The sequence below is a fragment of the uncultured Treponema sp. genome (assembly GCF_946187725.1).
GTDB lineage: Bacteria > Spirochaetota > Spirochaetia > Treponematales > Treponemataceae > Treponema_D.
Map to the genome: position 1 here is coordinate 57,672 of NZ_CAMHSK010000009.1, position 47,339 is coordinate 105,010.

The 47,339-nt window shown below is 43.1% G+C and carries 36 protein-coding genes (1 of these 36 only partly in view); 16 read left to right on the top strand and 20 right to left on the bottom strand.

Annotated features, from left to right (window positions below; genetic code table 11):
* Positions 1 to 434: the 3' end of a hypothetical protein gene (locus Q0Q74_RS05640; RefSeq protein ID WP_294429285.1), read on the top strand. 691 nt of this gene lie to the left of the window's left edge; 434 of the gene's 1,125 nt are visible here — the last part of the coding sequence; its start codon lies beyond the left edge, outside the window; it ends in the stop codon at positions 432 to 434.
* A gap of 3 nt (positions 435 to 437) precedes the next feature.
* On the top strand, positions 438 to 1,097 hold the full coding sequence (locus Q0Q74_RS05645; RefSeq protein WP_294429286.1) for an HAD family hydrolase: 660 nt from the start codon (positions 438 to 440) through the stop codon (positions 1,095 to 1,097).
* Positions 1,098 to 1,129: 32 nt separating this feature from the next.
* Here the strand turns inward: Q0Q74_RS05645 and Q0Q74_RS05650 are convergent, their stop codons facing one another.
* The 7 genes from Q0Q74_RS05650 to glpK form a co-directional block, all read right to left on the bottom strand.
* Entirely contained in the window at positions 1,130 to 1,546 is a 417-nt protein-coding gene (locus Q0Q74_RS05650; protein ID WP_294429288.1) for a hypothetical protein, read from the bottom strand.
* A gap of 25 nt (positions 1,547 to 1,571) precedes the next feature.
* Positions 1,572 to 2,027, bottom strand: a complete 456-nt coding sequence (locus tag Q0Q74_RS05655; RefSeq protein WP_294429289.1) for an ASCH domain-containing protein — start codon at positions 2,025 to 2,027, stop codon at positions 1,572 to 1,574.
* The gene (locus tag Q0Q74_RS05660; RefSeq protein WP_294429290.1) at positions 2,027 to 2,332 is read right to left on the bottom strand and encodes a hypothetical protein; all 306 of its coding nucleotides are present in this window, start codon (positions 2,330 to 2,332) and stop codon (positions 2,027 to 2,029) included. The genes Q0Q74_RS05655 and Q0Q74_RS05660 overlap by 1 nt, the downstream gene beginning before the upstream one ends.
* A 32-nt stretch (positions 2,333 to 2,364) precedes the next feature.
* Positions 2,365 to 3,165: a hypothetical protein gene (locus tag Q0Q74_RS05665; RefSeq protein ID WP_294429291.1), complete on the bottom strand. Its 801-nt coding sequence runs from the start codon at positions 3,163 to 3,165 to the stop codon at positions 2,365 to 2,367.
* 42 nt (positions 3,166 to 3,207) lie between these two features.
* Positions 3,208 to 4,743 (bottom strand): Asp-tRNA(Asn)/Glu-tRNA(Gln) amidotransferase subunit GatB, encoded by a 1,536-nt coding sequence (gatB, locus tag Q0Q74_RS05670; protein WP_294429292.1) that lies wholly within the window; start codon positions 4,741 to 4,743, stop codon positions 3,208 to 3,210.
* 75 nt (positions 4,744 to 4,818) lie between these two features.
* Positions 4,819 to 5,745 (bottom strand): alpha/beta fold hydrolase, encoded by a 927-nt coding sequence (locus Q0Q74_RS05675; RefSeq protein ID WP_294429293.1) that lies wholly within the window; start codon positions 5,743 to 5,745, stop codon positions 4,819 to 4,821.
* A 53-nt stretch (positions 5,746 to 5,798) separates the two neighbouring features.
* Positions 5,799 to 7,289: a glycerol kinase GlpK gene (glpK, locus tag Q0Q74_RS05680; RefSeq protein WP_294429294.1), complete on the bottom strand. Its 1,491-nt coding sequence runs from the start codon at positions 7,287 to 7,289 to the stop codon at positions 5,799 to 5,801.
* A 120-nt stretch (positions 7,290 to 7,409) separates the two neighbouring features.
* On the opposite strand from glpK, the gene Q0Q74_RS05685 reads away from it, so the two are divergent.
* Genes Q0Q74_RS05685 through Q0Q74_RS05710 form a run of 6 tightly spaced genes read left to right on the top strand, consistent with a single transcriptional unit; the run spans position 7,410 to position 13,069 of the window.
* Positions 7,410 to 8,354, top strand: a complete 945-nt coding sequence (locus Q0Q74_RS05685) for a TAXI family TRAP transporter solute-binding subunit (protein WP_294429295.1) — start codon at positions 7,410 to 7,412, stop codon at positions 8,352 to 8,354.
* Between the two features lie 10 nt (positions 8,355 to 8,364).
* Positions 8,365 to 8,889, top strand: coding sequence for a DUF1850 domain-containing protein (locus Q0Q74_RS05690; protein WP_294429296.1), 525 nt, complete (start codon positions 8,365 to 8,367; stop codon positions 8,887 to 8,889).
* A complete protein-coding gene (locus Q0Q74_RS05695; protein ID WP_294429297.1) occupies positions 8,886 to 10,970 on the top strand; it encodes a TRAP transporter permease in 2,085 nt (694 codons plus the stop codon). The genes Q0Q74_RS05690 and Q0Q74_RS05695 overlap by 4 nt, the downstream gene beginning before the upstream one ends.
* A 47-nt stretch (positions 10,971 to 11,017) precedes the next feature.
* Positions 11,018 to 12,112: a polyprenyl synthetase family protein gene (locus Q0Q74_RS05700; RefSeq protein ID WP_294429298.1), complete on the top strand. Its 1,095-nt coding sequence runs from the start codon at positions 11,018 to 11,020 to the stop codon at positions 12,110 to 12,112.
* Positions 12,109 to 12,663 (top strand): tetratricopeptide repeat protein, encoded by a 555-nt coding sequence (locus Q0Q74_RS05705; RefSeq protein WP_294429299.1) that lies wholly within the window; start codon positions 12,109 to 12,111, stop codon positions 12,661 to 12,663. Before Q0Q74_RS05700 ends, Q0Q74_RS05705 begins: the two co-directional genes overlap by 4 nt.
* On the top strand, positions 12,656 to 13,069 hold the full coding sequence (locus Q0Q74_RS05710) for a SoxR reducing system RseC family protein (RefSeq protein ID WP_294429300.1): 414 nt from the start codon (positions 12,656 to 12,658) through the stop codon (positions 13,067 to 13,069). The genes Q0Q74_RS05705 and Q0Q74_RS05710 overlap by 8 nt, the downstream gene beginning before the upstream one ends.
* A gap of 39 nt (positions 13,070 to 13,108) precedes the next feature.
* On the opposite strand, the gene Q0Q74_RS05715 is transcribed toward Q0Q74_RS05710, so the two are convergent.
* Positions 13,109 to 13,555 carry a hypothetical protein gene (locus tag Q0Q74_RS05715; RefSeq protein ID WP_294429302.1) on the bottom strand — a complete coding sequence of 149 codons (447 nt, stop codon included), beginning with the start codon at positions 13,553 to 13,555 and terminating at the stop codon, positions 13,109 to 13,111.
* A 52-nt stretch (positions 13,556 to 13,607) separates the two neighbouring features.
* Here Q0Q74_RS05715 and Q0Q74_RS05720 point away from each other — a divergent pair, with 52 nt between their 5' ends.
* Complete coding sequence (locus Q0Q74_RS05720; RefSeq protein WP_294429303.1) at positions 13,608 to 15,317, top strand: hypothetical protein; 1,710 nt, start codon at positions 13,608 to 13,610, stop codon at positions 15,315 to 15,317.
* 13 nt (positions 15,318 to 15,330) lie between these two features.
* Here the strand turns inward: Q0Q74_RS05720 and Q0Q74_RS05725 are convergent, their stop codons facing one another.
* Complete coding sequence (locus Q0Q74_RS05725) at positions 15,331 to 15,903, bottom strand: MBL fold metallo-hydrolase (protein WP_294429304.1); 573 nt, start codon at positions 15,901 to 15,903, stop codon at positions 15,331 to 15,333.
* Positions 15,900 to 16,586 (bottom strand): pentapeptide repeat-containing protein, encoded by a 687-nt coding sequence (locus Q0Q74_RS05730; RefSeq protein ID WP_294429305.1) that lies wholly within the window; start codon positions 16,584 to 16,586, stop codon positions 15,900 to 15,902. The genes Q0Q74_RS05725 and Q0Q74_RS05730 overlap by 4 nt, the downstream gene beginning before the upstream one ends.
* Before the next feature lie 67 nt (positions 16,587 to 16,653).
* On the opposite strand from Q0Q74_RS05730, the gene murI reads away from it, so the two are divergent.
* Positions 16,654 to 17,466 carry a glutamate racemase gene (gene murI, locus Q0Q74_RS05735; RefSeq protein WP_294429306.1) on the top strand — a complete coding sequence of 271 codons (813 nt, stop codon included), beginning with the start codon at positions 16,654 to 16,656 and terminating at the stop codon, positions 17,464 to 17,466.
* The gene (locus Q0Q74_RS05740) at positions 17,463 to 18,527 is read left to right on the top strand and encodes a mannose-1-phosphate guanylyltransferase (RefSeq protein ID WP_294429307.1); all 1,065 of its coding nucleotides are present in this window, start codon (positions 17,463 to 17,465) and stop codon (positions 18,525 to 18,527) included. Before murI ends, Q0Q74_RS05740 begins: the two co-directional genes overlap by 4 nt.
* A 64-nt stretch (positions 18,528 to 18,591) precedes the next feature.
* On the opposite strand, the gene Q0Q74_RS05745 is transcribed toward Q0Q74_RS05740, so the two are convergent.
* The 5 genes from Q0Q74_RS05745 to Q0Q74_RS05765 form a co-directional block, all read right to left on the bottom strand.
* On the bottom strand, positions 18,592 to 19,377 hold the full coding sequence (locus tag Q0Q74_RS05745; RefSeq protein WP_294429308.1) for a site-specific DNA-methyltransferase: 786 nt from the start codon (positions 19,375 to 19,377) through the stop codon (positions 18,592 to 18,594).
* Between the two features lie 110 nt (positions 19,378 to 19,487).
* A complete protein-coding gene (locus Q0Q74_RS05750) occupies positions 19,488 to 20,036 on the bottom strand; it encodes a hypothetical protein (protein WP_294429309.1) in 549 nt (182 codons plus the stop codon).
* A 9-nt stretch (positions 20,037 to 20,045) separates the two neighbouring features.
* Entirely contained in the window at positions 20,046 to 20,906 is an 861-nt protein-coding gene (locus Q0Q74_RS05755) for a type II restriction endonuclease (RefSeq protein ID WP_294429310.1), read from the bottom strand.
* Positions 20,907 to 20,916: 10 nt separating this feature from the next.
* Positions 20,917 to 21,807 (bottom strand): DNA adenine methylase, encoded by an 891-nt coding sequence (locus tag Q0Q74_RS05760; RefSeq protein ID WP_294429311.1) that lies wholly within the window; start codon positions 21,805 to 21,807, stop codon positions 20,917 to 20,919.
* Between the two features lie 218 nt (positions 21,808 to 22,025).
* Positions 22,026 to 35,219 (bottom strand): Ig-like domain-containing protein, encoded by a 13,194-nt coding sequence (locus tag Q0Q74_RS05765; protein ID WP_294429312.1) that lies wholly within the window; start codon positions 35,217 to 35,219, stop codon positions 22,026 to 22,028.
* A gap of 278 nt (positions 35,220 to 35,497) precedes the next feature.
* On the opposite strand from Q0Q74_RS05765, the gene malQ reads away from it, so the two are divergent.
* Genes malQ through deoD form a run of 4 tightly spaced genes read left to right on the top strand, consistent with a single transcriptional unit; the run spans position 35,498 to position 39,057 of the window.
* A complete protein-coding gene (malQ, locus tag Q0Q74_RS05770; RefSeq protein ID WP_294429313.1) occupies positions 35,498 to 37,129 on the top strand; it encodes a 4-alpha-glucanotransferase in 1,632 nt (543 codons plus the stop codon).
* A 1-nt stretch (position 37,130) separates the two neighbouring features.
* Positions 37,131 to 37,703 carry a chromate transporter gene (locus Q0Q74_RS05775; protein WP_294429314.1) on the top strand — a complete coding sequence of 191 codons (573 nt, stop codon included), beginning with the start codon at positions 37,131 to 37,133 and terminating at the stop codon, positions 37,701 to 37,703.
* Complete coding sequence (locus tag Q0Q74_RS05780; RefSeq protein ID WP_294429315.1) at positions 37,696 to 38,316, top strand: chromate transporter; 621 nt, start codon at positions 37,696 to 37,698, stop codon at positions 38,314 to 38,316. Before Q0Q74_RS05775 ends, Q0Q74_RS05780 begins: the two co-directional genes overlap by 8 nt.
* A gap of 30 nt (positions 38,317 to 38,346) precedes the next feature.
* The gene (gene deoD / locus Q0Q74_RS05785; RefSeq protein ID WP_294429316.1) at positions 38,347 to 39,057 is read left to right on the top strand and encodes a purine-nucleoside phosphorylase; all 711 of its coding nucleotides are present in this window, start codon (positions 38,347 to 38,349) and stop codon (positions 39,055 to 39,057) included.
* A gap of 196 nt (positions 39,058 to 39,253) precedes the next feature.
* Here deoD and asd read toward each other — a convergent pair whose 3' ends face one another.
* From asd to Q0Q74_RS05810, 5 genes are all read right to left on the bottom strand, one after another.
* On the bottom strand, positions 39,254 to 40,351 hold the full coding sequence (gene asd, locus Q0Q74_RS05790; protein ID WP_184659437.1) for an aspartate-semialdehyde dehydrogenase: 1,098 nt from the start codon (positions 40,349 to 40,351) through the stop codon (positions 39,254 to 39,256).
* A gap of 151 nt (positions 40,352 to 40,502) precedes the next feature.
* The gene (gene dapA / locus Q0Q74_RS05795) at positions 40,503 to 41,417 is read right to left on the bottom strand and encodes a 4-hydroxy-tetrahydrodipicolinate synthase (RefSeq protein WP_294429317.1); all 915 of its coding nucleotides are present in this window, start codon (positions 41,415 to 41,417) and stop codon (positions 40,503 to 40,505) included.
* A gap of 200 nt (positions 41,418 to 41,617) precedes the next feature.
* Positions 41,618 to 42,424, bottom strand: coding sequence for a type I phosphomannose isomerase catalytic subunit (locus Q0Q74_RS05800; RefSeq protein WP_294429318.1), 807 nt, complete (start codon positions 42,422 to 42,424; stop codon positions 41,618 to 41,620).
* An 82-nt stretch (positions 42,425 to 42,506) separates the two neighbouring features.
* Positions 42,507 to 43,430, bottom strand: coding sequence for a hypothetical protein (locus tag Q0Q74_RS05805; protein WP_294429319.1), 924 nt, complete (start codon positions 43,428 to 43,430; stop codon positions 42,507 to 42,509).
* A gap of 83 nt (positions 43,431 to 43,513) precedes the next feature.
* Complete coding sequence (locus Q0Q74_RS05810) at positions 43,514 to 45,751, bottom strand: EAL domain-containing protein (protein ID WP_294429320.1); 2,238 nt, start codon at positions 45,749 to 45,751, stop codon at positions 43,514 to 43,516.
* Between the two features lie 129 nt (positions 45,752 to 45,880).
* Between Q0Q74_RS05810 and lysA the strand changes: the two genes are divergently transcribed.
* The gene (gene lysA / locus Q0Q74_RS05815; protein ID WP_294429321.1) at positions 45,881 to 47,146 is read left to right on the top strand and encodes a diaminopimelate decarboxylase; all 1,266 of its coding nucleotides are present in this window, start codon (positions 45,881 to 45,883) and stop codon (positions 47,144 to 47,146) included.
* The last annotated feature ends 193 nt before the right edge of the window (positions 47,147 to 47,339 follow it).

Here is a 47,339-nt window from a genome sequence, read left to right on the forward strand (position 1 = left end):
GAACTGTCTTCCCAGGTAAACTTTGTGACCGTGCCGGAACCAGCGAAGGCTTGAATCTCTGCACGGCAAAACCGGTTTCTGCCGAAGGCTTAAGGACAATGCCTTCTGTGGTGCCCGGAATGTGGAATCTTTCATATCTATTAAATTCCTCACAGAGTTCACAGAGAGATTTTTCTGAGCTTAACCACGGAATCAGCTTGCTTCGAGAGGCGGCTGTTGCTAACGGCGAGGCTTTTCCTGACTGCATGACAATCACCGGCGGGCAGGCTTTGAGCGATGAAGTGATTGCCCAAAAAGAAGCCGCAACTGGCTTAAAAATCAAAAAAATGCCCTGCACGGACGCAGAACTTATCGGTGATTTGATTCTTGCAAGAGTCGCTCTTGGGGATTATGATGATATTGTTGAGGCAGTTTTTGCCATTTTAGGAGTTTAAGGTATGCAAATCTACAATCTTCCTTCCAATCCAAAAGTTCTCATTTTTGACATTGATGCGACCCTCTATACATGCCCCGAATACGCGCACGAGCAGATTGACAGTCAGATTCGGCATTGGGCGGCTCTCAAAGGTTATTCTGTCGAAGGAGCCAGAAATATGATTGCTGATTTCAGACGAAAATGGGCCGCTGACCACAACGGGCAGAAAATCTCGCTCGGGAATCTTTTTACAAGTTTTGGCGTTTCGATTGAGACGAGCATTGAATGGCGAAAGAAACTCTTTAATCCTGCTGACTACCTGCACCGTGATGAAAAACTGATTGAGGCCTTGAAGATTCTTGCCCAAAAATTCTATATGATTTGCGTAACGAACAACCCGGTTGAACCGGCACGAAAAACACTCGAAGTAATCGGAATTTCTGAATTTTTCCCGGAAATTGTTGGCCTTGACACCTGCATGGCATCCAAGCCATCTAAAAAGATTCTTGATGCCGCCGTGGCCTGTGCAAAAAAGGCACTGAACCAGGAAATTGAATATTCCGACTGCATCTCAATTGGCGACCGCTACGACATCGATCTTTCCCTCCCGATAGAACTGGGAATGGGCGGAATCTTAGTAACCGGCGCCGAAGAAGTGTGTGAACTTGCAGATAAAATTTAAGGCTGCCTGGAATCAGACAGCCTCAAGTCAAATTAGTCTCGTGTAATCAAAAGTGCACAAAGAACAATCATATGCATTGCAAAGTCATAAAGCCACTGCAAGAAGTGGTTCATGCCGCCGTTAAGCAGACCGCCGTTTCCGAGGAAGTCCGCGAGAACGATTGCCACAGCCCATACAATCACAACGATCAGCTTTAAAATCGAACCGAAAGTTCCCATTCTGTCGCCAATGAAAAGCTGCAGGATGATGAAAATGCCCGAAAGCAGTTCGATTACACCGAACACGATTGAAAGAAGCCGTGCGATGTCGCCGTTGAACACGCTTTTGATTGCCTTGCAGCCGAAGTCACCGCCGCCCTGCAAAGCCCAGATTCCACCGACGGCGAGCATTGCGCCAACGGCCAGATTAAGTACGATCCAGAAAAGTCGAACCTGAGAGTTTTTTGCCATAAAATCCTCCTTTTTTACAGCTGTTTTATTTTTTATAAATTACGCGGAAAATTTCGCAGACGATTTTGGAATCTTCACGGGCTTCAAAGCCGCACAAGTCCGCTTCATCTTCGATGTATTCCCGCATTTTATCCTGCCATTCAGAAAGATTTTCGTTTTCACCGTCCCGCTGTGCCAAATCCCATGGAATTTCATTGAACGGAACGACATTCACATCGGTCAGCTCGATTACGCAGCGCGGCTCATCATTTGAATCAAGAACGACATAAACTTCACCAGATACAGGAACTTGCTCCAGATTGATTTCGATTTCGTCAAGCGGAGTGAATACGGCGGTTTTTGCCCCCGAAAGAACCAGTGAAAGCTGCGTCTGACCGGCAAAGCCTGAATCTTCAAAAACAAGCTCCCCGGAATACAAGGCATTTTCTTCGTTTTGATTCGTGTCTTTGAGATATTGCTTCCAGAATTCTAGTGTAGTCATTATTTCCTTCCTGTTTTAATGAGCATGAGAATGAAGGCCGCAATCACGAAAAAATTCGGTACGATTGTAAGCACCAGCTGAATAAGCGGAATTTCGTTTCCGAGAACGAGAATTTGCCGCGAAGTGACGAAGCCGAGTTTTAAAAGAAGGTCGAATACAATCGACGAATAGCCTGTGACTGCCGCAAAAACCAGAAACATCCACGAGAAATCCCTTGTTTTGCTCCATAACATGATTGCCAGAAAAGCAATTATTCCACCGAGAAGAAGTTTGATAATGAAGAAGATAATTTCAGTCTCGCTCATAAGACTCCGGCAGCATTTTTTGTAATGGTGGCTCAGTCAAAAGGATTGTTTTTCAGCTTCGAAAAGTTTCCTTTGTCGGCACCGAACGGTACGATTGAAGGTTGATTATAGTCAGGTGAAATTACGAGATTGCATTCGAGACAGTGAAGCACGAAATCCGCGTATTTTGATTCGGGCACTTTCGGAAAAAGATAAGGCCCCTTGCGCTCCCAGTATTTTGTAATAATCTGATCGTAAATGAACCAGTGCTTTTCTTCTCGTTCCTGAAGTGCCTTGATTAAGTCGTAAACTGAACGGGTAACAGCGGCGCACAGGGGAGAGGATAAGAAAGATTCATTTTTGAAAGAGAGATTTTCTGAAAGCGATTCTTTAACTGCAAGAACGAAAATGTCATTTGTCCACGGCAAAGTCGGCTCAAAAACGATGCAGTCAACGCTGCGCCAGTCAACGCTCTGCGGGTTCCACGGACGGTAAACCGAAGTTGACTGAGCTGAAACGGAAATTGCCGCTTCGAGGGCTGCCTGTTTTGAAGAAAAAGTAAAGTCTGTGCGTGAATCGCCAAAAAGGTCAGAAACCGCACGGCTCAACTGAGATTTCTCTTTGCCGTTCGGGGATGAAAAATCAGTGAAATATGTGCCAGTGATTCCTCGTTCCAGAACATTTTTGAAAACGGTGAAAACGGAACCGCCCCAGCCCAAAATTGCACGCCCACCCTGCTGATATAAATCAGTGAGGCGAACGCTCTTTGCAGTGTATAAAAAGCAGTTGCGTGCACGCTTTACTGTGCCGAAACGAGAAAAGATTTCTTTTGAAAGTTCAATAATTTCTGACATCTATAATATATCCGCGTTTATCTGCGTAAATTCGCGTTTTAACTACAGTTTTGCCAATTTCTCTGTCACGAGTTTTGTTGCAACTCCAGGGTTTGCCTTGCCTTTGCTTGCCTTCATTACCTGACCCATGAGCCAGCCGACGACATTTGTTTTGCCGCCCTTGAAGTCTGCAACAGCCTTAGGATTGTCTGCGATTACCTGATCAACAATTGCTTCGATTGCACCCGTGTCAGAGACGCTTTCCATGCCTTCTTCTTTGATGATTTCTGAAGGCATTTTTCCTGATTCAAGCATTTTCGCAAAAACAGTTTTTCCCTGTGCCGAAGTGATTTTTTTGTCAGCGATTGCATTTACAAGCTCAGTGATGTGTGCCGGCTTAATGCTGACTTCGCTGATAGAAATATTTTTTTCGTTAAGGACTGCGAGCAATTCAGCAAGAATCCAGTTCGCAACTTTTTTGACATCCTTTGCACCTTCTGCGGCTTCCTCAAACCAGAGGGCAAGCTCGCGTGTGCCAGTCAAAGTCTCGACATCGAAATCTGAAAGACCGTAATCCTGCTTGAATCGTGTTCGTTTTGCTTCTGGAAGCTCGCCTACACGGCTACCAGCACGCTCAACAAGCTCTTCGCTTACAGTGAAAGGCTTGATGTCCGGCTCAACGACAAATCGGTAGTCAACGAAAGAGTTCTTTGTTCGCTGAACGACGGTCTGACCTTTTGCCTCATCCCAGCCCATTGTTACTTTGAATCCAGGGTTGAATTCCTGGCGGTCATTCTGGAACTCTTCAAGCTGACGTTTTGCTTCGTATGTACAGGCTTCGCGGATTGCCTTGAAGCTGTTCAAGTTCTTGATTTCAGAGATTGGAGTGTGATAGAGAACACCGTCTTCCCAGACATTGAGGTTGATGTTCGCGTCGCATCGCATGTTACCTTCTTCGAGGTTACCGGCAGTAACTTTTACATAGCGAAGGATTTCCTGAACGGTCTGCATGAAAAGAGCGGCCTCGTCAGGTGAAGACATATCCGGCTTTGTAACGATTTCGATAAGCGGTGTGCCCGAACGGTTGTAGTCAATATAAGAATGTGTGCCCTGAAGGTGAAGTGACTTACCTACATCCTCTTCGAGATGGATTCGCTCAATGCGTACGCGGCGGTATTTGTTGTCGATGATGCAAGGCTCGCCCTTGAAGTTGTTCGGACGATGCTTTGCGCCCCCAACCTGCTCATCTTTCGGGAAGTGAGAAAGCGGGAGATCAACGAAACCGTCTGTACACAAAGGAATATCGTATTGAGTAATCTGGTAGCCTTTTGTAAGGTCTGGATAGAAATAGTGCTTGCGGTCGAATTTTGTATAATTTGCGATGTCACAGTTCAAGGCAAGGCCTGCTACAGCACCGAGCTCAACATATCCCTTGCTGATTCGAGGCATGGCACCCGGCAAGCCCAGACAAACCGGGCAAACTCGTGTGTTCGGCATTCCGCCGTAACGATTTTCACAGGCACAGAAAGCCTTGGTATTAGTAAGAAGCTGAGTGTGAATCTCGCACCCGATTACAATTTCGTATTTATCAATAGCCATTTTTCGCTCCAAAAGTGATTCAAGCTACAGTATATCAAATTTCAAAGGGAAGTTGTAGTGGGTTTGAGAGGATTTTTAGCCCGTAACTCGCTCCAGGAAGGCAAGAATGTCTTTGCGCACTTCGCCTGCGCAGTCATCGCACAGAATCTCGTGCCTGAATCCTTCGTACAGCTTGTAGGTGCAGTCTTTGATGCCTGCCTTTTTGTATTCCTCACAGACTTTCGGAATGTCTGCTCCATAATGACCTACAGGGTCGTCTCCACCGGCAATCAGGTAAATCGGAAGGGAAGCGGGTGTCTTTTTGAAAGTGATGTCCTTGTTTGCGTCGCGATTTACTTCCATTAACATTTTGTAGCCGTCAAGACTGAACAAGAATCCGCAGTATGGGGATGCGATGTAATGGTCTACATTTGCCTTGCTTACAGAAAGCCAGTCCATCGGCGTGCGTGCGGGCTTAAAGCGGTCGTTGTATGAACCGAAGCTGCTTTTATCAATAAATTTGCTCTTGAAATCCTTGCCTTTGAAGATTTTCATCAGTTTGAGGATTGTAAGGCCGAGCGGAACTTTCGGGTCTTTTGCGCCTGTTCCGCATACAACCAGAGAATTATAATCTTCTCCGTATTTTGAAGCCGTGAGTCTGACGACAAAACTGCCCATGCTGTGACCAAAAAGATTGAGGGAAAGCGACGGGTATTCTTTTTTTGCGATTCCACTCATTTTGTGAGTGTCTTCAACGAGCGTAACAGATTGATTTGCGTCAAGGAATAGACCAAGGTGGTCAACATCTTTTGCGGAATTTCCGTGACCGACATGCTCGTGAATGTAGACCACATAGCCGTTGTTGCAGAGAAGTTCTGCAAGTGCCTCATATCGTTCAGCATATTCTGCCATGCCGTGCACCATCTGGAAGATGGCCTTTGGTTCGGTTTCGGGCGTATATTTGAAATAGCAGATTCTGTCTGCTCCGTTTGTGCTGTCAAAATAAAGTTTTTCTTTGTTCATATTTTCTTCCTTTTTTATATTTTATTCATTTTTTTCGATTCAACATCTGCTGATTAGTGCTCGACCCAGTTACGGCTTCTTGAAACAGCTTTTTCCCAGCCGTGCAGCAATTTGTCGCGAGGTTCTTCTGCCATCTGCGGATTCAAAACCGTTATATTCCGCTGAACCGTACGAATCTCGTCGAGGCTCTTGAACATACCGATTGAAAGTCCTGCAAGCTGTGCGATTCCAAGTGAAGTAATTTCCTTCATTTCTGGCCTGCGGACTGGAATCTGAAGGATGTCGCTCTGGAACTGCATCAGAAAATTGTTTCCGCTTGCTCCACCGTCAACATTAAGTTCTGAAAGCTGAATGCCTGTGTCTTTCTGCATACATTCTACCAAATCATGCGTCTGAAAGGCTATGCTTTCGAGGGCGGCCCTGATGATATGTGCGCTTTTTGTGCCTCTTGTGATTCCCATGATACAGCCGCGCGCGTACATATCCCAATAGGGTGCGCCCATGCCTGTAAAGGCCGGAACTACATAGACACCGCCCGAATCATTGACCTGACATGCGAGATTTTCTGAATCGGAACTTTTGTCGAAAAAGCACAGTTCATCTTTCATCCATTGTACTACTGAACCTGCGGAAAAAATGCTTCCTTCAAGCACATACTGAACGCATTTTTCTTTTGTACTTGCAGCAATCGATGTGAGAAGGGAATTTTTGCTGCGGCACGGCGAGGAGCCTGTATTCATCATTAAAAAGCAGCCTGTGCCGTAAGTGTTTTTTGCCTGACCTTCCTTTGTGCAACCCTGTCCAAAAAGACTTGCCTGCTGGTCACCCGCAACTGCGGCAATCGGAACGACATTGTTCAAAATATTGGCATTTCCGTAGACATAGCTCGATGCGTGGACTTCAGGCAGAATTTGTTCTGGAATATCGAGGATTTCAAGAATCTTTTTATCCCATTGAAGCGTGTTGATATTGAACATCATCGTGCGGGAAGCATTTGAATAGTCCGTGGCATGGATTTTACCCTGGGAGAGCTTCCACATGAGCCAGGTGTCTACCGTACCAAAGAGAATTTCTCCTTTTTTGGCCCGCTCGCGCACACCTTCAACATTATCAAGAATCCATTTTACTTTTGTGGCAGAAAAATATGCGTCAATCAAAAGGCCTGTCGCTTCTTTTATGTAAGTTTCATGTCCGTCTTTTTTAAGCTGCTCGCAGATTTCGGCTGTTCTGCGGCATTGCCAGACAATCGCGTTGTAAACAGGCTTGCCGGTCTCCTTATCCCACAAAATCGTAGTTTCGCGCTGATTGGTTATACCAATGGCCGCAATCTCATCAATCGAAATATTGTATTTTGTGAGGGCTTCTGCCATGACACCGTACTGTGTCGCGTAAATTTCCATCGGATCATGCTCGACCCAGCCTTCCTTAGGATAGATTTGAGGCAGTTCGTGCTGGGCGGTTCCTGCTATCTGTTGATTTTTATCAAAAATAATGGCACGAGAAGAGGTTGTGCCCTGATCCAAAGAGATTATATACCGTTTCATTATAATAGAAGTATAAATGGGTAAAATTCTATCGTCAAGGAAAATTTATAGTAGTTTTTATTGAATTTAAGGTGATTTTATATTATAATATTTCATCTTATTTTTAAAAGAGGTTTCACTATGAAAAAAATCGTTGTTTTCGCAGCTGTAATGGGAGCCTTGCTTTCACTTTCTGGCTGTAATGAAAAGAAAAACTTCATCCTTGCAACTGGCGGTACTGGTGGTACTTACTATCCGTTCGGTGGTGCCATTGCAAATATCTGGAATACAAAAATCGATAACATGAATGTAACTGCTCAGGCAACTGGTGCTTCTGCAGAAAACCTTCGCCTCATTTCAAAGGGGGATGCAGAATTCGCTACTGTTCAGAACGATGTAATGGATTACGCTTACCGTGGCTCAGACATGTTCGGTCAGAAATTGCCAAATCTTGCTTCTATCGGCACTTTGTACCCGGAAGTCGTTCAGATTGCAGCTTCAAAATCAAGCGGAATCAAAACAATCGGTGATCTTCATGGTAAACGCGTTTCTGTAGGCGATGCAGGTTCTGGTGTTGAATTCAACGCAAAACAGATTCTCGAAGGCTACGGAATCACATTCGATGACATCAACAAAAACAATCTTTCTTTCAAAGAGTCTGCTGAAGGTCTTCAGAACGGCACTTTGGATGCTTGTTTCATCACAGCTGGTGTTCCGAACGCTGCATTGCAGGAACTTGCTTTCACAGCAGGTCTCGTTCTCATTCCTGTTAATGGCCCGGAAGCTGATTCAATCTGCCAGCGCTATTCATTCTATACAAAAACTGTAATTCCAGCCGGAACTTACAAAGGCACTGATGTTGACACAGAAGCTCTTGCAATCAAGGCAACTCTTGCTGTAAACGCTTCTTTGGACGAAGCTACTGTCTACGAAATGACAAAAGCTCTCTTTGAGAACCTTGATGAACTCAGCGCAGCTCATGCAAAAGGTAAAGAAGTTTCTGCAAAAGAAGCTGTTACAGGTATTTCTGTACCGTTCCACCCAGGTGCAATGAAATATTTCAAAGAAATTGGTGTTTTGAACTAATTTTCAATTAATGAAAAAATACTTTTTTACGATTGCACTTGTACTGCTGGTTTTTAATATTCCTGTGGTGCGAGTGCTTTCGGTTTCTAATCGTAAGAACCTTTCAGAAAGAATTTATTCCAGGGCTGCATTTACAAACGGTTTTGCAATCAGTTACACACATTCAGTGAACAAAGGGCGGGTGCATGATTTTTATCGTGTTATGCCGGATGGAAAGCTTGAATTGTATGCTACGGAATTTGTTTCGTATGGAGCTGGAATTCCCGAGGCCTATGAAACGGAAGGCGCAAAATTCCGTTCGACAGAAAGCGGCTATATAATAGAAGATTTGCATAGAGTTTTACCGGATTTCCTTATGGCGGTCGGTGTGATTGCCCAACATTCGCTGGTGGTCACTGATTCAGAGGAGCCTTTCAAAACTGATTTCAGCCGGGAATTTTTTCTGAAGGATTTTTTCAAGCCGCAGACAAGTCTCTTGTTTGAGGTGAAGAGAGTTTCGATTTTAACTTATTTTTTGAAGCGAGGAAAACTATGAGTGATGAAAATGAAGATGCTTCCGTAAATCCGCTTGTTGAAAAACTTCTGCCTACTACAAATGAAGATGAGATGAAGAATCTCATGAAGGATTTGGACAGAGAACAGGCATATCGTGAGCACAAATGCTGGCGTCAATCGATTACCGTAATTGTTTCGATTGCATTCTGTATTTTCCAGCTTTATGCGACTTTGAGCGGCCGAATTCCTGCCCAGCTGGTGCGTGCTTCTCATCTTGCTTTCGTTCAGTTTCTTGCTTTCCTGCTTTTCCCGGCAACTAAAAAACTGCCTAGAAATACCCTGCCGCTTTATGATGTAGTCCTTGCATTCATCGGTTCGGGCTGCTGGATTTATTATATCGTCAATTTCCGCCAGATTGTTCTTCGGGCCGGTGCGTATACTGCTCTTGATATTGTAATCGGTGTCATCGGAATCATCATTCTCTTTGAAAGTTGCCGCCGAATCGTTGGTCTTCCGATTATGATTATTGCGGGCTGTTTCATTATTTACGCTTTTATCGGTAAATATCTGCCGGGATTCTTGAATCACCGTGGTTACAGACTTAACCGTGTCGTAAGCCACTTGTACTACACAACCGAAGGAATTATGGGTACGCCGATTGGTGCATGTTCTACATTCATCTTCCTCTTCATTCTTTTCGGTGCATGTCTTGAAAAAACAGGAATTGGGCAGTTCTTTATTGATACATGTAATGCGATTGCTGGTGGTGCGAGCGGCGGACCTGCAAAAGTTGCGGTTCTTTCTTCAGCTTTGCTCGGAACTGTTTCTGGCAGCTCTGTTTCAAACACTGTCGGTTCAGGTTCATTTACTATCCCGATGATGAAAAAGCTCGGATATCGCGGTGAATTTGCCGGTGCCGTTGAGGCGGCTGCTTCTACTGGTGGTCAGCTCATGCCTCCGATTATGGGTGCCGCAGCGTTCCTTATGGCTGAAAGTGTAGGCGTGCCTTATCTGACTGTCGTAAAGGCTGCAATCATTCCGGCTATTCTTTACTTTTCAGGAATTTTCATCACTGTTCATCTTGAAGCACACAAGCTCGGTTTGAAAGGCTTGCCAAAAGAAGAAATCCCGCGTTTCTTGCCGCTTTTCCTTTCACGCGGATACATGATTTTGCCGCTTGTCGTTATCATCTACTTCCTTTGTTCTGGCAAAACGGCAACTTACTCTGCTCTTATGGGAATTGTTTCAATCATCTTGATTGCGATTGCTGTTTCGTTCATTGATATTGCGAAAGGTAAAAAACCGCGCTTCGATTATTCTGATTTGGTCGATGTTCTTTGTGCGGCTGCCCGTGGTGTCATCAGTGTGGCGATTGCTTGTGGCATGGCAGGAATCATTATTGGTGTAGTAACGCTCACAGGTCTTGGCCTTAAACTTGGTGCAGGTCTCGTTGCCCTTGCTCACGGAAAGCTTTTTGTTACACTCATCCTCACTATGATTTCTTCTATTATATTGGGAATGGGCGCTCCGACTACGGCAAATTATCTTATTACATCAACAATCACTGCAACGGCAATTGTCCGCTGTGTTTACGGGGCTGGAACTCCTACACCTGAACAGCTTTTGCCGGCTCACATGTTTGCCTTCTATTTCGGAATCATCGCTGATGTTACACCGCCTGTTGCTCTTGCCGCAATCGCTGGTGCAGCAATCGCAAAGGCCCGTCCGATGCGCACTGCCGTGAATGCTACAAAACTTGCAATCGGTGCCTTTATCGTTCCGTACATGTTTATCTACAATCCGGCAATGCTCATGATTGGTGCGGGCACTTTTTCAATTCTTGGAATCACGGTCACGGCTTTGCTCGGCATGTTCGCGATTTCAGTTGGTCTTGAAGGCTACGCATTTGCGCACACTGGATTCTTGAACGGTTTTGCTGTTCCGCACAAAGTTAAGCGGGCAATGTCTGCTGTTGAGCGACTTACCTTTGTTGCCGCTGGTTTATGCTGTATTGATCCTCGCCCTGCGACAGATATTTTTGGCATTGCCTTAATCATTGTGATGATTTTTGCACAGATTTTGCGAAGAAGAAAGGAAACTGCAACCCCGGTCAGCTGTTAATCAGCAATTCCCTAGCTTTTTCGTAAACTTTGCATTATATTTATTGTATGAACAATGAATTCATTTCACGCCTTCAAAAAATTGAGGGCGTTTTAAATACTTTCCTTCCAGCTCAGGCAAATCCAGAATGGCAGTCGCTTTCTTTTGGAAAACTTGATTCCTGCGTTTCTTCTTCCCATCTGTCAAATCTTATTACTCCGTGTAAAACTTTGATTGATTTGGGAGGGAAGCGCTGGCGGCCGCTTTTGCTTGTTCTGTGTGCAGAACTTGCCGCCGATTCCAAAAAATCCTTTGCTTTAAATGACAATTTTGAGTCTTCTTCTATCGAAAAGGCTTATAATCTCACACCGCTTGTCGAATTTGCTCACAATGCCAGCCTTATTCATGATGACATTGAAGATTGTGCCGATACGCGCCGTGGCAAACCTGCTGCCCATATCACTTACGGCCTAGATGTTGCATTGAATGCCGGTTCATGGCTTTATTTTGAGGCTGCTACCTGTATCAAAAATCTTCAAATTTCTGACTTTGATAAAGTCCGGCTGTATGAGCTTTTTCTGCTTGAACTGCGCCGTCTGCATCTTGGTCAGGCAATGGACATCCTCTGGCACCGAAATCCACAGATGATTCCGTCTGTTGAAGAGTACACTGCCATGGTTCGCAATAAGACTGGCACTCTCGCACGCCTTGCCGTTAAGCTTGGCGTTTTTGCTGGTGGCGGAACTGACTCTGAAATCGAAAATGCGGGTGCCATTGCCCAGGACATCGGAACTGGCTTTCAGATTATTGATGATGTAATCAACTTAACGAGCGGCAATCCCGGTAAAAAGAGGGGAGATGACATCGTTGAAGGCAAAAAGAGTCTTCCTGTTTTGATTCATCTTGAAGAAAATTCTGGCGACAAAGAAAAACTCGCTGCTCTTTTTGAAAAAGCCCGTAACGAAGGCATTGATTCTCCTGCTGTCGAAGAGGCAATTTCACTTCTTACAGAAAGTGGGGCAGTCGCAAAAGCAAAAAAACGCGGTCTTGATATTATCTCTTCAAATTCTGCAAGCCTTTCATCACTTTTTGGAAACAATTCTTCAAAACCGGCCGGCCTCATCGCTGAGCTTTTTGAATTGCTTCAGGGGAATGTCAAATGATGGAAAATGTTGCAACTTTGAACACACAGGCAATTGAACTCGCATCAAACGGACAGTATCTTGAAGCAATTGCCTGTCTCAAGCGTGCAATCTCAATCGAAAAATACAATTATCTTCTCTGGTACAATCTCGGAATCACTTACCGCGATGCAGGTAATCTTCCGGCGGCAAAAGCGGCTCTTGTGAATGCTCACGAAATAAACGAAGAAGATGATGAAGTAATCGAAACTCTTGCGCTCGTGTGTTTTAATCAGGGATGCAACGAAGAGGCACTTGCCTACTGTCTTGAAGGGCTTTCCAAAAATCATCAGAACGCACATCTCTGGAACACGCTCGGTGTCATTTACTTCAACACCAATGATTTTCCGCTTGCATGTGAGGCCTTTGAGAACGCGGTTACGCTGAATTCTTACTATTACGATGCGCTTTTTAATCTCCGTGACACTTACGAAGAACTTGGAAATACCGCCGGTTATCAGATGTGCGTGGAGCAGATGAAGAATATTCAGCTTGGCGAAAATGATTTTGACGGGGAGGGCTGCGATGCGTGATTTTGCGATTGTAAAAAGCATTGACGGTCAGAAAATTGAAGTGGTTTCCCTCATTTCTGATGCCTGTGTCGCCTGTAACTCAAAGAATTGTGCCAAGCAGGGCAAAAGTTTTCATGTCCTGAACAAAAAGAATCTTCCTCTCGAAGAAGACTGCATAATCAGAATCGGGTTTCCCAGGGTGTTGAACGGCATTTTGGGTTTAATCTCGCTTGTTTTTCCGGTTTTCTCGGCTGCGGCGGGCTTTTTCCTTGCGCCGTTTTTGGCCAGCCGGTTTGGTTTTGAACTGAATCAGATGAATCTTGCTCTTGTAACGGCCTCTTTCTTCATTTTTGCGGCTTTTCTGGTCTTTGTGGTCAGCCGTACCGACCTTCATTTAAGCCACCCCGAAGTCATTCAGATTGTCTAAGGCAATCATCTTATTCATTAAAAGCAAATCCACACTTTTCTAGACTTTTCCCCATTTTTCTTTCGTGATTTTCCATATTCTTCCGTTTTCAAATTCTTCTGTTTCCATTTGCGCGATTTTGAAAGGCGAGAGTTTTTTTATCTTGGAAGCCATTTCCTGTGCCAAGTTTAGAAAGCGTTCTTTTTCTTTATCATCTGAATCGTTGAATCTTTTTACACCTTCTCCAAGCTCGATCCTTCCTTCACATTCTTTTCCGTTTACAGTCGTTTCGATTCTTAGAAAAATTCTGTTTTCTTCTATATAAATGCCTTTTACATCGGATTTTGAAATGTTGTCAGTTATGTCATGAAGTTCGCTGCATTTAAGGCAGAGCGGAAGCGCGGGCACGGAGCAGAGCTTTTTCTGCAATTCTCTGAGTAAAATCAACTGATTTGGATTAGGCAAAATGACTGTTTCGCTTTTCACTTTCAAGATTTCCGTTTTCAAATTTTTCTCATACATGATAGTTAATTTTTGATATTTGTGATAGATTTTATTCATGCAAAATATGAGTGTTTTCTGCCGTTTTCATAAAAAGATTCTTCTCTCTTTCTTTTTTCTTTCTTTGATTCCTGTTTTTTCGGCTTGTTCCCATAAATCTGATTTTCTTCTCGATGTGCCTGATTTTTCTTCAAGTGAGGTCATGGAGTCTTCTTCGGCCGGCACACGCTTCTTTTACTTTTCAGCTGACCAGAAGGGCGCGATTCAGAATTTCTTTGAAAAAAACGGCGATGCTTCCCTCATGATTTCGCTCACTCCGCTAAAAGTCCGTCTTTCTGATTCTGAAGGCGCGGATTCTCTTTCGTATGGTTTCTTTTATGATTCATCAAATAAACTCGCAGAAAGTCAGACTTTGCCTGTCGTAACGGATTATCTTCAAAAGTATCAGGGCGCGTCGTTTGCTCTTGCTTTCTGTCTTGGCAAAGAAAAGGGCGTTCCAGAAGGATTTTTCATCAAATCCGCTTCAAAAGTCAAGGTTAATTCTGCTCAGGTTCTTCGTGCTTTTGTGGGCCATGATTTTTCAGGTGAGCTTCCCGTTTTTGCCTTTGCTCCAAACGGCGGCACAAATAACGGAACCGATGATTTTCGTGGTGCTTCTCTCGCTTTCAATTCAATCAACTCACGCGAAGGGCTCATGCCGACTGTCACAATCAAATTCCGTGATTCGAGCGGAAGTCAGAAACTTGCTTTTGGCGGCGAAGTGCTTTATATCCGTAGGAACGAAAAGCCTGTTGAAATCCCGACTGCTGCCTTAAAATCGCCTTTTTCTCAGATTACATATCCTGATGAAGAAGAATATCCTGTTTCGGTTTTGCTTATGGCATCCAGCTCTGATTTGCTCACATTCGCGCCCGGCAAAAAGAATGTGCTTGTTCCAATCAAGGTCGATCCCGGTCTTATCATGAAGTGGTCGCGCAACAACTGGCGCGGAAACGATTATGAGCTTTTTGAATGGGACAGATTCCCCGGGGTGCTCTTTTTTGATATTTCGACTTATGCGGTTCAAGATGATTTTTTCAGACGGCTTGCATTTTTTGTTGAAAAGGCAGGATTCAGGGGCAGGTTGCTTTCTGATGCCGAGCTCAAAGGCAAACACGCTTACAATGCCCATGATTATAAGGCAGAAGATTTGGCAAGATTTTTTGAAAAAGCGCGTGCAGAAGATTTTCCTCTCAATGAAAAGGAGCTTCTTCTTAAAGAAATTCTTGCTTTCAATGGCGTGATTAAGATTGCGGCAAATGGTGAAGTAAGTGCGGGTCGCGGGGCAGCAATTTCAATTTCTCAGGAATCCCCGGTTTATCTGCGCACGACTTTCATTGCTCATGAAGGATGGCATGGAATTTTCTTTATCGATGAAGATTTCAGAAATGCAGTCGCTTCAATTTATTACACGATGGATCAGCAGACTCTTGCCTATTTGCGACGATATTTTCAGGTTACACCGAGCCTCAACTATGATGTTGATGACGACTATCTGATGAAGAATGAATTCATGGCTTATATGTTGCAGCAGCCTCTTTCTTCAACGGCCGTTTATTTCGTGAATATGGCAAAGCGCGAGCACTCTCAAGTAAAGGCCAAACGCGAAGCCGATTATATTATTGAAACGGGCGGAATTGGCTTTGAGAGTGCGGCAAGACTTCTGGACGAATATGTGAGCGACCGCTGGAATCTCGATGCAGGCCGTGTCTGGCTTATTACAAGATAAACCTGATTAAAAGCTAGACAATCGGGGATGCGTCAAGGTCAAGATTAAACTGTTTTTCTGCACCGACTGATGTGAGCGGTCCGTGCCCCGGCATGATTATTGTGTCATCGTTTAACGAAAGAATTTTTGATTTGATGCCGTTTGCAAGATATCGCTTGGTATAAGAGCAGGAACTTGAGCCAATCGTGCCCGCAAAAATTACATCGCCTGTAAAAAGCACATTTTCGATTTTGTAGACGATTGAATCTGCCGTGTGGCCTGGCAGTGAAAAATATTCGACATTCAAACCGCCGATGTTCTTGGTGCCTTCACCTTTGAGTACATTTTTATCAGTGGAAAGCTCGTTGTCCGCCGCATAAACCGAAAAATCATAAATCTTTTTGAGCGTTTCAAGCCCTCGGTAATGATTTTCGTGCTTGTGCGTTATGAGAACTGCCGACAAATCGTAATCACCTTCTTCAATCTGGTGAATGAGGATATTGGAGATTTTGCACGGATCGATTATGAGAGCTTTTCTTGTGAATTCATTTACGACAAGATAGCAGTTTGTGAGTTTTTTGAAATCGAGGTGAAGATAGATTTTCATAAGCCCGGTCCTTTCTGAACGCCTCTCGGAACATTTAGCTCTTCAAGACCTGTGAACAATGCACTTCCGCGTTTGTCGAAGATTGCGGCGTTTGTGTTTGACTGACGGAAAGAAACATTCTGCTGAGTGATTTCGTAGAAGACCGTTTCCTTGATGTTGCAGTTACGGAAAGAAGTGTCAATCAGTTTGGCATTGATGAAATATGAGCTGTAAAGGTCAGAATCATCGAAGGATGACTGGAATGATGAGATTCCGCAGAAATTATTCTGAACCATGTCGCTGCCGGTGAAGATTACATGACTGAATTTTGCGCCTGCGTATGAAGTAAAATGGGAATTGCTCTGAATGAAGTTGCAGTCACTGAAAGTAGAGAAAGCAAAAGTCGTCATTCGTGAGCGGATTCCTACGGAATTGAGGCCGGCGAAAAGACAGTGAGAGAAGTTGCATCCGTAGAATTTTTTGTTCGAAAGTTCGATATTTGTGAAAGTCAGGCCGCTTGCGTTCAGGCCGACGACTTTATCATGAGTCATGATGTAATTGTAAAATTTGTGCTGAATTTCTTCTTTGTTCTCGGTGTGGGCATAGCAGAATTCACCGCTTTCAATGAGATTGCCGTTCTGGTCGAAATCTGAGATTGCGAAATGCTTGCACTCCGGATTTCTGCACTTTGCATAAGAAAACATAATTTATTTTAACGAAAAAACGATTATCATTGCAAGATTCGGCATTAAATAATAGAATAATATTATTATGGCTTTGGATTTTGCTTTTCTTGACAGCGGTACCGGCGGAATTCCATACATGCTTTCTCTTCACGAAAAACTTCCTGATGCTTCCTGTGTTTATCTTGGTGATACAAAGCATTTTCCGTATGGCGAAAAGTCCGGCGAAGAAGTGACTGCATGTGCTTCGTCCGCAATTCAAAAAATTATCGATTTGTGGAATCCAAAGGCAATCGTGGTTGCGTGCAATACAATTTCGGTTACAGCCCTTGATTCCTTGCGCGGGAGATTTCAGAACATTCCGATTATAGGCACGGTTCCTGCCATAAAAGTTGCGGCTGAAATCACCAAAAATAAAAAGATTGGTCTTCTCGCCACAACGGCCACGGTAAATCATCCTTACTGCCAGAAATTGATTCAAAATTTTGCGAGCGATTGCAAAGTCAGCATGCGGGCTGATCCAAAACTCATTGATTTCGTTGAAAAAGAATACTTCAATGCCTCTGAAGAAGAAAGGCTAAAGGCTGTGAGTGAGGCCGCTGATTTTTTCAAAAAAGAAGGCTGTGACACGGTGATTTTAGGCTGCACTCATTTTACTCATATTGCTGATGAAATGCAGAAAGCCTGCGGTTCAGAAATCAAGGTCGTTGACAGCAGGGATGGCGTTGCAAATCAGGCAATCCGTAAAATCCATGAAGAAAGCGGAAGGTGCAAAGGCGACAAAGATTTATCTGTAGATAACCTGACTTTTTTCGTAACAAAAGCGAGCGAAAGTGAACTCGCTGAATATAAAACTCTTTGCGAGAATTTAAATATTCCTTTTGGAGGGGTAATTTTATGAAAACTTATGGTGTAATTATGGCAGGTGGCGGCGGAACCAGATTCTGGCCACTTTCACGACAGGCTACGCCAAAGCAGCTTCTCAATCTGAGCGGTAAAGATTTGATGGTTAACGAGGCAATTGACCGGCTTTCAAAAACTGCTGACAAACAAGACATTTTCATCGTTACGAATAAAACTCAAGTTGCAAAAATGCTTGAAGCTGTGAACGGTCGTGTTCAGAAAAATCATATTCTTTCAGAGCCTTCTGCACGCAATACAGCGGCTTGTGTCGGATATGCGGCAATGGAAATCGTCAGAAAGTACGGCGACGGAATCATGGTAATCACGCCGAGTGACGCTTACATCAAAAATGAAGCTGAATTTACCCGTGTTCTTGGAATTGCAGTAAAGGCTGCCGAAGAAAAGGATGCGCTTGTCACAGTTGGAATCACGCCGACTTTTGCAGCAACCGGCTATGGATACATCAAATTCCAGAAATCTGGCGAAGAAGCCCTTAAAGTCCTTGAATTTAAAGAAAAACCAGATGAAGCAACCGCAAAAAAATATGTTGAGAGCGGGGAATACGCATGGAACAGCGGAATGTTCATCTGGAAGGCAAGCACAATCCTCAAAAAGTTCGAAGCATATCTTCCCGACATTTACGCAGACCTTTGTAAAATCGGCGAGGCAATGAATACAAGCGAAGAAGCCAAAACAATCGAAGAAATCTACCCGAAGATTACAAGCATTTCTATTGACTACGGTATCATGGAAAAGGCCGATGATGTTTATGTCGTGCCCGGAGAATTCGGCTGGAACGATGTAGGCAGCTTTGACATGATGGGCGTTCTGCACGAAGCCGATTCAAACGGCAATATCTGCATTGGCGACAACATCTCTATCGATTCAAAAAACTGCATCACATATTCAAGCGGCCGCCTGGTTGCCACAATCGGTCTTGAAAACATTGTCGTTGTAGAAACAAAAGATGCCGTTCTGGTCTGCGACAAAAACAAAGTTCAGGATGTCAAAAAAGTCGTCGAACAGCTCAAAAGCACCGGTCGGAGCGAACTGCTGTAAGAGCACAGAGACGAGAAACGCAGCGGGCTTGTCCCGCTGTTTTTTTTTGGGGGGAGGGAGGGGGTTATTCTACGGGTAAATCTATTCCGAAATAAGGAGTTTCTTCATGAACTTCCAATATTTCCTGTAAAGGTTTATTGGAATATTTAATTATTTTTTTCCGATATTCTAATCGTGTTTTTATATCATCAATTTCTATTCTGCGATTTTTAGATATTTCCAAGAAAGTTTCTTCTCTGTCTAGCCCCAAAAATCTGCGGTTTAATAAACTTGCAGCAATTCCTGTTGTACTTGCTCCTGTAAAAGGATCTAGTATCCAGTCATTTTCTTTTGTACTTGCCAAAATAATTCTAGCAAGAAGAGGAAGCGGTTTCTGCGTTGGATGTTTACCACAAGACTTTTCCCATTTTGCAATTGCTGGCAAACTCCACAAGTCTCGCATTTGTTTTCCACCATTGATTTCTTTCATTAATTCGTAATTGTAATAATGAGTGATCTTTTTGTTTTTTCGTGCCCATAAGATAAACTCTGTAGAGTGTGTGAAAAACTTGCACGAAAGATTTGGTGGAGGATTCGTCTTTGCCCAAGTAATGCAATTTAAAATACGAAAATCCAATTCATTAAGCATTTGGGCAACAGAGAAAATATTGTGATATGTTCCACTAATCCAAATGGTACCGTTTTCTTTTAATTTTTCACGACAGAGTTTTAACCATTGATAATTAAACTCGTTGTCTTTTTCAAAGCCTTGTGATTTGTCCCAGTCGCCTTTGTTAACGCTGACTTGTTTTCCGCTCTGAACAGAAATCCCGCCATTTGAAAGAAAATAAGGTGGGTCTGCAAATATCATATCGAATTGAAAGTTGATATTCGGAAGTAATTCCAGACAATCGCCTTTTGCAAGAGTAAAATCTTTATTTTCTGAACGATAGTAAGCGGAAATAGAAATGGTTCGCTCCTTTACCTGTGAGTTGCAGTAGAAATGATTTTGTATAAATCTTTATGTGCTTTTAATTGTTCGAGCAAATTCTTGAACATATAGGCTTCATGATAGTTTGTCTTTTCTTGAATCATCAGTAATTTTGCAAGCAGAATCAAAAATTTGATACTATACTCACCGTATCCTGCCAAATCCTGATACAGAACAGCCTTATTATTAACTTCATCAAGTAATTTATTTGCTTCTAACAATTCAGAGCGTTCATTTTCTGATAACAAAGGAGTTACGGAATTCCAATAGTGTAGTAAGAAGTCTAGGAATCTATTAGTTGCCTCTGGATTTTCATGTTGCTTAATCAAAATATCAACTGCCCAATGTATATGTTTTGGAGTTCTTGCTCGTGTCCACTCACCATTTATCAACTGTTTGTAGCGAACAAGCATATCAAATTGTGATAAAGTGCCTTGGTAAATTCCAATTTGAAAATGGTCATTTACAGGAAATTGTGTAAGCAAAGAAAGAGCAACTCCATTCAAACTTATTGTTTTAGGCATTTCTCTTGTATTCAATTTTCTCTCCTATATAAAAACTTTTTCCATCACGCCATATTCCATATCTTGTATACAATAGATATGCTCCATAACATCAAAGGTTTCTTCCAGGTTGTGACGGGCACTTGTCCAGCCGTTGCCGTCTGTAAACCAAACAAAAGTAACTCCGTCAATTGTGGCGACCTCTTGAGCAAGTGTTTTATAACTGCGTGCTGTTTCATTCAGTTTTGAGCCGCCACTGCCATAGAAATTCGTTTCAATCACATATATTTGATTTTCTGTTTTTACGACATAATCAAAGCGTTTTTCCATTTTGCCTTGATTCGAAATTGCAGACAAATCAACTTTCCATTTTTCAGAGATTTCATGTATGTACATTTCTTTGAAGTAATTTTTATCTTTTACAAATCCTGCTTTTTGAATGTATGACTCGACCAAGTCTTCCATCAAGTGTCCGCCTCGATTTTTGCGACCGTTTGAATCTAAGCCAGTTTCAACACCTGTGACATAATCAAGCAGATTTCCGATAAGATGATTTTGAAGCAAATCGAAAAGTCCTGATTTTTCCATAAAAGTTGAATAGTCAGAAACTGTTTGTATTGATTTTGTAAACTCAAAAACTTTACTTCCGTTTTCATCCGAAACTGCGATTTCTGTATTGCGTACAGCAAGTAAAATCGGGATACATTTTACTGTTTCAGGGTACTTCTGAAGAATCTTTTCAAAATCGGCTTTTATGTTTTTTGAACCGATTAGAGAATTAAGAATGTTCAACTCAATTTTGATATTCTCAACATTGCCGTAGACTTTTTCAAAATCCACATAATATGAATAAGTTGCAATGCTGTCACGGAAGGTTGAAAGCCATTTTGTAAAATCGCGTTTCATTGAGTTTCTCCTAAAATATGCTCGCTATATTGCTGATTAAAAGTTCATTAATTACTCCGCGTTTTTTTGCATTTGAATTTATCATCCGTGAAGCAGATACTCGCTTAATTTTAAATTGTGAATATAAATCATCAAAGAAATTATCATTTTCGTTTGCGTTTTTAGGGTCAGAATTACTTGCAAGAACCATAGCACCTTTATTTGATATTTCTGTAATAAAGTTGCCTAGTTCAATCTGTTCTTTGTCTGAAAAACCTGTTTCTGAATAAGATGTGAAAGCTGCGGTTTGTGTTAATGGGCGATACGGTGGATCGATATATACGAATGTATCAGAATCTATAAAATCTTTACATCCTTTATAATCACCGACTTTCATTTCTACATTCTGCAATAAATTTGAGCAAGCTCTTAAATTATCTTCATCACATAAAAGCGGATTTTTTGCGTTATTAAAAGGAACATTAAAAAGACCTTTTGAATTTACACGGTATAAGCCATTAAAACATGTTTTATTAAGAAAAACAAATAAAACAGCTTTTTCAAGGTTTTCAGAGTCATTGCCATTTACTTTAAGTTCGTTGTATCGATTGCGTTTTTCATAGAAAAAATCTTTATTTTCTTCTACTGAATGATTTTTATAAATTGACTGAATTTCTGAAAGCTGAGAAATCAAAACTTCGCAATTATTCTTTATTTGGGAATATGTATTTATAAGTTCTTTATTTATGTCGTTGATTAAAATTTCTTCAGGCTGAAATGTATTAAGCACATCAAAAAGTACTGCACCGCCACCAACAAAAGGCTCGCAATACTTTTCAATTTTTGAAGGATATTTTTCGCGGATTTCATCAAGTAATTGGCTTTTCCCACCAACCCATTTAATAAACGGCTTTGCCAACATAATCAATAGATTATACTCTGGTTTAACGAAAGTTTCTACTAATTCTTGGCAATAGTAGTAAAATCCTATTGCTACAATATCGTAAAAGCACAGCAATACTCGTGCGTAAGTACAGTAATGCTTATGTGTAAGCATTGCCGTACTCGTGCGAAAGTATTACTGTTCTTTTATGTAAGCATTGCTATGCTTCTGTAAAAGTATTGCCGTGAATTGACGATTTACTTCATCTGGGCGGTTTCGATGTAACCGCCTGAGCCTTTGGTTATGGCGTAGCCGAGGATTGGGTTCATTGTACCGTTGCCCCAGATTGTTCCATTTTCGTTTCCTGAACTTGTTGTACCGACTGTTCCGTCAGTTTTTGTCGAAGCGATGAGATTTCCAGAAGAATCTTTCCATACACCAACATTAATATGATCTATGGAAATCTTGCTGTTGCTAGGAATTATGCTTACTTCCCAGTTTTCAGTAAAGTTTTCATCGTCGGCACCGGTAATATCATCTGCCGATGCGATTGATTCTGTTCCTGCCCAGTAGGCAACTTTTGGACGGGCACAACTGCTTCCATAGTAACTGATGTACGGAACAGGCTTTTCATCTTTTAGTGCGACATCAATGTTAAGTTCTGTACCAACAATTCCGTAAGAATCAACAATACACTTCTTTGCCCCATCTGGATCTTCTGGATTACTAATATAAGCATACCAGACATCAGCATTTGCATTGTCATAACATGCGATATGAACTTTGCCTTTGCTGTCAAGAACAACCTTACAATGTTCACCAATACCGTTTCCTTCTCCGAAGATTGCTACAGGTTTGTGCCAGCCGGTCGCACTCTGAGAGAATGAATCTATACCGCTGGATGTACCATCATTATTTTTTCTATAATAGTTGTTACCCTTATAAGTTGGTGCCGTAATTTTTTGCGGCGCCTTATTGTATGAATAGAGCATTTGATTGTTTGTAGCATCGTACCAGACTGCTACAACAAGATCGTCTGTAAAGTTTACAGGTTCTTCTTCTGTTCCGATATTGTAAGTTTCACCTCCCTGATATTTTGCGGCAATACTTACATACTGACCTGCATATACAGGCTTATTATCACGAGTCATTACAGCGGTATTTGCAGTATATTTAGAAGATGTACCACTTCCAGGAACAAATGTCCATTTATCCTTTGTCTGCCCTGCAATCAAAGAAACATATTCCAATGTGTATGGCAAGTCTATAACCTTCTTTGATTTTGTTAGTGAAACTGTACCTTTAGTATTATCGTTTCCACCTTCGGCATCTGGCTTACCATAATAATCTACAAAAAGATCATTAGCATCATTACTACGAACCAATTTATCAGAATTCGAGAAAATACCCCATTTGAAACGAATTTCATCATTTATGGCATCATAGTAAGCAAGGTAAACATTCGTACTTGTGGCAGATTCACTTGCAACTGTTGTTGCTATCGAAGGTGACTGTATTCGTTGTTTATGAATATTGTTTCCACTCCAGTTTGAACCATCGGTACTGTCTGATTGTCCTATCAGTTCTATTCTTAACTGTCCCTGGCCTCTGTTATGGCCATACTTATCTGTATCTCCACCTTCGCCCCATCTACTTGTAAATATAGCAAATGAATCGGCACTTGGCTGATCATTTATATCACCACCTGCGGCTGTACCAAATGAATTACCGTTTGCATCATATGCAAAGCCTACACTTGTCCAGAAATCAACACCACCTTCCCAATTCAAATATGATTTTCCTAAACTTCCCATGCTGAAATTCAATGGACCATTAGCAAACGCAAAACCTACCTGTTTGTTATATGGGTTAATTGCCATTACGGGCTGACTTAAAGGTCCGCTTTTCGGTTTTCCTGCTTCTGAATCAATCCCCCACACATCCAGCACGACATCATCCGTCAGGTTGTTGTTATTATCTCCGTTCGGCTGGCGGTTGTAGAAGTTTCCGTCTTTGTAGGTGCTGCCTGTGCTGGTTACGCTTTGGGTGGCCTCGTATGCTTTACCGTATGCGCCGTTATTGTTCTTGTTGTTGAGAGACTCAACTGTACCGACTTTTACGGATACTTCACCAGAAGTGAATTCCGAGATTGCACCTACACTGTAAACTTTTCCGGTCGGAGCGGCACTTCCTGCGTACCATTTGAGGCCTGTGAGTGCTGTGATTTCTATTTCTTCACTGAGTGCGGCGGTTTGGGGTGTAGTCTGTTTGTCGCACAATGTTCCGCCTGCAAGGTTGAATCCGTAGATATAGATTGTTTCCGTTGAGGCGACTGGGTAGTGGCCGAGGGCGGTTCTGTCGTAAACGCTGGAGTTGTTCTTCTTGAGGCTTGAAAGGCCGGTCTTGACTCCCGCGATGTACGGCACGACATCCATCTGATAAATCGGATAGTTCGTTGTTCCGTCGGTTACTTTGCGTTTGCCCTCTTCAATTCCTGGTGGAACGATGCAACTTGTTGTTGTTTCATCATCTGTTCCGGCATTAGTAATTTTAGAAATCATTGTTGTTTTTCCAGCTGCATCAGTTGCGAGGACTGTGAGTTTTACATCAGTTGCGGCTGTAGTCTTGATTTGTTCGGTGTCAATGTCGAGAGTCCAGTAAATTTTGTGTCCTTTCTGGCTGAAATAAACTGAATCATCGAAATTGCCTGTTGAATCAGCTGTTTTATCGACTACTTTGAATTCATAACCGTTGTTGACCATAGTTTTTTCAGCGACTTTCCAAACCATTTCTTTTGAAGCGGCATTTGAGTCTTTTAGTTCGTAAGATGCGATTTCAACCTCTGCGTCTGATTCTCCAACGATAAAGTCACCGAATTTAATCTTTATCTTCGAAAGTCTTCTATTATCATATGCAGTTCCTGTGAATCGAATCTTACCAGAAACTTTCGGGTCGTCGTCATATTCTGCGTTCTTTGCTGATTCTTCGGCTGCTTTATTGTCCGTATAAGCCTTTGTCGTCTTCCAATCATCTTCAAGTTCAATGTGACCTTTCAAATCTGCGGCACTAGAAGCACTTTCAGAGCCATAAACTGAGTTATTTTTTAAGCTCTTCCAGTAGAACGGATTTACAACAACGGTCGGCGGAAGTTTGTCACCTTGTTCAATAGTGAAATTCTTGACATAAAGGACTGCGTTCAGAGAGTTAGTGCCTTGTGTTGTCTCTTCGGTTGAATCCCAGAATGTGAAACTCATTCCTTTGTTTTCGCCATCTTCCCCGAGTGAACCCGCACCTATTGTAAACGCGTGCATTTGAGTGTTTGTGCTAGAAGCTGCGAAAGTTCCCGCAACATTTCCTGTGAAGGTTGAGATTCCGTTTTCACTTGCAATTGTTATGTTTTGGTCAGAAGAAATCAAAACATTAGAAACTGTAGCTGCTACTGGGGTCGCGCTTGTTGCAGTCGTGCTCAAAACCATTCCGATATCACCATTTCCGCCTGTAAATTCAGGGATTACGGCAAGTCCGTTCTTGATTTTGAAGACACCGTTCTGATATTTTGCTGTTCCGTCTGACAGCTCTGCGGTGAAATCAAGCGTGTAAGCTGACTGAGTATTTCCTTCTGCTCCAAGAATGTCGTATTCTACGATTTCAGAAAGGCTGTCGGAATTCGTGAATTTATCATCGCCCGAAAGGTCTGTTCCGAGGAAGACTTTTGCCAGTCGCGGAGCGTTATTCGTAATGGTTGTATTGATTGCCTTTTCGGCAACATTTCCTGCGTTGTCGAAGGCGAGAATCACGAGGGAAACCGGGCCATCGCTCATGTTCGTAGAGTGAATTGTTGCATCCCATGTCCAGGTTTTGCCGCTTTTACTGAATGATTCTGGCATTCCGTCGCCGTCATCACTTGTATTTTCGAAGGTGAAGTCTTTTCCTGAATAGCTTGCGACTTTTTCTGTTGCGCTGTTGTCAATCACCTGTGCAATCGGGAAGTAAGCGTCAAAGCTTGTTGTTTTAGCGGCCGCAAGAGCTGGAGTGAAGGTGATGGTTTTTCCTTCGATTTTTGAAATTCTATGGAGAATTCCATCGATTTCAACTACACCGCCTCGCCTTACATGAGAATCATAAGCAGATTCTGTCTCGTCCAATGTAAAGGTGTCTGTTGTGGCTGTACCGCTGTATTTCTTTGCGTAGAGATAGAATTTTTTATCCCCCTGAGTAAATTCGCGTGCTGTAAGGTCAGACATTTTAACCTTAGCGTCAGCCGGTGAAGTTGTAATCATCGGATCCATGACGATTTCTGTTCCGATTGGATCTTTTGTAATTTTGTCTTTTCTCATGTAGTAGAAAAGAATATGCTCAACGCCTGAGCCTTCGTCCGTAGAAGAGCCTGAAAGTACGAAGCGATAGTTTGAATCTTCAATTGAAGAGAATTTTGCGTCGGTAAATAGAGTTCCGTTTGCCTTGAGTGTATCAAGAGTCGGAGCGGTTTCATCAATCTTGAATTCGAATGACTGTTTTGAACTATGGTCAGTATCAGTTGCTTCGATTGTAAACTTTACGCTTTCCGAATCTTTTGGAATCGGAATATAAAGACGGACACCTTTTTTGTTTGTAGAAGTGTCGGTTACATTTTTTTCAACAAAGTAGTCATCTACATCACTAAGTGCTTGCGAAGCCCCATCCTTGAAGACAGAATAGCCTGTAACACTAGTTTCATCGAGCAAGGTCGCAACGAGTGTCCAGTTTCCGCGAAGGTACATGTCATCTTCGTAAGTCTGGCTTGAAGTGTATGTGGTTGTCGGAAGAGCCGTGAGTGCAGAAGTTCCGTTTCCGTACTGATTTATGGCAGGTATGATTACAGGAGCCGTGTCGTCAATATGAATTGCGATTAAATTGTCTCCGCTCGTCCATGCACCGAATTTAGCATCAGCATTTACGCCGCACGCACGGAGAGTGATATTTGTTGTTTCATTTTCAGGCGGATTAAGTTCTCTGTCGCCATTGAGCTTGATATTCCATGAGGCCGTTCCTGTTGCTTCGATTCCCCACCATGCGTCTAAGGCAGCTTTTGTAGCAAATCCGAATTGCTTGGCCTGTTCATCAGTTGTAATGGATACAGTGCTTCCTTTTATTGCATTGATTACATCTTGTGCGCTTACAATCGTGTAGCCGTAAGTGTTCTTTGCTTTGTATGAGTCTGTTCCGCTTTCTGAAGCTGTATAGGTTCCTGTAAAGCCTGCATTTTCATCTGCAATCTGATAGTAAATTGCCCTTACGCTTGTGGTTCCAGACGGGATTTCAGCAGTACCTGTCGCGCGGATTGTTCCGCCGAGGATTGCATATTGTTCCGAAGCGCTCTTGTAGTTTTCTTTTGTCGGATATGTGAATTCAACCTTTGGCTTATCATTGTCTGGATTGTGCCTGATGAAGAAGTCTGTATAAACGGAAGAATTGCCCAAAGCATCTGTCGCCATGAAGTAAACCGGGAGATAGAAAACTCCGCTTGTCGCGCAGTCGGCATTTGTTGCAAAAGCAGCCTTGTCATAAGCGGCAAAAAGCGGATTTCCTGCTACGAATTTGTGTTCATCCGGGTTAGAATTTTTTGTGTCATATTTGCCATCGAAATCAAACTGCCATGCACTGGCCGAAGAACCTGTCGCAAGTGAAGAAACTCCGCCGTTCCAGTTGAGACCTTTATAATATGCGATTTTGTATTGTTCTGATTCTGCGGCACTTGTTTCGTCGTTTGTCGGAACAAGCCACTGGATGTTTGCAGTTCCCGCGCCGCCTTGGTCTGTGGCGGTTCCCGTGATTTCAACCGAGCCGGTAACTTCTGTGCCTGATACAGGTGTTCGTATTGCGATTTCAGGTGATGAATTGTCCACGAGGAAGGTTGCGTTTCCGTTTCCAACAAGGCCGAGTTTGTCATATGGAATGACTTTAATCGTGACATTGCCGCTCGGAATTGAAGAGAAGTCAATTGGCTCAGTTGTCCAAGCTGCTTCTGTCTTTTCGGTAGCGCCATCTTTTGCGTATTCTGTAAAAGTGCCCTTCACTTCATAAGTGCTGTCTGCGATTGCATCTGAGTCTTTTGAGCGGAGTTTTAGCGTGTGTTCGGCATTGCCTGAATCTTTGTATGTGATTTCGAGTGCGATTCCGTCGATTCCGCTTGCGTCGCTTGCTGAAATCTTGAAACGGGCTTGCTGCTTTTCTGTTCCACCGACGATGTAGCTTGCGTTTACGCCTTCATATTCGGTGTATTCGCTCGTTCCTTCTTTTAAGCCACCGTTTTCACTGCCGTTTGATTTGTATGCGAGGGCTTGAATGTCAACGACTGTCGGTGAGCTTGAATCAGAACGGTAAGTGAATGCAGCCGCATTTTCTGAATCAGCAAGGTCTGTGTTGTTTACCTTGACTTTTGGAATGTTGAGATAATCAGTTACAGAGTTTTTAGATTGATATGTCGTGTAGAATTCTGTTCCTTTTGAATCTTTTACATAAATATAGAAAGATTTTTGTGCGTCAACATTCTTTCCTGCAGTAGCATCGGCTGAAGGGGTGAAAGTGACTGTTCCTTCTGTTGTATTGTATTCTGAGTTTGTAGGTGCAGTTTCAGTTCCTGTGAAAGGTGTTTCTGAAATGTAGACCTTATCAATTCCGTCATCATCGCTCACCGTTGCAATCACCTGAGACTTCGTGCCGTATTTGAGGACGAATCGGTCTTGTGCAGAAGAACCCAAATCCGTGAGGTTCGTGATTTTGATAACAGGGCGGTCATCGTTCTGGGCGATTGTGTAGGTCTTTTCTTCTGATTTTGAGTTTCCTGCCTTGTCGTAAGCCGTCACTCGTATTTTGAGCGGTTTTTCTGTTGAGTCCGGGGCATAATCGCTCGTGAAAGTGTCTAATTCGACAGTCCAAACCCCTGTGTCAGCGTTATAGACTGAAGCATTTGTGGTGCCGTCTGCGTTCTTTGTGGAAGCAAGTTCAGTATAATCGCCATAGGTCACGGTTTCGCCATTTTTAGTGCCTGTGACCGCTTTGATAACAGCATAGTCGAATCCGCCTGCATCAGAAGCAGAGCCTTCGATTGTAATCGTTTTGTTTACTCGTGAAGCCGTTGGCGAAGTGATTGTTACAACTGGATCTGCTTTATCAATCTGAATCGTTGCGATTGTGTCTGTGTAAGAATTGCCCGCAACATCCCTGAATGTGCCGTTGATTGTGTGCACGCCGTCTGAAAGCGCACTAAGAGCCTCTTTTGAAAGGGTGAGCGTGAATGCTTTGGTATGATTGTCGGCTTCCTCGTCTGCGTCATAAGAAATCGCACCTATTAGTGCTGAAATTGAAGAGGTATCGATTCCAGAGAAGTCAGCCTGATCAGAAATCGTTCCTGTTATGGAAATAGCTTTTTTGGCATTAGAGAGAAGTGGAATAGCCGTGCTCTTTTCTGAATCCCAAAGTGCCACTGAATTTGCTGCATCTTCGACTTTGTAAGCAATCGAGTTATGGTTTAGAGCAGGGGCTTCTGTATCAATGTTGATTACAAAATTGCCTGAAGATGAAGAGTTTCCTGCTTCATCCCGCGCCGTGAATTTGATTTGTGCTCCGTTTGTAAAGCCTGTTAGCTCTGAGCTGAATTTTGAATAGCCTGTCGCACTGTTCGGAATGATTGTGCCAGAAACAGCAGATTCCGAAGATGAAGACGGGCTAATCGTGTAGTCGATGATTTTGATTCCGCTTCCAGAAGCTGATTCGCTGAAATATCCGGAGAAGGCGAGCGTGTCAGTCTGTGAAACCTTGTACCAATTGCTTGTCGCGTAAACTTTTCCGCCTACGATGAAGTTTTTGTCCGCGTCCGTGTACCAGACTGGGGCAGTCGTATCAATCAGTACATTTACGCTCTTTGTGCTTTGATTTCCTGCGACATCTGTTGCCGTGATTGTGAATACCCATTTTCCGTCATTATCATGGTTTGCCGGTGCGAGAACTTTGAAAGACCATTCGCTAGATTCAAGTGGGCTTCCAGCTCCAAGGCTCGGCAAATCTGAAAGCACATTCGCTAAATTAGTGACCTGAGTACCGTTCTTTGTGGCCGTGACGACAAATGCGTTTTGTGAGGCAAGTCCGTAGGTGTCAGAGATCTTGCCTTTGACAGTGACCGTTTCATTGCTTCCTGTTGAAGAAACATCAACTGACTGACCTTCAACTTCTTTTGTGACGGAAATTGAATCATCGAAGAGAGGGGCCTTTGTGTCAACGAAGACTGTGAGCGAATCGCTGTTTAGAGAGTTGCCGTTCGTGTCGGTCGCGGTCACGAAGATTGTGTTTTCTCCTTCGGCGAACACGACGCTTGCCGTGTATGTGCCTGTCTGACCGGCTTCATTTGTTCCCTCTGCAGAAGAAAGTGACATTGCCTTTGCGGTGCCGCCATTGAGCGTGTAAGTGAGGTTTCCGACTCCAGAAACTGCATCGCTTGCCTTTGCCTGAATTGTAAGGACTGTTGTATCATAGTATTTAAAGTCTGATTTTCGCTGTGTCGTGATTTTTAGGTTTTCTGCAAATTCAGGCGGAATGCTGTCACAGAAGAAGCTGATTTCGTCTGTCGATTTTTCGTTATCGAGATAGTCTTTTGCCGTGACTTTGATGCTTAGATGACCTTGCTTTGAAATGTTTGCGTTTGCAGTCCATTTTCCGCTTTCGACCAGTGCAGTGCCTGAATCAATCTGCTCTTCGCCCATCTTGATTTCATAGTCAACTTCCTGAACGCCTGTTCCGTCATCAAAGGCCGTACCGCTGATTGCTACTGATGCCGCATTTCCGCCATTTTCTGGCTTGAAGTTTTCGCCGGATGCAGGTTTAACGACCGTAACTGTTGGAGCTGTGCGGTCAACCTGAACGATGAATGAATAGTCCGCCTTATTGCCCGCATTATCTGTTGCCGAAAGCTTGTATGTGTAGATTCCGTCTGCCAAATCGGCTGTCTCTGGTGAAGTGAAGCTCCAATTAATAGAAGAAATTCCTGCTTCTGTTGAATTGATTACAGAAGCCGTAAAATCTCTTGCTTGTTCGCCCTGTTTTGTTTCGGTGAATTTTATGTCACTTGTATTGAATTTGAATGAATCGCTTATTGTTCCGCTGATTGTGAACTTTTCGCTTGCAATGTAAGTCGTTCCCTTGTTCCAGAGGCTTGTGTAATCTTCTTCTGGTGAAAGCGGGGTGACAGACTGTGTGCCGCCCTCATTTGCCGTGATTGCTTTGATTGCTTCGGTCACATTAAGGGTTGATTTCGGGGCATTGCTGTCAACGCCGAACACCTGTTTGACTTCCGTTGAATTTCCTGCTTCATCTTCGGCAATTACATGGAGAACATACCAGTCTTCTGAAACTGAATAGAATGGCTGCTTCCAGTTTCCGGTTGCGTCAGGATTGATTTCAATTTCGCCAATCGCATCTCCGCTTTCTTCGGATTGTGCAACATTGTACTTTTTATAAAATGCCCGCACTTTCTTTAAGCCGGTTCCGTTTTCATTGTCTGATGCTTTTCCTTCGAAGGTACAGGTCGCGTTTTTGGTCGTGTTTGTCTGTGTAAAATTCTTGTCGTTTAAAGCGGTGATTTCAACAACTGGAGGCGTTTTATCAATCACGAAGGTCCTTTTGAGGATTGACTTGTTTCCGGCCTTGTCGCTTGCCGTAATTACATATGAATATTCACCGCCCGCATCAACTTCAGAATTGCTGATTTTCCAGCTTTTGTTTTCATCTAGTTCAAGAGATTTTCCTTCGCTGCCGTTGAGTGTATAAGAAAGGGATTCAAGGTTGGTTTCGGTCAAAGTTCCTGAAATTTCAAATGAATCCTTTGCGTAAGAGTAATCAACGCCATCACTCTTTTTCGTGAAATTCGTGTCCGCATAACTCAAAACTGGTGCGGTCTTGTCGGCCACAATGCTGAGTTTCTGCCATCCTGATTTATTTCCGACTGAATCGATTGCATGGGCAAAAATCGTGTAATCGCCGTCATCAATGTCGCTCGTTACGAAGCCGGAAATCGTGCCGTTCCAGTTCTTTTCGTTCGTGCCATCCTGTGCAAGAGAGCTTACCTGAATGATTGTTGAATCTGAATCGCTGTATTCGTCTTTGATTCCTTTGACTGCGACATATTCAGCCTTTGCGACTCCTGTTCCGCTTCCGTCATCGGCAACAAGTGAGAAGGAAAGCGGGAGTGTGCTGTTAAAATAGGTCTTTGAATCAGAAGAGGAGCTTCCTGTCGTGCTCGCAGAAAGATTGCTTACAAGTGGGGCTGTCTTATCAGCAATGTATGAGATTTGCCAGCTTGATTCCTGACCGTATTTGTCTTTTGCGATGTAAGTGATTGTGTATTTTCCGTCTGCTTCAGGAATTATAATCGTATCCGTGAAGATTTTGCCTTCGCCCGCTGTGCCTGTGACAGATTGTGCATTTTTGTAAGTGCTTTCTGCCCCAGATTCGCCTGAATCAGCTGAAAGAAGGACTGTTCCGCTTCCGTCAATCAAAGTTCCTGTTACGGTAAAGTTTTCTTTAAAGGCCTTTCCGTCTGCTGGACTGACATTTTTGAACTCTGGAGCGCCATTGTCCACTGCAACCCAGAACAAGCCGGTCGTGCTGACTCCGTAAGGATTTGTTTCATCGGTGAGAAGTTCTGTTACGATAAAGTCTCGTGCTTTGATTTCTAGCTGATATTCGCCTTCTTCGTCTGGGAGCGTAATACTGACTTGCGCAGTTGTTTTTCCTGGCAGAGGCGTTTTGATTGATTCAATTGACTGACCTTCGGCATTTTTAATCGAAACTTCGTATTCAACGATTGAATCATCATCTGAAATCGAGAACTGGAGCTTGTTGTTGCTTGTAGTGCCGAACATATTGTGGCTTTGCGTGATTTTGTTTCTGTCTGTTTCAACTTCGGCGTTTCCAAGCGTAATCAGCGGCCTGTTTGTTTCCTGCTTGATTATGAAATTCTTGCCATCGTTCGTTTCTTTTGTTGAATAGCTGTGGCTGTTTCCAACGCTGTCGAATGCGGTAATCGTAAGCTCAATTTCAATCGCTGGGTCTGGCTCTTTTTCGGTCGCGAAGTACTTTGTGATAAGATTTGTGTCGAATCCGCGGTTTATTGTTGAAACGACTCCAAATGAACCGTCAAGAAGATTTCCGTCAGCATCTTTAACTCCGAGCGCGCTTAAAATGCTCAGCAGCGAAATGAATTCTTCGTCTGTTCCGGCGCGTTTTGCAAAGACATTGTAAACGACTTCGCCAGGCTTCTGTTTTTCATCAACATTGCCCTTTATGTAAGCGGTTCCATTGAGATAAGTGTTTGTGTCTTCTGAACCGTAATATTCTGAGCCAAGTACATAAGGCGTGATTGAATTGATGATGACTTCCGGCGGTGTTGTATCGATGTAAACGCTTCTTTCGATTGAACTTTCATGCCCCGTGCTGCCTGTGATTGTGAGCTTGAGCGTATACATGTAATAAAGTTTTGAATCTTTTTCGGCTTTGACCTCTTCGTATCCTTCAATTTGGGATGGAATGAGAATCCAGTCATATTTCTGCGTTTCTGAGTTGAGTTCACATGAGAATCCTGCGGCACTTGTGAAGGTCTTTTCTTTTGAGCCTTCGATGGCTGCTGAAAGAGTGCCAAGCACATCGTTTGTTTCTGCATTGCTTACGGTAATTTCTGCCTTGATTTCTTTGATAAAGGTATTGTTTGTGTTTTCGTACGCAATTCCCTTGAAAACAAGCCGGTCGGTTTCTGAATCTTCAACATAGCCGGAAGTTGCAAAATATTCATTATTTACAGGTGAATCGATTGTGATGGTCGGGGCCTGTCCTGCGACATTTCCGATAAAGCCGTAGAGCTGTTTTTGAGACAGATAGACATCATCCATGTCTTTACCTGTCGTAACGATGATGTACGCATTATTGAGCGTGATTGAATCAGGGGTTTCCATAGAAAGATTAATTAAACTGTCAGACGGAGCCGTGTCAGATGAATTGTCCAGAAGGAGCGCCCAGCCTGTGTCTTTTTCAACTGCTTCCAGTGTGTCATCTTCGTTAGATTCAGCCGCTTTTACTCTTGCCACGAGAGATGCAATGTCTTCTTCAAGCTTTGCTTTTGAAAAGATTCCGTTGTCTTTGTCACCGATTGATTTAATCCATACTTTGAGTGCAGAAGGCTTAATCTTTACGCCGTCAAAACCTGCGCTCACGGAAACCATTATGCTCTGCTCGGCGATTGCGGTTTTTGTGTCACTGGCGGCGTTTGTTCCGTCATCATTATAATAGAAAGAAAGCCCGCTGACTGTATAAGTCGGGTCTGCCTTTGGGTTGAGCGAGAAGGAAAGCGATGAATCTTTTGCAGATGAGGTTCTTTTTGCAAGAGAGTAGAGTGCGTCGGAAAGTTCAGAAATTGTCGTGGGCTTCACACCTTTGTTCACAAAATCGGATTCTTTTGCAGTGCCGTTCAGAACAGCGCGGAAATTGTTTACGCTTAATCCCGCACCTTTTGTTCGGCTCAGGTATTTTACGTAAACATCATCATAAAGATAGACTGTGGTTGTCGAGTTGCCGCTTCCTGAACCAGCCTCTTTTTCTTCCGGGTTTTGATAGACTTTTGCAGAATCAGAAAGTGTGACCGTACATGAATAAATCTTGTCGCCTGCCTCAACATCAGAGCCGTAAATCTCTGCGTATCGGGTATTTTCTTTATCTGTGCCGTTTTCGAGATAGCGTGCGATTGTTACGCTTGAGCTGCCTGTGGTCGGAATTTCTTCTTCGGAATAAGGCTCAGTGTTAATCAAAGTGCCGTTTTCGTCATAAATCAAGACTTCCATGCTTGAGACCAAATGACTTTCAGAAATCGTGCCCTCAATGGTGAAAATCGAGCCGTATTTTGAGATTTTTGCTGAATCCTCAAGAGTGTCAGAGCGCACGACACCAGGCTTTGAAATTACAAAAACAGGAGGCGTGTTATCGATGTCAAAAGACTGTGAGCTTGTGCCCGAAGAATGTCCCGCCGCATCGTAAGCCGTGACATCAAATTTGTAGTTTCCGTCAGGGTATTCCCAGCCGTTAAAATATTTGGGATTTAAGGTGTCTTCTTTATTAAGGGAAATTTTCCAGGTTTCGGCAAGGTGGTCAATTTCTGCGGGGTATGTTCCGTAATTCTTTTGTGTATCAAGATTTGTGACAGAGACTTCAACCCGTGTGACTGCCTTATCATCGGTACAGGTTCCTGCAAGATAAAAAGTGCCCCGAACCGCGCTTGAAGCCGGAGGATATGCGATTGTTAAAACCGGGGATTCTGTATCAATTGTGGCACCAAGGCCAGAATTTTCTCCGCAGGAACTTAATAGAAGTAAGATTGTTGTTGAAAAAGCAAAAAATCCAGAGCTAAATTTCTTAAAAACATTTCTGTTCATATCATATTCCTCTCTGATAAAAATGTTTTCTATATATAGTAAATATTGTAAGGCGGAAAAAGTGCAATGTCTAAATTTAAGCTAAATTTTAATGTATTTTTCCCTGTCTTAATATTTTCGGCATATTTTATATTGAATAATATGAAGATTCTGAACACAATATTAAAAATATTTACTTACTTTCATTATAATAATGAAATAAAAGTGTAATGATTAAACAAAACGATACACAATCTTAAAATTATGTGCTATTCTCTTTGAAGGAGAATTTACTTACTATGGAAAGAAAAGCTGGAATTTTGTTTCATCCGACAAGTTTGCCGGACAGTGCAGGAATTGGTACTCTCGGAAAGAGTGCGTTTGAGTTCATTGATTTTTTGGAAAAGGCCGGAATGAAAATCTGGCAGGTACTTCCTCTTGGACCGACCGGTTATGGTGACAGTCCATATCAGTCATTTTCAACTTTTGCACTCAATCCGCTCCTTATTGATTTTGATGATTTGGTTAAGCGTGGTTGGGCAAGTAAAAATGCCGTTAAAAAGCCATCATATATTAAAAACAAGGGATTGATTGATTACGGTGCAGTCGTCTGGTGGAAGAGTGCTGCTCTCAAAGAAATCGCAAAATCTTTCCTCGAAATGATTACAAGCCCTGAAGCTGCCAAAAATGGCTCATACGACCCGTCTGTAAAGGCTGATTTTTATGCTTTCTGTCAGGAAAATGCTTATTGGCTCAAAGATTATGCTGCCTTCACAAGCATCAAGTCTTTCTACGATGCAAAAGCTCAAAAAGAAAGTGACGAAAAGAAATGCAAGGTAAACGGATGCTGGAATGTCTATTGGGAAGATTCTCTTTCACGACATGAGCCTGCTGCCGTTGAAAAATGGATTAACGAACATACAGAAGATTTCCTTGAGACCGAAGTAATTCAGTTCTTCGCTGCGACTCAGTGGAATGCCGTTCACGAATATGCCAAATCAAAGGGAATCGAAATCGTTGGTGATGTTCCGATTTTCGTTGCTGCTGATTCAAGCGATGTCTGGGCTAACCAGAACATGTTCCTGATTGGCGAAGACCGCAATTTCACAGTGGTCGCAGGTGTTCCGCCGGATTATTTTTCTGCCACAGGTCAGCTCTGGGGCAATCCTCTCTACCATTGGGAAAATATGAAAAAAGACGGCTATTCATGGTGGATTGCACGAGTCCGAAAAATGCTTTCCCTTGTTGATTATGTCCGAATCGACCATTTCCGTGGCTTCGAGGCTTACTGGGCTATTCCGTTCGGAAGCGAAAACGCAATCAATGGCAAATGGGAAAAGGGCCCTGGAATCGAGCTGTTCGATAAAATCAAGGCTGAACTCGGTGATTTGCCGCTCATCGCAGAAGATTTGGGTATCATCACTGATGGAGTTAAGGCTTTGCGTGACGGTGCAGGCTTGCCGGGCATGAAGGTTCTTCAGTTCGGTCTGGACACAAATGAATTCAAAGAAGGCGCACTCAAAAATGTTTTCCTTCCTCACAATTTTGATACAGTCAATTGTGTTTCATATACTGGTACCCACGACAACGATACCACACAGGGCTTGCTTGAATCACTCGATGATGAAAATCTCGTTCTCTTTGCTGATTATCTCACTGGCGAGCAGAACAGCGTTGAAGAAGCCAAAAAACTTCTTGCAAGCAAAAAACTCTGTAAGGAACTCGTCAAATGCAATTATTCAAGCATTGCGAATTTTGCCATCGTTCCGTTGCAGGATGTTTACGCTCTCGGCACAGAAACCCGCATGAACACACCAAGTACAAGCGGTGCGAACTGGTGCTGGCGAGCAGATAAAAATTTGATTTCAGGTCCAAAGGCCGAAAAGGCCGCTGCCTGGCTCAAAAACCTCTGTGTTCTTTACGCACGATAAAATGAAAGACAAATTGCTGACTTTATGGGAACTTTTCTCAGTGTTTTTTAAAGTGGGCTTGTGTACCTTTGGCGGCGGGATTGCCATGCTTCCTATTCTGGAGCGGGAACTCGCCGAAAAGCGGGACTGGACGAACAGTGATGAACTCCTTGATTATTTCGCAATTGGTCAGAGCACTCCAGGAATTATTGCCGTAAATGTGGCGACTTTCATTGGTCACAAGCGGGCAGGAATTCTTGGAGGCTGTGTCGCCACTTTCGGCATGGTTTTTCCTTCTATTATAATCATTACGCTGATTGCAAAATTCATATCGAATTTCAGTGAGATTGAATGGGTCAAAAAGGCACTCACAGGAATCAATGTTGCTGTTGCGGCGATTCTTACGAGTGCGGTTTACAATTTTTCAAAGAAGTCTGTAAAAAATCTTTTCGGCTTTATCCTTCTTGTGATTGCTTTCGTGCTGATTTTTATTTTCAAGGTCAGTACGGTTTATGTGATTTTCGGAAGTGCCATTTTGGGCGTAATTCTTGCCGGATGCCGGGGAGAGTTCAAAAAAGAGGTTAAAAATGACTGATTTTATGATTTCACAGATTCAGGCTCAGAGCGGGGTGGGGCTTTTCTGTCTCATCGCTGTGTTTTTTTATGTCGGACTGATTACAATCGGTGGCGGCCAGGTTGCAATCACTGTCATGCAGCAGGTGCTTGTCGAGCAGTTTCATCTGATTGACGATGCATTCTTCTTCAACATGGTTGCTATTTCTGAAAGTACGCCGGGCCCAATCGGAATCAACATCGCAACTTACATCGGCACGGAACTTTACGGCATTTGGGGCGGATTTTTCAGTACTCTTGGCGAGGTTCTGCCTTCATTGATTTGTATCGTTATAATCGCCCGCTTCTTTGGTAAATTCTCCGAAAAAAAGGGTGTAAAGGCGGCATTCAGTACTTTGCGTCCAGCTGTTTCCGGCGTGATTGCTGTTGCGGCTGCAAAAATCATTATTCTGGCATTGTTCATCGTTCGCGAAGGATTTTTGCTTTCTGCACCTTCAACTTGGAACGACAACATTCAGATATACGGAATCAGTGCGATTTTTTATTTACTCTGCCTTCTCGTGCTCTTTAAGACCAAACTGCATCCTGTCTTTCTTGTAGCGGCTGGTGCTGTTTTTGGTGTATTTTTTTGTTGAGTTTCTCAAAAACCATGCTATAATTGATTCATGAGTACACATATCAACGCGCCAGAGGGCGCAATCGCTCCAAATGTTTTGCTTCCAGGCGATCCTTTGCGGGCTAAATTTATCGCAGAAACTTTTCTGGAAAATGCCAAGTGCTACAATGAAGTACGCGGCATGTATGGCTTCACAGGTACATATAAAGGCGTTCCTGTGAGTGTTCAGGGTACTGGCATGGGTCAGCCTTCGCTTTCTATCTATGTCACGGAACTTCTAAAATTCTACAATGTTCAGACTGCAATTCGAGTCGGTACTTGTGGTTCAGTCAGCGAAAAAGCACAGCTCCGCGATACTATCATCGTAAATTCTGCTTGTTCTGATTCATGTCTTTTGAACCAGCGTTTCGGCAACATGCACTTTGCACCAACTGCAAATTTTGAACTTGTTCGTGCCGCAGATAAAGTTGCTGCAGAAATGGGTATCCGCTATCAGGTAGGTTCCGTTGCTTCAAGCGATTTCTTCTACGACAAAAACGAAAACTGGAAGAAGTGGGCTGAATACGGTGTTCTTGGAATCGAAATGGAAAGCGCAGAGCTCTTCACTTTGGCCGCAGAATACAAACGCCGCGCCATGGCAATCATGACTGTAAGTGACCACATTCTTCTTGGTGGAGCAACCACCGCCGAAGAACGCCAGACCACCTTCACCAACATGATGAAGGTCGCTTTGGAAACAATCGTCGCAACACAGAAATAAAAAAAAAGCCACACAGATTCAGTTCCGTGTGGCTTTTTTTTGCTATTTATTGACGCGGCATCCTTGCCGCTAGTTGTTAATCAAAGAATCCGTCGCAGAAATTACCTCCTGTAATTTCTGCTAACGAGTTTTGAACAAGTCAAAACTCGCGGCATTTCCCTGCTTATCAGTGACGCGGCATCCTTGCCGCTACTTGTTAATCAAAGAATCCCTTGGCTTTTAAAAGCTCTGCGTTCAAGATACCACCGAGAGCGGCTCCTCGCTTTGTGTTGTGGCTCAATGCTACGAACTTGATGTCAAATACATTGCACTTGCGCAAGCGACCGAGTACACATGCCATGCCTTTTTCGGTGTCGCGGTCACGATTTGGCTGTGGACGGTTTTCTTCTTCGCGGTAAACGATTGGATGCTCTGGTGCGCTAGGCAATTTGAGCTCCTGTGGAAGAGACTTGAAGTTTTCCCATACTTTGAGAACTTCTTCGAGGCTTGGTTTTTTATCCTCTGGCAAGTCGAATTCAAGGTTTACGCTTGCTGTGTGACCGTCGATTACAGGAACACGAGTACAAGTTGAAGAAACGATTGGACCTGCTGCATTCTCAATCTTTCCGTCTTTTACAGAACCCAAAATCTTGAGACACTCTTTTTCTGTTTTTTCTTCTTCACCGCCGATATATGGAACGATGTTGTCAATCATGTCGAATGATGGAACGCCTGGGTAACCAGCGCCAGAAACTGCCTGCAAGGTTGTTACAATCATGCGTTTAACCGGGTAGCCTGCCTGCTGCAAAGCGTAGAGCGGCATCATGTAAGTCTGCAAAGAGCAGTTTGGTTTTACTGCTACAAAGCCCTTGTCCCAACCGTGATGCTTTTTCTGTTCTGCGATTACATCAAGGTGAGAGTAGTTGATTTCTGGGATGAGCATCGGAACATCTTCTGTCCAGCGGTTTGCACTTGCGTTAGAAACAACCGGGATTCCTTCTGCGGCATAAGCTGCTTCGAGAGCCTTGATTTCGTCTTTGCCCATTTCGAGAGCTGAGAAAACGAAACGGCATTTTCCCAATGCGGCTTTTGGATCGTTTGCGTCCTGAACGATGAGGTCTTTTACATCACAAGGAATGTTTGCGCCGATGAGCCAGCGGTTAGCGACTGCCTCTTTGTAAGCCTTTCCAGCAGAGCGCGGAGAAGCCGCAACATAAGTTACCTTGAACCACGGATGATCTTCCAAAAGCTTAATATAGCGCTGACCAACCATACCAGTAGCGCCCAAAACACCAACATTAATCTTATCTGCCATAATTTTCTCCAGTATTTATTCAGACGCAGATGCACACAGATGAACACAGATAATTTATTTCTTATACGAAAGACTTTCAGCTTATGCGAAAGTCGCTCGTAAACACAAAGAATATAAATCCGCGTGTATCCGCGTTTATCAGCGTCTAATTTTACAATCCACACTCTACGAGTGCTTTTTCGATGATTTTTTTTGCGTCGTCTGTTACATCAACCAAAGGCAGGCGGCATGCACCAGCTGGAAGACCTTTGAAGTTCATTGCGTATTTGATTGAAGTCGGGTTGCCGTCGACGAAAGCTGCCTTGAAGAACGGCATGAGGCGATAATGAATCTTGCGTGCACCCTCGATGTCGCCATTCAAAGCCTTGTTTGCCATTTCTGTTACGACTGCAGGAGCGAGGTTTGAAACTACGGAAATGATTCCGTCACCGCCCATTGCAATCAAAGGCAAAGTGAGACCGTCATCGCCGCTCAAAACAGCAAAATCAGGCTTCTTTGACTTAATCTGTGCGATAACATCCATCATCTGATTGATGTTTCCGCTTGCTTCCTTGACACCAACGATGTTTGGCAATTCGGCGATTCGAGCCAAAGTGTCGGTTGTGATGTTAGTGCCTGTTCGGCCCTGAATGTTGTATACAACGATAGGAATTCCAACCTTAGAGACTGCTTCAAAGTGGCGGAAAATGCCTTCTTTTGAAGGTTTGTTGTAATATGGTGTGACGACAAGTGCAGCATCTGCACCAGCTTTTTTTGCGCGTTCACAGTATTTTACTGCGTCTTTTGTGTTGTTGCTTCCTGCTCCGAGAATTACAGGGATTTTTTTACCAGATTTTTTCTCGAAAGATTTGACTTCTTCCATGACAATCTCAATGAGTTTGTCTTCTTCAGAGCCTGGAGTTTCGTCCAAAGTAGGAGTTTCAGCTGTAGTTCCGAGCGGAACAAGACCGTCAATGCCCTGCTCAAGCTGGAAAACAACATTTTTTCTGAAACCTTCATAGTCCACAGAACCGTCTTGGTTCATAGGAGTAATCATTGCTGTAAAAGCACCGCGCAATTTTGTCATTTTCGAACCTCGTTTTGTTAGGTAAAAGTGAGATTATTTTAATAAAAAATCAAGAAATATACAACGGAAAAATGCAAACGGAAAGTTGAAAATGGAAAGTTGAAAATTTTTATGGCGCGAATAATTAGCAATTTGCTTGCAGTTGGCAAAGGACGAGCGAAGCGATGTCCTGTGTCGCAACTGCTCACTGCAGCACATTGCTACTTGCTAATTACTCTTATGACTTCACCATGGCCTTCTAGGGTGATTTTTTCGCCTGAAAGCAATGCAAAGATATCTTCGGCTTTGAAAGATTCTTCTGTTTTGGTGCCGTCTTTTGCAGTTGCACGGATTGTGCCTTGGCCTTCAGAAATGAAGACGAGTTCAACCCGTTCTGAAGACGGAGAAACAAGGAAAGAATAGCCGCCTTTTAAAGGCTCTTTCTTCAGCTTGAAGTATTCACATTCAAATTCTTCGCCGAGTGGAGCGATTTCCTGTTTCTTTTCATTTTTGATTACTTCAACGCCTTTTTCGATGTGAACTTCACGCGGGCGGCCCCAGTCATAAAGCCGGTATGTGATGTTGCAGCTCTGCTGAACTTCAAGGAGCCTTAGTCCTCCACCAATCGCATGAACTGTTCCCGACGGGATGAAAATGAAGTCACCTTTTTTGACTTGAACACGGCAAAGATGCTTTTCGAGGGTGTTTGTTTTGATGGATTCACGAAGCTCTTCTTTTGATGGATTTCCGTTTAATCCATAAATGAGGCTTACTCCTTCATCTGCGCTCAAAACATACCAACATTCTGTTTTGCCTCGTTCATTCTCGCCTTCAAGACGTTTTGCATCTTCGTCATCCGGATGAACTTGGACAGAAAGAGTGTCATTTGCCTGAATAATTTTTACGAGTAGGGGATAGTCACCTGCAAGAGCCTTGAATTCACTCTGACATCCGTCAACATGGGTTGAAGCAATCCAATCCTCATATCCCCAAACCTTTTCCGACCGAATAGGATTTAGTTTAAGCATAGCAGTTAGCAGTTAGCAGTTAGCAGTTAGCAGCTAGCATATTTATTTTCATTGCTCACTGCTCCTTGCTACCTGCTAACTATTATTTCTCCCACAATTTTTCTGGATAGTAGCCAGATTCTATCTTTTTAGATATTTCGCTCTTTACGACTTCTTTGTCTTCGGGGTAGGTCATGCCGAACCAGCTTTCATCGCTTGTGAAGACTTTGATTCTTCCTTCACCGTTTTTGATGATGTCACTTGCTGCAACCGGGAGAAGAGCCTCGGCTTTTGGATCAGTGAGCTTGTTCTGTTTGAAATCAGCCCAGTATTTTTCGAAGCGCTCAAATGCCTTTGGAGAGAAGCCGAAAAGATTCATGCTTACGGTTTCGTTTCCTGTCATGGGAATGTTTTTGCCGTTAAGCTCAGAAATGATTTCGTTGCCTTCGAAATGCTCGCCTGTGTAATAGATTTTTGTGTTCTCAACGATTGATTTGAGGTATCCGCCTTCTGTCTGAGCGACACCGCGGCTTACAGAACCGTTTCGGCTCATTGTTTTGCCGAGAGTGTAGCCTACCATTGCGTGCTCTGTGCAGTCGTTATTAATAGAAGAAAGATAGCCGCCCAGAGTTTCGAATGCAGCCCTTCCGTAATAGTCATCTGCATTGATTACGGCAAAAGGTTCATTGATAGCCTGTTTTGCACAGAGGACCGCATGAATTGTGCCCCATGGCTTTGCTCGCTCCGCTGCCTTTTTCTGCTCCTCTTCTGTCAAAAGAGCTGTAGGTGTCTGGAAAACATATTCCGCGTCAAAATTGCGTGCTACACGGTCAAAGAGCCTTTCGCGGAAATCCTTTTCAATGTCTTTGCGGATGATGAAAACGATTTTGCCGAATCCGCATTTTTTTGCATCATAAGCGGCAAAGTCCAAAAGACATTCGCCGTTCTTTCCTACTGAATCAATCTGCTTGACTCCACCATAGCGGCTACCCATTCCAGCCGCCAATACTAATAATGTCGGTTTCATATAATTTCCTTTTCTTTAGAATAGCACTTTAGTTTAGTTTTTTCCACCGAATAATTTTCAGTTTTCTGTTTTAAATTTTCAATTTATCTATGTTTTTTTAAAAATTCCATGAATTCATCTTCTTTTAATGGCTTTGAGTAGAAGTATCCCTGAACCTGATCGCATTTGATTTTGCGAAGAAAGTCACGCTGCTCTTCGGTTTCGACTCCTTCAAAAATCGTCTCTTTTTTGAGGTTCTTGCCCAAATCAACAAGAGTCTCGATGAAGCTTTCGGATGTTTCATCAAGAGTGCCGCGCTCTGCGTCATTTGCAAACAAGAATGATCGGTCAAATTTGAGAATGTTGACAGGAATCGTTGAAAGCATGTTGAGTGAGCTTTCGCCTGAACCAAAATCGTCCATGGCAACGCGGAGACCTTCTTTCTGGAGCATGACTGTAATTTCTCGCAGAAGGTTTTTGTCCAAAGTGGCCCGTTCAAGAAGTTCGACCTCGACTAATTTTGACGGAATTTCATATTTTTTGAGCAAAGTCGTGAAATCATGTACGAATTTTTCTGGCTTGTCATGATTTCTGGAAACATTTACCGAAATTGGTACAATCGGCTCGTTTTCGTCAAGGCACTTTCTGAGGAATTTGAAAACCTGTTCGTAGACATAGAAATCAAGCTTGATGATGAAATTGTTGCGCTCAAAAAGAGGCACAAATGAATTTGGCGGCATGTAGCCCAGTTCCGGGCTTTGCCATCGGACAAGCGCTTCGGCACCAACGACTCTTTCTGTTGCCAAAGCAATTTTGGGCTGGTACATTACGAAGAATTCGTTCTTTAGAAGGGCACTCTCCATATGTGTTTCGATGAAGTTTTCTTCTTTTGACTTGCGAAGAAGTTTTTCATCGTAGATTGCGAACTGTTGAAGGGCGTTCTCTTTGATTGTGCTTTTGGCGAAACTTGCCCTGCTTATAAGAAGCTGCACGCTCGGAATTTCGTCCTGCATTTTGGGTGCGTAGAATGCAATTCCGAATTTCGGCATGAACGGAAGATCGTAATTTTTGGTGGTGGCGTTCATTTTTTCAAGGTCGGTCTTGAAGAAGTGCATTGCCTTATGAATAGAAGAAACCTTGATGAAAACACAGAAATGATCGGCATAGTCACGGCTCAAAAGACCGTCATGCAGCTTTGTGTTTTCGTAAAGGAGCTTGGAGAAATAGAAAAGCAGCTTGTTGGCCTTTGCTTCACCGTACTGCTGGTTGATGAATTTGAAGCCACGGATATCAGAATCAATCAGCATGAATTTTGAATTCGGATATCGTTTTAAGAGCTTGTTTGCTTCTTTTTCAAAGTAACTTCTGACCCAAAGGTGAGTGAGCGAGTCAACGTTAGTAGAAAGAAGCTGATGTCGTTCCAGGAAAGAGTGAACCCAAATTTCGAGCAGGAAAATGAGCGAAAGCACGACGACAATGATTTCGATGAGGAAATTCTGATATGATTTCTGTGCCCTTTCAAGATTTGTGAATTCTTCGGCCGGAACGGAATAGCTGATTGTCCATGGAGCAACTTCGCTCTGTCTGTAGAAGACATAAACTGATTTTCCGTCCGTGCTTGAAGACTCTTTTACATGATAATCGCGCTCTGGTGTGTGAAGAGTTTTGTCAGCATACTTCCAGGGTGAATAGACCCAATTTATCCATTTTGGCTCATAATGAAGAATCAGTTTTTTATTTTTGTCCTGAATTGCGAACCTTTTATTTGTTTTTTCAAAATATTCGGCGAGCTTGTTGATTGGACAGGTTGCCATGAGCATTCCGATTACTTCGTGGGAATCACTGTAAATCGGGCGAACGAACGAAAGGCCTGAAAGTCCGTCTTCTTTGGACTCAAGAATGTTGCTTACATAGAAAGTTGATTTTCCGGAAATGATTGGTTCAAAATATTCCCTGTCAGTGACATCATAGTAATGACCGAGGGCATTCCAACTGTTTCCGTTTTTATCGGCATAAACAATCTGTGTGAACGGATCTTTTATGTTTGGCTGTTCTTTTAAGAGCAGTTCCTGAATTTTTTCGATAGAAAGATTTTTGTAAGCGATTTTTGCGTAGAAGAGGTCAAGCCGGGACTCAAGCTGCCGGAGCCTTGTATCAACCGTAAAAGCATAGTCTTCAACCATTTCATCACAAGCACTGATGAAATTTGCTTTATGGTTGTCCTCGATTTTCGTCAGGAGTGTTTTAGCGATAACGATATTGAGAACAAGAATGAGTACAAGTGAAACCGCAAATGAGAAAAATCGTTCTGTGTTACTGTTAATGTAAAACTTTTTTTTCATAATATAAGAAGATTCTTATAACTCCCATTGAAATAATTTTAATACATATTCCAATAAAAGCAAGAAAAATGTAATATAAAACGCAGGAGTTATGAGTTGTAATTTATAAAAAATGATGTGAGGTAAAAAATGAAGACATTTCCTTTGAGCCACGACGAACTGATGAAACTTACAGAAAAGTTTCCGACCCCATTCTATCTGTATGACGAACAGGCCATCCGCGAGAACATGAGGCGTTTCACAAAAGCCTTTTCAATTTTTCCTGCTTTCAGAGAGTATTTTGCCGTAAAAGCATGTCCGAATCCGTATATTTTAAAGGTTCTGGCAAGCGAAGGCTGTGGTGCGGACTGTTCAAGTCTTCCTGAACTCATGCTTTCTTCTATGAGCGGAATCAAGGGCAAACTCGTAATGTTCACATCAAACGAAACCCCTGCAAATGAATACAAATACGCTGCCGCAAACGGAAATATCATCAATCTCGATGACATCACGCACATTCCATTCTTAAAGAACGCACTCGGCGGCAAGATGCCTGACACAATCTGTTTCCGCTACAATCCGGGCCCGGCAAAGCACGGCTGCAACTCAATCATCGGTAAGCCTGAAGAAGCAAAATACGGGCTTACCCGCGAGCAGATGATTGAAGCCTACAAAATCTGCAAGGAAGAGGGCGTTCAGCACTTCGGCTTGCACACAATGGTCGCTTCAAATGAGTTGAATCCAGAATTCTTTGTTGATACGGCAAAACTTGTCTTTGAGCTTGCGGCTGAAGTAAAAGAAAAGACTGGTGTCCGAATCGAATTCGTTGATTTGGGCGGTGGTCTTGGAATTCCGTACAAGCCGGATCAGAAGGCTGTTGATTATGATGAAGTCGCAAAGGGAATCCGTGCTGAATATGACCGCGTTATCGTTCCGGCTGGCCTTGACCCGCTTGAAATCTGCTGGGAATGTGGCCGCCCGATTACAGGCCCTTATGGCTGGCTCGTCGCAAAGGCAATCCACGAAAAGCACATTTACCGCGAATATATTGGTTTGGATTCTTGTATGGCAGATTTGATGCGTCCGGGAATGTACGGCTCATATCATGAAGTAACTGTCAGCGGCAAAGAAAATGCTCCAAAAGACCATGTTTATGATGTGGTCGGAAGTCTTTGTGAAAACTGTGACAAATTTGCCGTTCAGCGCGAACTTCCAAAAATCGACATGGGAGATTTAGTGATTATCCACGACGCGGGCGCACATGGCCGTGCAATGGGCTTTAACTACAATGGAAAATTGCGTTGTGGCGAGCTTTTGCTCCGTTCAGACGGAAGCGTAAAAGAAATCCGCCGCCGAGAGACTATTGACGACTTGTTCAGCACTTTGGACTTGGCTGGCGTGGATGATTTTAATTAAAAGGTCGATTGGCGGGTTTTTGAAGTTACTGGCTGTATCAAAAAAAAACGGCTCCCAGTCGTGATAACGACTTATCGAAACCGCAGGCTAGCCTGCTACACGCGTTTTGTGCCCGTAACTATATACGTTTGCCGCTCTCGCGGCAGCACAAAACGAGTGTTTTCGTAAGCCGTTTCACTCCTTCGCGCCGTTT

Coding starts and splice junctions, on each gene's coding strand:
- lysA (WP_294429321.1), top strand. CDS start 45,881: ATGAAGACATTTCCTTTGAGCCACGACGAACTGATGAAACTTACAGAA.
- Q0Q74_RS05685 (WP_294429295.1), top strand. CDS start 7,410: ATGAAAAAAATCGTTGTTTTCGCAGCTGTAATGGGAGCCTTGCTTTCA.
- asd (WP_184659437.1), bottom strand. CDS start 40,351: ATGGCAGATAAGATTAATGTTGGTGTTTTGGGCGCTACTGGTATGGTT.
- Q0Q74_RS05650 (WP_294429288.1), bottom strand. CDS start 1,546: ATGGCAAAAAACTCTCAGGTTCGACTTTTCTGGATCGTACTTAATCTG.
- Q0Q74_RS05775 (WP_294429314.1), top strand. CDS start 37,131: ATGAAAGACAAATTGCTGACTTTATGGGAACTTTTCTCAGTGTTTTTT.
- Q0Q74_RS05720 (WP_294429303.1), top strand. CDS start 13,608: ATGCAAAATATGAGTGTTTTCTGCCGTTTTCATAAAAAGATTCTTCTC.
- Q0Q74_RS05745 (WP_294429308.1), bottom strand. CDS start 19,377: ATGATATTTGCAGACCCACCTTATTTTCTTTCAAATGGCGGGATTTCT.
- Q0Q74_RS05765 (WP_294429312.1), bottom strand. CDS start 35,219: ATGAACAGAAATGTTTTTAAGAAATTTAGCTCTGGATTTTTTGCTTTT.
- Q0Q74_RS05780 (WP_294429315.1), top strand. CDS start 37,696: ATGACTGATTTTATGATTTCACAGATTCAGGCTCAGAGCGGGGTGGGG.
- Q0Q74_RS05800 (WP_294429318.1), bottom strand. CDS start 42,424: ATGCTTAAACTAAATCCTATTCGGTCGGAAAAGGTTTGGGGATATGAG.
- Q0Q74_RS05740 (WP_294429307.1), top strand. CDS start 17,463: ATGAAAACTTATGGTGTAATTATGGCAGGTGGCGGCGGAACCAGATTC.
- Q0Q74_RS05655 (WP_294429289.1), bottom strand. CDS start 2,027: ATGACTACACTAGAATTCTGGAAGCAATATCTCAAAGACACGAATCAA.
- Q0Q74_RS05710 (WP_294429300.1), top strand. CDS start 12,656: ATGCGTGATTTTGCGATTGTAAAAAGCATTGACGGTCAGAAAATTGAA.
- Q0Q74_RS05645 (WP_294429286.1), top strand. CDS start 438: ATGCAAATCTACAATCTTCCTTCCAATCCAAAAGTTCTCATTTTTGAC.
- Q0Q74_RS05665 (WP_294429291.1), bottom strand. CDS start 3,165: ATGTCAGAAATTATTGAACTTTCAAAAGAAATCTTTTCTCGTTTCGGC.
- Q0Q74_RS05725 (WP_294429304.1), bottom strand. CDS start 15,903: ATGAAAATCTATCTTCACCTCGATTTCAAAAAACTCACAAACTGCTAT.
- gatB (WP_294429292.1), bottom strand. CDS start 4,743: ATGGCTATTGATAAATACGAAATTGTAATCGGGTGCGAGATTCACACT.
- Q0Q74_RS05730 (WP_294429305.1), bottom strand. CDS start 16,586: ATGTTTTCTTATGCAAAGTGCAGAAATCCGGAGTGCAAGCATTTCGCA.
- Q0Q74_RS05705 (WP_294429299.1), top strand. CDS start 12,109: ATGATGGAAAATGTTGCAACTTTGAACACACAGGCAATTGAACTCGCA.
- Q0Q74_RS05660 (WP_294429290.1), bottom strand. CDS start 2,332: ATGAGCGAGACTGAAATTATCTTCTTCATTATCAAACTTCTTCTCGGT.
- deoD (WP_294429316.1), top strand. CDS start 38,347: ATGAGTACACATATCAACGCGCCAGAGGGCGCAATCGCTCCAAATGTT.
- Q0Q74_RS05755 (WP_294429310.1), bottom strand. CDS start 20,906: ATGAAACGCGATTTTACAAAATGGCTTTCAACCTTCCGTGACAGCATT.
- dapA (WP_294429317.1), bottom strand. CDS start 41,417: ATGACAAAATTGCGCGGTGCTTTTACAGCAATGATTACTCCTATGAAC.
- Q0Q74_RS05675 (WP_294429293.1), bottom strand. CDS start 5,745: ATGAACAAAGAAAAACTTTATTTTGACAGCACAAACGGAGCAGACAGA.
- Q0Q74_RS05810 (WP_294429320.1), bottom strand. CDS start 45,751: ATGAAAAAAAAGTTTTACATTAACAGTAACACAGAACGATTTTTCTCA.
- Q0Q74_RS05700 (WP_294429298.1), top strand. CDS start 11,018: ATGAACAATGAATTCATTTCACGCCTTCAAAAAATTGAGGGCGTTTTA.
- Q0Q74_RS05805 (WP_294429319.1), bottom strand. CDS start 43,430: ATGAAACCGACATTATTAGTATTGGCGGCTGGAATGGGTAGCCGCTAT.
- glpK (WP_294429294.1), bottom strand. CDS start 7,289: ATGAAACGGTATATAATCTCTTTGGATCAGGGCACAACCTCTTCTCGT.
- Q0Q74_RS05690 (WP_294429296.1), top strand. CDS start 8,365: ATGAAAAAATACTTTTTTACGATTGCACTTGTACTGCTGGTTTTTAAT.
- murI (WP_294429306.1), top strand. CDS start 16,654: ATGGCTTTGGATTTTGCTTTTCTTGACAGCGGTACCGGCGGAATTCCA.
- Q0Q74_RS05760 (WP_294429311.1), bottom strand. CDS start 21,807: ATGTTGGCAAAGCCGTTTATTAAATGGGTTGGTGGGAAAAGCCAATTA.
- Q0Q74_RS05695 (WP_294429297.1), top strand. CDS start 8,886: ATGAGTGATGAAAATGAAGATGCTTCCGTAAATCCGCTTGTTGAAAAA.
- malQ (WP_294429313.1), top strand. CDS start 35,498: ATGGAAAGAAAAGCTGGAATTTTGTTTCATCCGACAAGTTTGCCGGAC.